The 52,494-nt window shown below is 61.5% G+C and carries 48 protein-coding genes and 1 pseudogene; 22 read left to right on the forward strand and 27 right to left on the reverse strand.

Going from position 1 to position 52,494, the window contains the following annotated elements; genetic code table 11:
* Positions 1–82: 82 nt before the first annotated feature.
* The 5 genes from NW807_RS10890 to NW807_RS10910 form a co-directional block, all read right to left on the reverse strand.
* Positions 83–619 carry an ABC transporter substrate-binding protein gene (locus NW807_RS10890; RefSeq protein WP_414426115.1) on the reverse strand — a complete coding sequence of 179 codons (537 nt, stop codon included), beginning with the start codon at positions 617–619 and terminating at the stop codon, positions 83–85.
* A 160-nt stretch (positions 620–779) separates the two neighbouring features.
* Entirely contained in the window at positions 780–2,327 is a 1,548-nt protein-coding gene (gene crtH / locus NW807_RS10895; RefSeq protein ID WP_414426145.1) for a carotenoid isomerase, read from the reverse strand.
* Positions 2,328–2,421: 94 nt separating this feature from the next.
* On the reverse strand, positions 2,422–3,351 hold the full coding sequence (locus NW807_RS10900; protein ID WP_414395939.1) for an ABC transporter permease: 930 nt from the start codon (positions 3,349–3,351) through the stop codon (positions 2,422–2,424).
* Positions 3,345–4,466 carry an ABC transporter ATP-binding protein gene (locus tag NW807_RS10905; protein ID WP_414426116.1) on the reverse strand — a complete coding sequence of 374 codons (1,122 nt, stop codon included), beginning with the start codon at positions 4,464–4,466 and terminating at the stop codon, positions 3,345–3,347. The genes NW807_RS10900 and NW807_RS10905 overlap by 7 nt, the downstream gene beginning before the upstream one ends.
* A gap of 76 nt (positions 4,467–4,542) precedes the next feature.
* Positions 4,543–5,376: a PD-(D/E)XK nuclease family protein gene (locus tag NW807_RS10910; RefSeq protein WP_414348010.1), complete on the reverse strand. Its 834-nt coding sequence runs from the start codon at positions 5,374–5,376 to the stop codon at positions 4,543–4,545.
* Between the two features lie 197 nt (positions 5,377–5,573).
* On the opposite strand from NW807_RS10910, the gene frr reads away from it, so the two are divergent.
* Both frr and NW807_RS10920 read left to right on the forward strand, forming a co-directional pair.
* The gene (gene frr / locus NW807_RS10915) at positions 5,574–6,122 is read left to right on the forward strand and encodes a ribosome recycling factor (RefSeq protein ID WP_414348012.1); all 549 of its coding nucleotides are present in this window, start codon (positions 5,574–5,576) and stop codon (positions 6,120–6,122) included.
* 45 nt (positions 6,123–6,167) lie between these two features.
* Positions 6,168–8,318: pseudogene (locus NW807_RS10920) on the forward strand (CBS domain-containing protein); the annotation flags it as partial.
* Between the two features lie 538 nt (positions 8,319–8,856).
* Here the strand turns inward: NW807_RS10920 and cbiB are convergent.
* Both cbiB and NW807_RS10930 read right to left on the reverse strand, forming a co-directional pair.
* Positions 8,857–9,783 carry an adenosylcobinamide-phosphate synthase CbiB gene (gene cbiB / locus NW807_RS10925; RefSeq protein WP_414396108.1) on the reverse strand — a complete coding sequence of 309 codons (927 nt, stop codon included), beginning with the start codon at positions 9,781–9,783 and terminating at the stop codon, positions 8,857–8,859.
* Positions 9,784–9,832: 49 nt separating this feature from the next.
* Positions 9,833–10,297, reverse strand: coding sequence for an RrF2 family transcriptional regulator (locus tag NW807_RS10930; RefSeq protein WP_414395941.1), 465 nt, complete (start codon positions 10,295–10,297; stop codon positions 9,833–9,835).
* Positions 10,298–10,385: 88 nt separating this feature from the next.
* Between NW807_RS10930 and rsmI the strand changes: the two genes are divergently transcribed.
* On the forward strand, positions 10,386–11,294 hold the full coding sequence (gene rsmI / locus NW807_RS10935; protein WP_414426117.1) for a 16S rRNA (cytidine(1402)-2'-O)-methyltransferase: 909 nt from the start codon (positions 10,386–10,388) through the stop codon (positions 11,292–11,294).
* A gap of 4 nt (positions 11,295–11,298) precedes the next feature.
* Here the strand turns inward: rsmI and atpD are convergent, their stop codons facing one another.
* Positions 11,299–12,726: a F0F1 ATP synthase subunit beta gene (gene atpD / locus NW807_RS10940; RefSeq protein WP_414395945.1), complete on the reverse strand. Its 1,428-nt coding sequence runs from the start codon at positions 12,724–12,726 to the stop codon at positions 11,299–11,301.
* Between the two features lie 145 nt (positions 12,727–12,871).
* Positions 12,872–13,180, reverse strand: coding sequence for a DUF5320 domain-containing protein (locus NW807_RS10945; RefSeq protein ID WP_414426118.1), 309 nt, complete (start codon positions 13,178–13,180; stop codon positions 12,872–12,874).
* 120 nt (positions 13,181–13,300) lie between these two features.
* Here NW807_RS10945 and NW807_RS10950 point away from each other — a divergent pair, with 120 nt between their 5' ends.
* Positions 13,301–13,789, forward strand: a complete 489-nt coding sequence (locus NW807_RS10950; protein WP_414395949.1) for a pentapeptide repeat-containing protein — start codon at positions 13,301–13,303, stop codon at positions 13,787–13,789.
* Here NW807_RS10950 and NW807_RS10955 read toward each other — a convergent pair.
* Positions 13,786–14,097 (reverse strand): hypothetical protein, encoded by a 312-nt coding sequence (locus tag NW807_RS10955; RefSeq protein WP_414395950.1) that lies wholly within the window; start codon positions 14,095–14,097, stop codon positions 13,786–13,788. The genes NW807_RS10950 and NW807_RS10955 overlap by 4 nt on opposite strands.
* Before the next feature lie 203 nt (positions 14,098–14,300).
* Between NW807_RS10955 and NW807_RS10960 the strand changes: the two genes are divergently transcribed.
* Positions 14,301–15,017: an aldehyde oxygenase (deformylating) gene (locus NW807_RS10960; RefSeq protein WP_414426119.1), complete on the forward strand. Its 717-nt coding sequence runs from the start codon at positions 14,301–14,303 to the stop codon at positions 15,015–15,017.
* Positions 15,018–15,117: 100 nt separating this feature from the next.
* Positions 15,118–16,143, forward strand: a complete 1,026-nt coding sequence (locus NW807_RS10965; protein WP_414426120.1) for a long-chain acyl-[acyl-carrier-protein] reductase — start codon at positions 15,118–15,120, stop codon at positions 16,141–16,143.
* Between the two features lie 627 nt (positions 16,144–16,770).
* On the opposite strand, the gene NW807_RS10970 is transcribed toward NW807_RS10965, so the two are convergent.
* The 3 genes from NW807_RS10970 to rpoB all read right to left on the reverse strand — a co-directional run bounded on the left by NW807_RS10970 (position 16,771) and on the right by rpoB (position 26,046).
* Entirely contained in the window at positions 16,771–20,676 is a 3,906-nt protein-coding gene (locus NW807_RS10970) for a DNA-directed RNA polymerase subunit beta' (protein WP_414426121.1), read from the reverse strand.
* A gap of 2 nt (positions 20,677–20,678) precedes the next feature.
* Positions 20,679–22,562: a DNA-directed RNA polymerase subunit gamma gene (locus NW807_RS10975; RefSeq protein ID WP_414426122.1), complete on the reverse strand. Its 1,884-nt coding sequence runs from the start codon at positions 22,560–22,562 to the stop codon at positions 20,679–20,681.
* A 97-nt stretch (positions 22,563–22,659) separates the two neighbouring features.
* The gene (rpoB, locus tag NW807_RS10980; RefSeq protein WP_414426123.1) at positions 22,660–26,046 is read right to left on the reverse strand and encodes a DNA-directed RNA polymerase subunit beta; all 3,387 of its coding nucleotides are present in this window, start codon (positions 26,044–26,046) and stop codon (positions 22,660–22,662) included.
* 436 nt (positions 26,047–26,482) lie between these two features.
* Here rpoB and NW807_RS10985 point away from each other — a divergent pair, with 436 nt between their 5' ends.
* Complete coding sequence (locus NW807_RS10985; protein WP_414396110.1) at positions 26,483–27,196, forward strand: heme oxygenase (biliverdin-producing); 714 nt, start codon at positions 26,483–26,485, stop codon at positions 27,194–27,196.
* Between the two features lie 60 nt (positions 27,197–27,256).
* On the opposite strand, the gene NW807_RS10990 is transcribed toward NW807_RS10985, so the two are convergent.
* The gene (locus tag NW807_RS10990; protein ID WP_414426124.1) at positions 27,257–27,799 is read right to left on the reverse strand and encodes a pentapeptide repeat-containing protein; all 543 of its coding nucleotides are present in this window, start codon (positions 27,797–27,799) and stop codon (positions 27,257–27,259) included.
* A gap of 92 nt (positions 27,800–27,891) precedes the next feature.
* Here NW807_RS10990 and pyrR point away from each other — a divergent pair, with 92 nt between their 5' ends.
* The 4 genes from pyrR to NW807_RS11010 are packed head-to-tail and all read left to right on the forward strand — an operon-like array spanning position 27,892 to position 31,850.
* On the forward strand, positions 27,892–28,431 hold the full coding sequence (gene pyrR, locus NW807_RS10995) for a bifunctional pyr operon transcriptional regulator/uracil phosphoribosyltransferase PyrR (protein WP_414426125.1): 540 nt from the start codon (positions 27,892–27,894) through the stop codon (positions 28,429–28,431).
* Between the two features lie 47 nt (positions 28,432–28,478).
* The gene (locus NW807_RS11000; protein ID WP_414405162.1) at positions 28,479–29,456 is read left to right on the forward strand and encodes a putative 2-dehydropantoate 2-reductase; all 978 of its coding nucleotides are present in this window, start codon (positions 28,479–28,481) and stop codon (positions 29,454–29,456) included.
* A gap of 30 nt (positions 29,457–29,486) precedes the next feature.
* Positions 29,487–30,095, forward strand: a complete 609-nt coding sequence (locus NW807_RS11005; RefSeq protein ID WP_414426126.1) for a metal-binding protein — start codon at positions 29,487–29,489, stop codon at positions 30,093–30,095.
* Between the two features lie 30 nt (positions 30,096–30,125).
* On the forward strand, positions 30,126–31,850 hold the full coding sequence (locus NW807_RS11010; RefSeq protein WP_414426127.1) for an ABC transporter ATP-binding protein: 1,725 nt from the start codon (positions 30,126–30,128) through the stop codon (positions 31,848–31,850).
* A gap of 3 nt (positions 31,851–31,853) precedes the next feature.
* Here NW807_RS11010 and NW807_RS11015 read toward each other — a convergent pair whose 3' ends face one another.
* Together NW807_RS11015 and NW807_RS11020 are read right to left on the reverse strand one after the other, a co-directional pair.
* The gene (locus NW807_RS11015) at positions 31,854–32,765 is read right to left on the reverse strand and encodes a carbohydrate kinase family protein (RefSeq protein WP_414426128.1); all 912 of its coding nucleotides are present in this window, start codon (positions 32,763–32,765) and stop codon (positions 31,854–31,856) included.
* Between the two features lie 8 nt (positions 32,766–32,773).
* Positions 32,774–33,637: a M48 family metallopeptidase gene (locus tag NW807_RS11020; RefSeq protein ID WP_414426129.1), complete on the reverse strand. Its 864-nt coding sequence runs from the start codon at positions 33,635–33,637 to the stop codon at positions 32,774–32,776.
* Positions 33,638–33,769: 132 nt separating this feature from the next.
* Between NW807_RS11020 and NW807_RS11025 the strand changes: the two genes are divergently transcribed.
* Together NW807_RS11025 and NW807_RS11030 are read left to right on the forward strand one after the other, a co-directional pair.
* Complete coding sequence (locus tag NW807_RS11025) at positions 33,770–33,892, forward strand: hypothetical protein (protein WP_414396121.1); 123 nt, start codon at positions 33,770–33,772, stop codon at positions 33,890–33,892.
* On the forward strand, positions 33,870–34,277 hold the full coding sequence (locus NW807_RS11030) for a YraN family protein (RefSeq protein ID WP_414426130.1): 408 nt from the start codon (positions 33,870–33,872) through the stop codon (positions 34,275–34,277). The genes NW807_RS11025 and NW807_RS11030 overlap by 23 nt, the downstream gene beginning before the upstream one ends.
* Here the strand turns inward: NW807_RS11030 and ruvX are convergent.
* On the reverse strand, positions 34,244–34,723 hold the full coding sequence (ruvX, locus tag NW807_RS11035; protein WP_414405168.1) for a Holliday junction resolvase RuvX: 480 nt from the start codon (positions 34,721–34,723) through the stop codon (positions 34,244–34,246). The two genes, NW807_RS11030 and ruvX, sit on opposite strands and share 34 nt — an antisense overlap.
* 68 nt (positions 34,724–34,791) lie before the next feature.
* On the opposite strand from ruvX, the gene ahcY reads away from it, so the two are divergent.
* The 3 genes from ahcY (at position 34,792) to arsJ (ending at position 38,503) form a co-directional block, all read left to right on the forward strand.
* Complete coding sequence (gene ahcY, locus NW807_RS11040; RefSeq protein WP_414395976.1) at positions 34,792–36,072, forward strand: adenosylhomocysteinase; 1,281 nt, start codon at positions 34,792–34,794, stop codon at positions 36,070–36,072.
* A gap of 114 nt (positions 36,073–36,186) precedes the next feature.
* Positions 36,187–37,197, forward strand: a complete 1,011-nt coding sequence (locus tag NW807_RS11045) for an ArsJ-associated glyceraldehyde-3-phosphate dehydrogenase (protein ID WP_414426131.1) — start codon at positions 36,187–36,189, stop codon at positions 37,195–37,197.
* Positions 37,198–37,216: 19 nt separating this feature from the next.
* Positions 37,217–38,503, forward strand: a complete 1,287-nt coding sequence (arsJ, locus tag NW807_RS11050; RefSeq protein WP_414426132.1) for an organoarsenical effux MFS transporter ArsJ — start codon at positions 37,217–37,219, stop codon at positions 38,501–38,503.
* A 3-nt stretch (positions 38,504–38,506) separates the two neighbouring features.
* Here the strand turns inward: arsJ and proB are convergent, their stop codons facing one another.
* Complete coding sequence (proB, locus tag NW807_RS11055; RefSeq protein WP_414395981.1) at positions 38,507–39,622, reverse strand: glutamate 5-kinase; 1,116 nt, start codon at positions 39,620–39,622, stop codon at positions 38,507–38,509.
* Positions 39,623–39,726: 104 nt separating this feature from the next.
* Here proB and psb29 point away from each other — a divergent pair, with 104 nt between their 5' ends.
* Positions 39,727–40,446, forward strand: a complete 720-nt coding sequence (gene psb29 / locus NW807_RS11060) for a photosystem II biogenesis protein Psp29 (protein WP_414405221.1) — start codon at positions 39,727–39,729, stop codon at positions 40,444–40,446.
* On the opposite strand, the gene NW807_RS11065 is transcribed toward psb29, so the two are convergent.
* A complete protein-coding gene (locus tag NW807_RS11065) occupies positions 40,443–41,153 on the reverse strand; it encodes an esterase/lipase family protein (protein WP_414410222.1) in 711 nt (236 codons plus the stop codon). The two genes, psb29 and NW807_RS11065, sit on opposite strands and share 4 nt — an antisense overlap.
* Positions 41,154–41,156: 3 nt before the next feature.
* Positions 41,157–41,681 carry a GNAT family N-acetyltransferase gene (locus tag NW807_RS11070; protein WP_414405170.1) on the reverse strand — a complete coding sequence of 175 codons (525 nt, stop codon included), beginning with the start codon at positions 41,679–41,681 and terminating at the stop codon, positions 41,157–41,159.
* A 156-nt stretch (positions 41,682–41,837) separates the two neighbouring features.
* On the opposite strand from NW807_RS11070, the gene NW807_RS11075 reads away from it, so the two are divergent.
* Both NW807_RS11075 and NW807_RS11080 read left to right on the forward strand, forming a co-directional pair.
* Positions 41,838–42,557: a DUF554 domain-containing protein gene (locus NW807_RS11075; RefSeq protein ID WP_414426133.1), complete on the forward strand. Its 720-nt coding sequence runs from the start codon at positions 41,838–41,840 to the stop codon at positions 42,555–42,557.
* Between the two features lie 84 nt (positions 42,558–42,641).
* Positions 42,642–43,274, forward strand: a complete 633-nt coding sequence (locus NW807_RS11080; protein WP_414426134.1) for a class I SAM-dependent methyltransferase — start codon at positions 42,642–42,644, stop codon at positions 43,272–43,274.
* A 13-nt stretch (positions 43,275–43,287) separates the two neighbouring features.
* Here NW807_RS11080 and NW807_RS11085 read toward each other — a convergent pair whose 3' ends face one another.
* The 4 genes from NW807_RS11085 to NW807_RS11100 are packed head-to-tail and all read right to left on the reverse strand — an operon-like array spanning position 43,288 to position 46,343.
* Positions 43,288–44,115, reverse strand: a complete 828-nt coding sequence (locus tag NW807_RS11085; RefSeq protein WP_414395993.1) for a thiazole synthase — start codon at positions 44,113–44,115, stop codon at positions 43,288–43,290.
* Positions 44,116–44,157: 42 nt separating this feature from the next.
* Positions 44,158–44,355: a sulfur carrier protein ThiS gene (gene thiS, locus NW807_RS11090; protein WP_414395995.1), complete on the reverse strand. Its 198-nt coding sequence runs from the start codon at positions 44,353–44,355 to the stop codon at positions 44,158–44,160.
* Positions 44,343–45,533 carry an FAD-dependent oxidoreductase gene (locus tag NW807_RS11095; RefSeq protein WP_414405173.1) on the reverse strand — a complete coding sequence of 397 codons (1,191 nt, stop codon included), beginning with the start codon at positions 45,531–45,533 and terminating at the stop codon, positions 44,343–44,345. Before NW807_RS11095 ends, thiS begins: the two co-directional genes overlap by 13 nt.
* A gap of 60 nt (positions 45,534–45,593) precedes the next feature.
* Positions 45,594–46,343, reverse strand: a complete 750-nt coding sequence (locus NW807_RS11100; RefSeq protein WP_414426135.1) for a GvpL/GvpF family gas vesicle protein — start codon at positions 46,341–46,343, stop codon at positions 45,594–45,596.
* A 130-nt stretch (positions 46,344–46,473) separates the two neighbouring features.
* Between NW807_RS11100 and NW807_RS11105 the strand changes: the two genes are divergently transcribed.
* Positions 46,474–47,094: a DUF3318 domain-containing protein gene (locus NW807_RS11105; protein ID WP_414426136.1), complete on the forward strand. Its 621-nt coding sequence runs from the start codon at positions 46,474–46,476 to the stop codon at positions 47,092–47,094.
* On the opposite strand, the gene surE is transcribed toward NW807_RS11105, so the two are convergent.
* Complete coding sequence (surE, locus tag NW807_RS11110) at positions 47,077–47,808, reverse strand: 5'/3'-nucleotidase SurE (RefSeq protein WP_414396002.1); 732 nt, start codon at positions 47,806–47,808, stop codon at positions 47,077–47,079. The genes NW807_RS11105 and surE overlap by 18 nt on opposite strands.
* 235 nt (positions 47,809–48,043) lie before the next feature.
* On the opposite strand from surE, the gene NW807_RS11115 reads away from it, so the two are divergent.
* Positions 48,044–48,760, forward strand: a complete 717-nt coding sequence (locus NW807_RS11115; protein ID WP_414426137.1) for a M50 family metallopeptidase — start codon at positions 48,044–48,046, stop codon at positions 48,758–48,760.
* A 367-nt stretch (positions 48,761–49,127) separates the two neighbouring features.
* Positions 49,128–50,255, forward strand: a complete 1,128-nt coding sequence (locus NW807_RS11120) for a glycosyltransferase family 4 protein (RefSeq protein ID WP_414396006.1) — start codon at positions 49,128–49,130, stop codon at positions 50,253–50,255.
* A 29-nt stretch (positions 50,256–50,284) separates the two neighbouring features.
* Here NW807_RS11120 and NW807_RS11125 read toward each other — a convergent pair whose 3' ends face one another.
* Both NW807_RS11125 and NW807_RS11130 read right to left on the reverse strand, forming a co-directional pair.
* A complete protein-coding gene (locus tag NW807_RS11125) occupies positions 50,285–51,271 on the reverse strand; it encodes an ABC transporter ATP-binding protein (RefSeq protein WP_414410213.1) in 987 nt (328 codons plus the stop codon).
* Positions 51,272–51,349: 78 nt separating this feature from the next.
* Positions 51,350–52,309 carry an NAD(P)H-binding protein gene (locus NW807_RS11130; RefSeq protein ID WP_414426138.1) on the reverse strand — a complete coding sequence of 320 codons (960 nt, stop codon included), beginning with the start codon at positions 52,307–52,309 and terminating at the stop codon, positions 51,350–51,352.
* Between the last annotated feature and the right edge of the window lie 185 nt (positions 52,310–52,494).

Genomic DNA, 52,494 nt, shown 5'->3' on the forward strand with positions numbered 1-52,494 from the left:
GTGGGGATCCCTGGACATTGGAAATCTCAAACTCTGGCGGGATCCGATCCTCATCGATCAAGTTTCTCCTTCGGGGGGATCTCTAGAAATTGGAAACAGTTCCACACAGACGAATGAGTTCGCTGATCCAGCCGATGCCTGTAATCAAGGGGTTATCCCACTCCTCGAAGTAGACCCGTGGACGGCGGCGCCGTTGCTGTCCACGCTGCATAGCTCGGTGCAATCCCTCCCGCAAGGAGCGCACATATGCCCGTGCCTGAGCAGCTCGCCCTACCAGTGCCCCAAGGCGCAGGATCATGGAGAGGATCCCCTCAACCGTGCGCTGGTTGAAGCAGACAACCTCCACCCCCTGGCGAATGAGCTCAGCGCAAATGTTTGCCTGCAGATCCGACCATGCAAGCACAACATCGGGCTGCAGCGCCAAAATCCGTTCGATGTTGGCATCCAGAAGGGTGGACACCTTCGGCTTCTTCCGCGCCTCCGGCGGACGCACCGTAAATCCAGAAATGCCGACGACGAGATCCCCAGCCCCCAAGGCGTAGAGCGTCTCTGCCGTCTCCTCCGTCAAGCACACGATGCGCTCTGGCAATCGCGGTCGCGGAACATGTCTGCCAATCATCGGGATTTCTTCGAGCGAGTCTACGAACTGGTTTGCCAAATGGGCGCTCTAGGCTGCCCGCTTCAATGCCTCACCCCGACGCTCATGCAAGAGCTCTCGCAGTCGGAAGGGGTTCAATGCAAGACGACTGCGGTGGGGTTCATAGAAATTGGAAACAGCTTTAGGAGAAGTCCGCCGCTACCCGGTGGGCGCAGGCAAACCCAGAGAAAGCGACAGCGTTGAGTCCCTGGCCGGGGAAGGTGCTATCCCCCACGCAGTAGAGGTTGGGGATGGCCGTGCGGTTGAAGGGCATGCCCAAGAGTCCCCAGGGAGTGCCGCGAGGGATGGGGCCGTAGGTACCATTAACGCGGCCTAAGAAGCGGCGGTGGGTGCGGGGCGTGCCCACTTCCTGCAGTTCAATGTGGGATCCCAGCTCTGGCCAGAGGGCCTCCAGGCGGCGGATAAGGCGCTGGGCTGCCGCTTGTTTTTGCTGCCGGTACTGCTCTGGGCTCAAGCCCTGCCACGTCTGCATCCAACTGGGGGTAAAGGCGTGGACAATGTGGCGGCCTGGTGGGGCCAGCTCCGGATCCAAGAGGGTGGGGATGGAGACGAAGATCGTGCCCTGCTCCGCCTCCATGGCTTGCCAGTCTTCGAGAAGAATGTGGTGGCAGTAGCGCTCACCGGCCAGGGCCTCGGCCCGCACCCCCAAGTGCAGGCTCAAGAAACTGGGGGACTGTTGATAACGGCTTTGCCAGCGCCGCTCCGCTGCCGGAAAGGGTCCTGGCCAGAGGCGGCCAAAGGTATCCCAGCGGGTGGCATTGGAGATGATCTTGCGCGCAAAGAGCTTTTCCCCCGTGGAGAGCTCGACGCCCACGGCCCGGCCCCGTTCTGCCAAAATCCGCCGCACCGACGCTCGGTAGCGGATTTGCCCCCCGCAGGTCTCTAGCCCCTGGGCCAGCTTTTGAGCAATCTGCCCCACCCCTCCCTTGGGGTAGTTGACGCCACCGTAGTGGCGGTCGCAGAACACCATGCCAGCGTTGATCATGGGCGTGCGCTCCGCCGGCACCACCGACCAGCAGTAGCACTCCATATCCACAAAGCGCAGCAGCGCCGGATGGCGGAGGTAGCGCCGCGCCACCTGGCCCACATTCACCGGCAAGTAGCGGGCCAAAGTCAGGCAGGCGCGGGGGTTGCTGACAAAAGAGCGCCAGAGATAGCCCCACTCCTCCAAAGAGAGGAGCTCCATGGCGTTAAGGCTGTTGAAGATAGGCCAGAAGCTGTCGTAGAAACGGCGGATGCTGCCCGCTTCCTGAGGGAAATAGCTAGCTAGCTCCTGCAAAAACTCCTCGTAGTTCCGGTGTACGCGCGGGCTGAGCCCCTGGGGCAGGTGGTAGGCAATCTGCACGGGGTCGGGGATGGATTCCAGAGTTTGGCCCACAGCAGCCAGGGCACGGGTGAGCAGGTTGGTGGTGCCCTGAGTGCCCAGGCCAAAGATCATGGAAGCCCCGACATCAAAGCGATAGATCCCGTTGCCGTTGGGATCTGGGCGCTCGAAGTAGCCAGCGCTGCCACCGGGGATGAGGTATTTTTCCAAAACCAACACCTGGTAGCCCTTGGCCGCCAACTGGGTAGCTGCCACCAGGCCGCCAATCCCAGCGCCAATGACAATGACATCCCAAACAGAAGGGGGGGAAGCGGGAGGTGCCGCAGCTTGAGGTCGAGAAAACAGCGTCTGGGTCAAGGGATCCCTCTAGCGCAATGCCAGTATCCTCAACCTACCAGAGCTTTAGGCAGCATCCGCCATCCCATCTCAGGGCAGCGACTTAGATTAAATCTTCCAGGCCGCGGCTGCCGACGTAGCGGCTGTAGGCGTAGACTAGCCCCAGGCTCAGGCCAGTAACCAGAAAGCTAAGGGCCGCTCCAAAGGGGTAGTCCAGGCTCGCGCCAAACTGCATCTGAATGACATTGCCAATCAAGAGCGTCTTGCTGCCCCCCAGCAAGTCGGGCACCACGAACATGCCCAGGGCCGGGATCCCAACCAAAATCAGCCCCGCTGCCAGCCCCGGCAGCGTCTGGGGAAAGAGCACCCATAGGAAAACCTGCCAGCCGTTGGCGTAGAGATCCCGTGCTGCCTCGGCCAGGCGCCAGTCGATGCGCTCCACGGCTGTGTAGAGAGGCAAGACCATGTAGGGCAAGAACGTGTAGATCATGCCCAGATACACCGCCAGCCAACTGGGGTAGAGAGCCGTCTGGGGCGGAATCCAGCCCAGCCAGGCTGCTAGCCGCGCCGGCCACCCCTCCGGGGCCAACACCACCATCCAGGCGTAGGTGCGGATCACCAAGTTGGTCCAGAAGGGCACCACCACCAGCGTCAGCAACAGATCCCGCTGTCGGGGCGGGTGGGCGGCGATAAAAAAGGCCAGGGGATAGGCCAGGAGCACACAGAAGAAGGTGGTAACTGCCGCCACCAGCAGGCTGCGGCCCAGGATCTGCCAGTAGATGGGCGTCCACCCTAGGGGACCGTAGCCAAGAGCGCGCAGGTAGTTGGCCAGCGTCAAGGGCAGGCCCACCTGGCCAAACTCGCCGCGGCTGAGAAAGCTACAGGCCAAGAGCAGCAGCCCCGGCAGCACCAAAAACGTTACCACCCACAGCACCCCCGGCCCGGCAAAGATCAGGCTGTGCAGCAGCTCCTGCCAGGGCGTGAGCAATTCCCCGGCGCGCACTTGGGCAGGCTTCTCCAAGCGCTTCAGCATGGGGGACCCTCCCGCCGGGGATCCGGCCGCAGGCGCACCAAGTTTTTAGGAGGAAGATGGGCCACTAGGGCCTCCCCGATGGCAAAATCCTGGTCTTCGATGTCGGCGTTGAGGGTGAGGGCCTTGAGCTGCTGGCCGCTAGCTGTGCGCAGGAGGTACTGGTTTTCTGCCCCCGTGTAGATGAGGTTTTCCACCCGCACGGGCACTTGGTTGGGCAGCAGATCCCAGCCGCTCCGAGAAAGCCGAATCTTTTCCGGCCGAATGGCCAACTGCACTGGCTCCAGGGTGGGTTGGATCCCAGGCACCTTGAGCTTGCCCAGGGGCGTCTCGACGCAGTCGGTGCCGCAGGCGATCCCTTCGATGAGGTTGCTGGCCCCCAAAAAGTCCGCCACAAAGGCCGTTGCCGGGCGCTCATACACCTCGTCAATGGGGCCCACTTGCTCAATGCGCCCAGCCCGCATCACCGCCACTCGGTCGCTGGTCACCAAGGCTTCCTCTTGGTCGTGGGTCACGAAAATGAACGTCATGCCCAGGCGGCGCTGCAACTCGCACAACTGCACCTGCAGCTGCTTGCGCAATTTGGCATCCAAAGCCGAGAGCGGCTCGTCTAATAGCAGCACCTCTGGCTCGTTGACCAGGGCGCGGGCTAGGGCCACCCGCTGCTGCTGCCCGCCGGAGAGCTCCTGGGGCTTGCGCTTAGCCAGATCCCCAATCTCTACCAACTCCAAAGCGGCGGCCACCCGCTTGCGCAGCGCTTCCCCTCGCACTCCCCGCATGCGCAGGCCAAAGGCGACGTTCTCTTCCACGGTCATAAAGGGAAAGAGGGCATAGCTCTGGAACACGGTGTTGACGTTGCGCTTGTGGGCAGGCAGATGGCCCACCGGCTGCCCCCGGATCACCACCTCTCCGCCATCGGCAACCTCCAGGCCAGCGATGATGCGCAGCAGGGTGGTCTTGCCGCAGCCGGAAGGGCCCAAAAGGCCAAAAAACTCCCCCCGCCGAATCTGCAAGTCGATGCCATCGAGGGCCACAACATCGCCAAAGCGCTTGCGGATTCCCCTGAGTTCGACACTCCATGGACAAGCCTGGGAGAGGTCAGCAACGACACCGGCCATTGCGGTTAACAGCCCTGCTCGATTCTTAACCCAGTATGCAAGTTGGCGGCGCCAGGGGGATGGGGAGGCCGGCACCCTACCGCCATTCTGCCTCTGGTGTTTCTTCCCCTGAGGGCTCCTGGGCTGCCCAGACCCAATCCGTGAGATTTTGGTCGGGGATCCCTTGCCCCATTAGCCCGTGGCAGCGGGCGCAAAACAGGCAAGCAGCACAGCGCTCGCCATAGGGTAGGGGAGGGAAGTCCTGGGCCTCCAGTTGCCGCAGGCGGTTCAGGGTAGCTTTGAGGTGGGCCAGATCCCGCTGGTAGGCAGCAGCGCTGTAGCGCCACTGAAAAGGCCGCTGGGGGTGTTGCACATACCAAAGGGTCAGTTGCACCTGCTCCGGCTCAAAAGGGCCTTCCAGGGGCAGTTGGTGGGCCAACCCACACACGAGCAGCGGGTAGAGGCGCACCTGCCAGTCCTGGGCCAACTGTTCGTCGGGCGGGCGCTGCCGCTCCGTCTTCCAATCGACAATGTGCAGGGATCCCGGGGCAATCACCAGCCGATCTAAGCGGGCAGTGAGGTTAAACCCCTCAATCCGCTGCCAGAGGGGCAATTCCGTCAACACCCGCCCCTGCGGTTGGGCATGGGGACTGGCCAAGAACACCTGCCACCACTGGCGTACTGTTTCGTCTAGGGCCGACAGGCGCGGCTCCACCTGCTGCCCGCGGCTAGACCACTCCACCAGGCGGTGAAACTGCCGTCCCCGCTGCTGCTCCACTTCGTGCTCAAAGGCATCGGCGGCAGGCCAAATCAGTCGCTCCAGGTACACGTAGCAGAACAAGCGGGGGCAGTAGTCGAATAGCGACAGGGCCGAGGCCGAGAGGTTGACCTCGTCAAGACTCCACCTCAGCGGGGAAGGAGCAGCGAACATGGCTCAAGGAGAAGCATTATGGCCATTCTATTGGACTGCTAGGGGGTCGGCTGCCAGGAAAAGAGTGGCCTCTGGATCCCCAAGGGGGGCTAGACAAAGCGATAAAATTAAACTCAGGCTCACGCTAGAGGTCTTGGTTTTTTTGCCGCTAGTGGCCGAGCGTCTGCAAACTGTCTTACTTAAGCGAGGAAAACGCCGTGGAGCTAGCTGAGATCGAGGAGTTAATGAGCAAAGCGGTGCAGGCCACCCAGCGTTCCTTTAGCACGGTGCGCACGGGGCGAGCCAACGCCAGCCTACTGGATCGGGTTCAGGTGGAGTACTACGGCGTTCCCACTCCCCTGAAGGCGCTAGCCAGCATTACCACTCCAGATGCCAGCACTCTCCTGATCCAGCCTTTTGATCCCTCGACCCTGGCAGCGATTGAGCGGGCCATCCTCGCCTCCGACCTGGGCCTGACGCCCAGCAACGACGGCAAGGTCATCCGCCTCACCCTCCCCCCCCTGACGGAAGAGCGGCGCAAAGAGCTAACCAAACAGGTGGCCAAGCTGGCAGAGGAGGGGCGGGTTTCCATTCGCAACATCCGCCGCGACGCCATTGACGCCGTGCGCAAGCAGGAGAAAAACGGCGAGATCTCCGAAGACGAGTCCAAGAGTCGGCAAGAAGAGATCCAAAAGTTGACCGACCGCTACATCAAAAAGATTGATGAGCTGCTGGCGGAAAAAGAAAAGGAGCTGACTACAATCTAAACGCCCCTCTCTGTGGGCCTATGCCAGCAAGGCGCTGCTGCCAGCATGGATCTCATCCTGTGTCACCAGTCGGCGGACTTCGACACCTTGGGAGCGGCGGTGGGCGCAGCACGGCTGTATCCAGGCGCCCGCATTGCCCTAGCTGGCGGATCCCTGCCGGGAGTACAGGAGTTCTTGGCCCTCTACCGGGACGAGTTTCCCCTCATCGAGCTGCGCTCGGTGGATCCCCGACAGGTCCAGCGCTGGATCTTGGTGGATTGTTACGATCCGGATCGCCTCGGTAAGGCTGCGGCCTGGCTGAGCGTTCCTGGGGCAAAGATTGAGATTTTCGACCACCACCTGCCTGCCACCTCGCTGGAGGAGGTATGGCCGCAGCAGCAGGTCAGCGCCCACATTGAAGCCGTGGGCTCCACCTGTACCCTCCTCGTGGAGCGGCTGCAGGCGGCCGGGATCCGCCTCAGTCCATTTGAGCGGCTGGCCCTGGCTTTGGGCATTCACGTGGACACGGGATCCCTGACGTTCCCGGAGACCACTGCCCGCGACGGTGCTGCCCTCACCTGGCTGTTGCAGCAGGGGGTGAACCTGGTGCTGTTGCGGCGCTTTTTGGGGGACGGCCTCACCCCGCCGATGCAGGAGCTGCTTGGCCAGGGGCTTGCCCAGATCCAGGTAGAGACGGTGGGGGAGTACCGCTTGGGCACGTGGCTGCTGGATCTGCCGGAGTTTGTGCCTGGCCTGGCCGGCCTGGTGATGCGGCTGATGGAGCTGACGGGGGTGGACGTGCTGCTCTTGGTGGCGCGGCAGGGGGAGCGGCTCAGCCTCATTGGGCGGGCGCGGCAGGAGTTTGCCCAACTGGGCCAGGTGATGGCCCGCTACGGCGGCGGCGGCCACGACTGCGCGGCGGCAGCCACGCTGAAAGCTTCCCCGGGCCGGCCCTTGCCCGATCCAGCCCAGGTGCTGGCCGACCTCAGGCAGGCGGTTAAGGAGCGGATCCCGCCGCCGGTGACCGCTAAGGATCTGATGTCCTCGCCGGTGCGCACCATCCGACCGGAGGTGACCATCCAAGAGGCCCAGCGGGTGCTGCTGCGCTATGGCCACTCCGGCCTGGTGGTGGTGGATGCCCAGGGCTGCCTGGTGGGGGTGATCTCGCGGCGGGACATTGACATTGCCCTGCACCACGGCTTTGGCCATGCCCCCGTTAAGGGCTACATGACCACGGAGGTCAAGACCCTCTCCCCCGATACTCCGCTGGCGGAGATCCAGCGGCTGATGGTGCAGTGGGACATTGGCCGTCTGCCCGTGCTTCAGGATGGCCAGTTGGTGGGCATCGTTACCCGCACCGACGTGTTGCGGCACCTGCACGAGCTGCCGGCTCTCTCGCCCCGGTTGGCCGCTCCTGAGCTTTCCTGCCCCCTGGATCTCTCCTTTCCGGCCCTGTCGCCGCAGCACCGCCGCTTGCTGGAGGTGGCGGCCCGCCTTGCCGACGAAAAGGGTCTGCGGCTGTATCTGGTGGGGGGAGCGGTGCGGGATCTGCTGCTGCACCAGTGGGGTCGGCAGCCTCCCTCTTGCCTGGAACGGCTGGACCTGGACTTGGTGGTGGATGGGCCTTACCCCTCAACCTCCCCCGGGACGGATCCGCCAGGCTGGGGGTTGATCCTGGGGAAAGCCCTCAAGCAGCACTTCCCGGAGGCGCGCTTGGAGATCCACGGCAAGTTCCAAACCGCCGCCCTGATCTGGCCAGGGGGCTTCTGTGTGGATATTGCCAGCGCCCGCACGGAGTTTTACCCCTACCCGGCCTCGCCCCCTGAGGTGGCCATGGGATCCATCCACCAGGATCTCTACCGACGAGACTTTTCCATCAATGCTTTGGCCCTGCGCCTCAACGGCCCCCAGCGGGGTCAGTTGCTGGATTTTTTCGGGGGGCAAGCCGATTTGCAAAAGGGGATCATCCGCGCCTTGCACCCCAACAGCTTCATCGAGGATCCCACCCGCATCTACCGGGCAGTGCGCTTTGCCGTGCACCTGGGCTTTAGGCTAGACCCGGCGACGGAAGAGTGGATCCGCGCCGCGGTAGCTAGCGGCCTTCACGACGCTGTCGGCGGGGAGCGCCTCAAGCAGGAGCTGGCCTACATCCTCCGCTCCCGCGACTGGCCCTTGGCCTTTGAGCGGCTCTCGACGTGGGGAGCCCTACGCTGCATTCATCCCAATTTAACCTGGGAGCCCTCCCTGTACCGGCGGCTACAGCGGGTGGGCCGCTGGGCCTCTCACTTCCGCCGCCGCTACCCTGAGCTGGGATCCCAGGAGATCTGGCAACTGCGCCTGGAAGCCCTGCTTCTGGCGCTGCCCCAGGCGCCCCAGGTGGCCAGCCAGCTCCACCTCACCCAGGCAGGCATCGAACGCCTCCGCCATTTCCCCTCCTACCAAGCCCTGCTGGCGCAACTGGAGAGTGGATCCCTCTCCCCGGCTCAGGTGGTGCAGCTACTGCAGAAGCTGCGCATCCCGGCGCTAATCCTGTTGGCTGGGCTTGCCAACAAGCCAGCGCGGCGGCTGATCTGGCGCTACCTGCAGGAGTGGCACTGGGTAAAGCCGCCTCTCAACGGCCACGATCTGCGTCGCCTGGGCTATAGGCCAGGCCCTCTGTTTCAGGAGATTCTGGATGGCCTGCGCTACCTTACCCTCAATGGCAAGCTCTCCACCCGCGCTGAGGCAGAAGCCTGGCTACGGGAACACTACCCTCTCAATCCCAAAGCCTCCAGAGAAGGGCCAGCCCCACCCCTAGACCGCTCCACACTCCCAAAACCTGTCGCAGCAACTGCAAACTTTCCCGCACCACCTGGGGGCTCAAGGGGCGAGCCGGGATCCCCAACTTCGGCTTAACCTTGGGGACGCCGCGGTAGAAGTTGGTGCCTCCCAACTGAATCTGCAGCCGCCAGGCAAAGGCCGCCTCGCTCCAGCCCGAATTGGGGCTGGGGTCTGCCTGACCGTCGCGGCGACAGCGCTGCCAAAACTCCCAGGGATCCCCGCCGAGCAGCGCCAGCGTCAGTACCGTCAGCCGGCAGGGTAGCCAGGTCAGGACGTCCTCGCAGCGGGCTGGCACTGTGCCCAGGTAGGTAAAGGGGGCATGGCGATAGCCCACCATGGAGTCCAGCGTGCTGCTGGCCTTGTAGGCCAAAGCCAGCGGCGCTCCCCCCAGAAAGGCGTAGAACAAAGGGGCCGTTGCCCCGTCAGGGGTATTCTCTGCCACGGTCTCGATCACCGCCCGCAAGATCTCTGGCTCCGTCAGGTGCTCCGTATCCCGGCCTACGTAGCGGCTAAGGCGTTGGCGGGCCTGGGGCAGATCCCCCTTTTCCAGAGAATCCAACACTTCCAAGGCGGCAAAGCGCAGGCTGCGCCCCCCTAGACAACTGGCCATCAATATGCTCTGCATCAGGATCCCTGCCCAGGGGTGAAGAGCCTGGGCGATGGCAATCAGACTCCAGCCCGCCGCGTAGGAGCCCGCCACCAGCGCCAAGGTGAGCATTGCCCCGCCCCAGCGCTGGGCTGAGGGAGTTAGGCAGTGCTGGAGGATATAGCCTTGGCCCCAGGCAATCACCGCCCCCATGACCCGCACTGGGTGAGGCCACCCCCAGGGATCTGCCAGCAGGTAGTCCAGGGCCAAAGCCATCGCCAGCACCAGCGGGGCCGTTGGCTGAGCGGGGAAAAACAGCCAAGCTTCAGACCACAAACTTTCCCTCCTGGCTTTGGGCTGCCTGCCAACTGCGGGCGTCAAAATACAAATCTTCCAGGGTCGTTTCCTCCAACACCTGCCGCACTCGCTGGGCAATCCGTGCCCAGAGGGCCGCCGTTACCCAGTCCGCTCCCGCGCCGGCGCTTTCTTGAGGAGCTCTTGCCCCCTCCGAGCTGTTGGTGCGGAGATCCAAGGACTCCCCCACCGCCGCCAAAATGGCGCTAATGGGGATTCGCCGCGGCGGCCGTGCCAGCCGATAGCCCCCCTGCGCCCCTCGCTGGGAGCAGACCAAGCCAGCTTGGCGTAGCTCTATCAGCAGCTTTTCCAAGTAGGGGGCCGGGATCTGCTGTCGCTCGGCAATCGCCCGCACCGACGCCCTCTGGCCCTTGCTAAGCATCGCCAGATCCAGCAAAGCCTTGATGCTGTAGGTGGCTCGCGTCGTCAGGCGCACCGGCAGTCTCTTCTCCCTTTTCCCCTCGATCCTGTCACAGGCAGCTAGCCTGGAGATCTCAGGATCCCCTTGGCCTTGAGGCTTGGCCATGGAGCGCCCCAGCGCCGCCCTTTACTTAGTGGCCACTCCCATTGGCAACCGCGAAGATATCACCCTGCGCGCCCTGCGAGTTTTGCAGGAGGTGGACTGGGTGGCGGCAGAAGACACCCGCCACTCCGGCCAGCTGCTTAGCCACTTTCAAATCTCCGCTCGCCTCATGAGCTACCACGAGCACAATGCAAGCCGGCGGATCCCGCAAATCCTCAAGTACCTGGCAGCAGGGCAGTCGGTGGCCCTCATCAGCGATGCCGGCACACCTGCTCTTTCCGATCCAGGCCAGGAGCTGGTGCGCGCCTGTATCCAAGCTGGGATACCGGTGATCCCGGTACCTGGCCCTGTGGCGGCGGTGGCTGCGTTGACAGCTTCGGGCTTGCCCACCGACCGATTTGTCTTCGAGGGCTTTTTGCCCCTCAAGCCCCGTCAGCGCCAAGCCCGCCTGCAGCAACTGGCCCAGGAAGAGCGCACCATCGTCCTCTACGAAGCCCCCCACCGCCTGCAGCGGACTTTGCAGGATCTCCTCGTGCACTGCGGCCCTCAGCGGCAGATCGTGCTGGCCCGCGAGCTCACCAAATGGCACGAGTCCTTTTGGCGGGGATCCCTGGCCGCTGCTCTGGAGCACTGCCTAGCCCAGCCGCCGCGGGGAGAATTTACCCTGGTTTTGGAGGGACGGCCTTGCTCAGAAAAAGCCGAGGAGCTCTCCCCTTCCGAAGCAGAAGTGCGCCAGGAGCTGGCTCGCCTGCTGGCTAAGGGCCTGTCCCGCTCCGCTGCCAGCCGGCAACTGGCCCAGCGTCTGCAGGGATCCCCCCTCTGGACGCGGCGCCGCCTTTACCAGCTCTCCTTGCAGTTGGAGCCCCTTCCCAGCGGGGATCCTGACGACGAGGCGGAATCCCTGGGGTAGGGGATTACCTGGACTTGAGCTTCTCGGCCTTCTCGATGGCCTCCTCGATGGTGCCCACCAGGTAGAAGGCCTGCTCTGGCAGATGGTCCAGCTCTCCCGAGAGGATGCGCTGGAAGCCCTTGATGGTATCCTCCAACTTCACGTACTTGCCAGGCGAGCCGGTGAACACTTCCGCCACGAAGAAGGGCTGCGACAGGAAGCGCTCGATGCGGCGGGCACGGGCCACCACCAGCTTGTCTTCTTCAGAGAGCTCGTCCAGGCCCAAAATGGCGATGATGTCCTGCAGCTCCTTGTAGCGCTGCAGCGTCTGCTTCACGGCCCGGGCGGTGTTGTAGTGCTCTTCCCCCACAATGTCTGCCTGCAGGATGGTGGACGAAGACTCCAGGGGATCCACGGCTGGGTAGATGCCCTTGGCCGCCAAGCTGCGCGACAGCACCACGGTCGAATCCAGGTGGGCAAACGTCGTCGCCGGTGCCGGATCGGTCAGGTCGTCGGCAGGTACATACACTGCCTGCACGGAAGTGATGGATCCCTGCTTGGTGGAAGTAATCCGCTCCTGCAGGTTGCCCATTTCCGTGGCCAAGGTGGGCTGGTAACCCACCGCCGAGGGCATGCGGCCTAGGAGCGCCGACACTTCCGAGCCGGCCTGCACAAAGCGGAAGATGTTGTCGATAAACAACAGGACGTCTTGCTTGTTGACGTCGCGGAAGTACTCGGCCATCGTCAGGGCGGTGAGGCCTACCCGCATGCGGGCACCTGGCGGCTCGTTCATCTGGCCGTAGACCAGCGCCACCTTACTCAGCACCCCAGACTCCTTCATTTCGTTGTAGAGATCGTTCCCCTCGCGGGTGCGCTCTCCCACTCCAGCAAACACCGACAGGCCGGAGTGCTCCTCGGCAATGTTGTGGATGAGCTCCTGGATCAGCACCGTCTTGCCTACGCCGGCACCCCCAAACAGACCCACCTTGCCGCCCTTTTTGAAGGGAGCCAGCAGGTCGATTACCTTAATGCCAGTTTCAAAGGGCTCCGGCTTGACCGTCAGCTCCACCAGGGGCGGGGCACTGCGGTGGATGGGGGCGAACTCCTTAGCTTGTACCGGCCCCTTCTGATCCACCGGCTCTCCCAGCACGTTGAAAATGCGGCCCAGGGTGGCCTCGCCCACTGGCACGGTAATTGGGGCGCCTGTATCCACCACCGGCATACCCCGCACCAGCCCATCGGTGGAGGACATGGCCACGGCCCGCACGCGGTTATCCCCCAAAAGCTGCTGGACTTCGCAGGTAACTTTGACCTTCAAGCCACTTTCGGTTGTGGCCTCCACCTTAAGGGCATTGTAGATTTGAGGGAGTTTGCCGCTGGGAAACTCAACGTCAACAACTGGTCCAATGACTTGGGTAATGTAGCCAACGTTAGCTGCAGTGGCAGTAACCATGGTTGAGGTTTAGCTCCTTGTTTGCTCAGGTGTCAAAACGTCAGCGGATCCCGGTAGGGAAAGCCAGGGGCGGCTTTGTTGTAGGACTTGGTTTCACTGCTAGGATCAGCCTACCACTCTATTGCCCACCCGCTGGCAAACTGGCTCAGTACTCAAAGGTCATGGATAGAAAGCGCGAGGGAGAAAAGCTGGCAGGGCTGGGCTTTGGGGAAGAAACGGGATTTCGAAAAGCCTCTGCTGCCTGCTGAAAATGCTGCAGCGCTTGTTCAATTTCCTGAAGCCGTGCCTGAATTTGCTCTTGCCGTTCCTGGAGAAACTCCAGTTCCTGATTAAGCCGCTGCTTTTCCGCTGAGAGCTGCTGCATCTCGGCATAGAGGGCAGATTCAGCTTTGCGGCGAGGGATCGAGCGCAACTTGGGCCGAGGTCGGGAGCGGGGCAGGCGGGGCAAGCTCATCTAAGAGGTCTCGAGGGCACGTGCTTATCCTAGCGCGGTTTGGAAAAGAAGGAGAAGCTGTGTTCTTGGCAGCAACTGTCTCCCCCAGTAGGATCCGACTTGTCTAGTGGAGGAAAGGCAATGGTTGAGAGCGCAACGGAACTGCTGCAGCGCTACGGCAAGGGTGAGCGCGATTTCAGCAACAGCCAACTGCCAGGAGCTGACTTGGCTGGCGCGGATCTAGCCGGGATTGATCTGGGGGGAGCCCTCCTCCAGCAGGCCAAGCTAGCTGGGGCTAACCTGGAGCGGGCCTACCTCAGCGGCGCCGATCTCAGCCAAGCTGACCTCCAGGGATCCAACCTGCGCCTAGCCAACCTGGAGAAAGCCAAGTTGCCGGGAGCCCAACTTCAAAAAGCCAACTTGCGCGGCGCTAACCTCAGCCAAGCCGACCTCAGTGGCGCCGACCTCAGCCAGGCCGATCTAGCAGGGGCCAACCTCAGCGATGCCAACCTCAAAGGGGCCAAGCTCAGCGGCTGCAAACTCAAACTGGCCAACCTGCGCGGAGCCTGCTACGACGCCGCCACCCAACTGGAAGTAGCTACTGAGGAACTGGGCATGGTTTTTGCCTAGTCCTCCTGCGGCTCCAACTCCAAAATCTCCTCGATCTCAGCGTCCGTGTAGCCCACTGCCCGCAACTTCTCCGCCACTACCTCAATTTCCTGGGCTGCCAAATTGTGCTGGCGCACCCGCTCCCAAAGATTGGCCGCAGTCTGGAGCAACAAGCGACGGCTTTCTACCTCGAACAGTTCAAAAGCCGTTGCCAGCTCGATAGCCTGCAACACCTCCTCAGCGCTGTCAATGGGCTGATCCAGGGACTGTTCCTCCAGCTCCACCAGCAGCTGGCGCAGCCGCTCTAGGCCATCCCCAAGGGCAGACATCCTCTTGGCTCCCTCTCCCCTCCCCTGCTGCCTAAGTACCCACCCTAGCAGGCTTGTCTCTCCCAACGAAAGGGATGCGACCCATCCTGTTCCAGCTAGGGCTATCCTGAGTAGAGTAACCCTAGACCAGCAAGCGCTAGGATTATTGCACAGCTAGCAAAGGGATCCCGGCGCTCGACAGCCCATCAAGGAGATGCACGAGTATGGCCCCAGCAAACGTTTCCCTCCCAGCCAATGCCAGCGACACGACCCTAGACTACAGCAGCCCCGCGTATCGGCAGGCCTACTCTCGCATCAACGGCATTGTCATTGAAGGCGAACAGGAAGCCCACGACAATTACCTCCGCTTGGCCGAAATGTTGCCGGCAGCAGCAGAGGAGCTGCGCAAGCTGGCCAAGATGGAACTGCGCCACATGAAGGGCTTCCAAGCCTGCGGCAAGAACCTGAAGGTAGAACCGGACAGGGAGTTTGCCCGTGCCTTCTTTGCCCCCTTGCGGGACAATTTCCAAAAAGCGGCAGTAGCTGCAGACCTGGTGACTTGCTTGGTCATTCAGTCGCTAATCATCGAGTGCTTTGCCATTGCCGCCTACAACATCTACATCCCGGTTGCCGATGAGTTTGCCCGCAAGATTACCGAAGGGGTAGTTCAGGACGAGTATCTCCACCTCAACTTTGGGGAGCGCTGGCTGGGCGAGCACTTTGCCGAGGTCAAAACCCAAATTGAAACGGCCAACGCCCAAAACCTGCCCCTGGTCTGGAAGATGCTGCAGCAGGTGAATGACGACATAGAAGCTATCTACATGGATCGCGAGGCCATTGTGGAAGACTTCCTCATTGCCTATGGCGAAGCGCTGGCCAACATTGGCTTTAACACGCGCGAGGTGATGCGCTTGTCAGCCCAGGGGCTGCGGGCTGCCTAACCTCCTCCCGCTTGTTGGGGATTCCTGGCTGAGCTGCAGCACTTCCTATCCTCCTTGAGGGGATCCGGAGAGGATCCGCAAGCTACGTGAGTGAGCCTCTATGTTTGGCCTGATTGGGCACTTGACCAGCCTGGCCCATGCAAAGCAAGTGGCAGACAAGCTGGGGTATGCCGAATATGCAGAAAGTGACCTGGACTTTTGGTGCATGGCTCCACCTCAGGTGGTGGACGAGATTGTAGTGACCAGCATCACTGGCCAGAAAATTTATGGTCAGTACGTCGAATCCTGTTTCCTGCCGGAAATGCTGGCCAGCGGTCGGGTCAAAGCCGCCTGTCGCAAGGTTTTAAACGCGATGGCTTTAGCCCAGCGGCGAGGCCTTGATATCACTGCCCTGGGCGGGTTTAGTAGCATTATCTTTGAGAATTTTCGCCTCGAAACCCTCAAGCGGGTGCGCAACGTCGACCTGGAGATCCGACGCTTCACCACTGGCAACACCCACACCGCTTACATCATTTGTCAACAATTACAGGCGGCAGCCCAGCGCTACGCTATGGACTTGGCCGCTGCCACCGTTGCCGTGGTGGGAGCTACCGGCGATATTGGCAGTGCCGTTTGCCAGTGGCTGGTGAACCGCACTTCAGTGGCCAAGCTGTTGCTTATAGCCCGCGAGCGGCGACGCCTAGAAGAGCTGCAGGCCAAGCTTAAAAAAGGAGAGATCTGTTCCCTGGAAGAGGCCTTGCCCCGTGCCGATTTCATCGTCTGGGTGGCCAGCCTGAGCCAGGGGGTAACCCTTGATCCACAGGTGTTGCCGGATCCCTGCGTCATCATCGACGGTGGCTATCCAAAAAACATTGCCTCCCAGTTGCAGCGCAAGGGGCTATATGTCATCGACGGCGGCATGGTGGAGCACTCGCTGGATATTGAGTGGACTATCATGCAGTTCTTGAATGTGGCCAACCCTGCCCGTCACCTCTTTGCCTGCTTTGCCGAGTCAATGCTGCTGGAGTTTGAGGGCCTGCACACCAATTTCAGTTGGGGCCGCAACCTGATTACCCTGGAGAAACTAGATCTCATCGGGGAATTGTCTCGTAAGCACGGCTTCCGTCCCCTCATGCCGGCAGCTTAGGTTCAAAGACAGCTGCGGGAGCGCTTCTATACCAGGAGAAGGTAAACTCCCCCGCCGGTTAGAGGTTGGCAAACCAACCACCCTCCTGCGCCGGTTTACGGAAGCTCCAAGCAAGGCAATTATCTTGGCTGCGTTGCAGCCCACATCCGCTCTGAAAGACTCATACAACCCCGGACAAAAGCAGACTTTTGCTCCAGGTTGAGGCTTTCTTCCTGCTTCCGTGACATATAGCTAGCAGCAGAGTTCACCTCCACGACCCCACTAGAGGGATCTCCCCAGGCGTCACTTCCCGTCGAGCTGACGGTAGCTGCTCCTTGCTCTGGTTCGAGCACACAGGCTCAAGACAGAGCCAACTTTAGCCTAGGCAAAAGGCCTACCAGAGGAAATGTACCTGCCAGCCTAGCTAATCCACGTGAAGGCAGAAGGTGCGTTGGCGAGGTTGCCCATTGTGCCACAAAGCGGCATTTTTGACTATTTTCTCCCAGCCCCCTCCCAGGAAGAGAAGGGAGTCAGCTGACGGGGCAGCAACTGCTACTAGCACTGGATCTAGCAGCAGCTGTAGGGGGTGTTTTACTGCCACCAGCTTGCCAGTGCTGGGCCGGATCCCCAAACCCCCGCAAGCGCGGCTTACTCTTCTTCCTCCTCCTCCGGCTCGTCGACAGGGGTGGAGTCGTCGATGAGTTGGTCGTCCTCCAGGACCACGCGGCGTGGCACCGTCGGCAGCACGGCTGGAGGTTCTTCCTCCTCAGGAGGCTCCGGCTCTGGAGCCATCTCCTGGTAGGTGCTAAAGCCTGTGCCTGCCGGGATCAGGCGGCCAATGATGACGTTCTCCTTCAGACCCCGCAGCCAGTCGGATCTGCCCTCGATGGCTGCCTCGGTGAGCACCCGCGTGGTTTCCTGGAAGCTAGCTGCCGAGATGAAGCTGTCGGTATTCAAGCTGGCCTTGGTGATCCCCAGGAGGACAGGTGTGTACTTGGCCGGCGCCCCGCCACTGACGGCTAGGGAGGCATTCTCTTGCTGGATCTGCCGCAGCTCTACCAGCTCACCCGGCAGCAAGACGGTGTCACCGCTGTCGTCCACCCGCACCTTGGAGGTCATCTGGCGTACCACAATCTCAATGTGCTTGTCCGCAATCTCCACACCCTGCGAGCGGTAGACATTCTGGACCTCGTTGACGAGGAAGCGCTGCACCTCCCGTAGGGCTAGCCGCGCCGCTTGGTCGTCTCCCAGGGTCTGGCGGTAGTACTCGAAGTAGATCTCCAAAAGGTCATGGGGGTTGGCAGGGCCGTCAGTCAGGGGATCCCCTACCCCCACCGACTGGCCGTCCACCACCACCAAGCTCTGCCCTGGCAGCACGGCATAGGAAGTAACCGTGCCATCGGCTTCAATGACCTTGAGATCCGGCTCCTCTCCCTGCCAGCTTAGCTGCACGGTGCCGGGTCGCTTGGCCAAGACACACATTTCCTTGGGTTTGCGAGCCTCCAGCAGCTCCTCCACCCGCGGCAGCCCCTGGATGATGTCGCCGGTCTTGGCCCGCTCGAAGATTAGAATGGCTAGGGCATCCCCCCGCTGAACCAGATCTCCATCCCGCACCTGGAGGATGGCACCTGCCGAAACCAGGTAGGGCCGCGCCCGCCGCAGCACCAGGTGATCCTTTGCAATTTGCATCACTTGTCCCGACTCGGGAGCAGGGATCCCCGGCGCCAGTTCTTCTCCAGCTCGCACTAGCGCTCCCACCTCGACGCTGGCTGGCCCGTCTAAGGGTACCGTCAGCAGATCGTCGTCGGTAATCACCAGCACCCGCCGCACCACCTCGGTGCCCTCGCGGATCCCTTGCACAATCCCAGCTTTTTTGGCCTGGATCTCGGTGCGGGCGATAACCCCCCCTCTGCCGACGGTGTCTCCTTGGTTAACCAACAGCCGGGTGTGGGTACTCCCCTGAGCTAGATCTGCCTCTACATCGCGGCGCAGCAGCAAGGTTTCCAGAATCACCAGTTGCAGGCGGCGGATACTGGGATCCTTCTCATCCTGGATGAGCTCAATATCGGCCTTGAGCTGCGGCGCGTCAGTATCGATCTCCAGCACCAGTTGCGTGCGCAGCAATTCCACCGGGCCCACCGACTTAACCCGCTCCCCATCCTTGAAGGGAACCCGCTGGACAGCCCGCAGACGAATGGAGCGACCGGACTCGCTCGTAGACTCCTGCGTGGGCACCACCGGTCGGTCGGGGATTTCATACTCATACACCGGCCGCAGCAGGATGCCGGGTCCTTCGGGAGTTTCCACCTGCTCCAGATAGACCAGTCGGTCAGGGACAATGCTGCTGAGCAGCTTTTGACCCGGCTGGATGAAGGTGCCGGTGGGGATTTCCAGGTCAGCGGGATCCTCCACCAGATGCAGGGATCCAGGCTTGATGACGATCTCCCGGAGGATGTCGTTTTTCTGGATAACCTCGACAACACCGGCATTTTGGCAGAAGATGTCCTTCACTACCTCGGTGCCGGCTTCCACGTACTGGCCATCTTCCACATTGAGGAGGGAGATGTCCTTGTTCACCTCATGGGTCTCCTCCGGGATCCACAGCAGGGTGCCGCCGCGGATGACTTCGTAGCCCTGCTTTGCTCTGCCCCGCCGGGCTACCTCAACGCCAGCAAACTTTGCCAAGCCTCCCGTGGGGCTGCGGAAGTGGTTGTCGATGAGCTCCGCCACCACCTCGTCGTTGCCCACCTTGGTACCTGGTGTAGCCTTGAGAACAAAAGTCTGGCCGCTGGGCGTGTCCAGCAAAAATTGCTCCCGGCCTTGGTGAGATTCCACCCGCACCCGCGCCTCGTGGAGCACCACCGCCGCATTGATGATCTCCACCTCCCGTCCGCCTTTGATGTCGCTGCGCTCTGGCAGGCGCACGATGCCACCGTGCTCGGTGACCAGCGAGGTTTCGGCAATGACATCCCCCGGCTGCACCCGATCCCCGTTCTTTACCACTGGCTCAGCGCCGGGAGGCAGGTTGTACACCTGGCCAGACAGGACCCAGATCAGCCCTTGCCGCTGGGCAGTAGAGGTGGTGTTGCCCTGGCGGTCGGCTTTCTCCTCGATGAGCAGGTCGGTAAAGCGAATTTCCCCTGCCAGATCGGCCACCACTTCCTTCTGGGCTTTCTCGGTGCTCTTGCGCACCGCTTTGGCTACGGCCACTTCCGCAATTAACTGATCCCGCTGCACCAGGGCCCCATCTCGCACCAGCAGGGTGGATCCCTGGGTCAGGTCGAAGACTTCCCGCTGTCCCTCTGGCCCTTCCAGAACGATTTGGTTGTTGACCTCCACCTGGAGGGCATCGTCGCCGTGGCGGGTGCGGAAGGGGCGAGTGCGCAGGTTTTTCGGGAAGCGCACTACCCCGGCAAAGGGGGCGCGGATTTGGCGAGCCACCTCCCCTGTAAACACCCCTCCCGTGTGGAAGGTGCGCATGGTCAACTGCGTGCCCGGCTCTCCAATCGATTGGGCGGCAATGATCCCGACCGCCTCCCCCAGATCCACCAAGCGAGAGTGGGCCAGGCTCCAGCCGTAGCACATGCGGCACACCGAGCGGTTGGCTTCACAGGTAAGGGGAGAACGCACTACCACCTGCTGGATGCCCGCCTCCACAATGGTTTTGGCCAAGTCGTGATCTACCTCTTGGTTGCGGCGGGCCAGGATCTCCTGGGTTTGCGGATGCACTACATCTTGGGCCAGCACCCGCCCTACCAGGCGCTCCTCCAGCGGCACAACGACTTTATCGCCATCCATCAAGGCCTGGAGCAGGATCCCTTGGTCCGTGCCGCAGTCGGCTTCTCGCACAATCACGTCCTGGCAGACATCCACCAGGCGGCGGGTGAGGTAGCCGGAGTCGGCAGTCCGCAGCGCCGTGTCCACCAAGCCCTTGCGCGCGCCGTAGGAGGAGATGATGTATTCGGTCACGGTTAAGCCCTCGCGGAAATTGGCCTTGATGGGCAGGTCGATGATCTCCCCCTGCGGATTGGCCATCAGGCCGCGCATGCCCACCAACTGCCGCACTTGCGAGACGTTCCCCCTTGCCCCCGAGTGGGCCATCATGTAGACGGAGTTGAGGGGATCGTTCTGGCGGAAGTTGTTGAGCATTTCCTCTTTAATTTGCTCATTGACTTGGTTCCAAGTGTCGATGACCTTTTGGTAGCGCTCCACCTCGGTAATCTCGCCGCGGATAAAGCGCTCTGTGGCCGCCTCGATCTCCGCCTCTGCCTGGGCCAAGAGCTGCCGCTTGCTGGGCGGAATGCGCAGGTCTTCAATGCTGATGGAGACGGCAGCTTGGGTGGCGTACCTGAAGCCCAGGGTCTTCAGGGCATCCGCCATCTGCGCTGTGCGGGCAGTGCCGTAGCGGGCAAAAGCCCAGGCAATGAGGTTGTGCAGCTCTTTCTTGCCGATTTGATAGTTGCGAAAGGGAATAGGAGGCGGGGGGGCCTCCGCCTTAGAGCTAGAGGCAGGCTGCCACCGCAGGCTGGGGGAAATTTGTCCTTTTTCGCTCATGGCTATGCCAACAGAATGTCCTGCACCGTCTTGTTGAAGATGATCCGGCCTGGCGTAGTGCGAATGTATTGACTGATAACGTTGCCCTCTTGATCCTCGCGGATGCGGCGGTAGTTGGTGATCTTGAGGCGGGTACCGCCTGGCTCCTCGACAATCTGGGGCTCTGACTCTTTTTCTCCTTTGCCCAACTCCATCGGGCCGCTGTAGCGCACCCAGATTTTGCTGTGCAGGCCAATGATGCCGCGGTCGTAGGCGACAAGAGCATCCTCCAGGCTAGCAAAATAGCGGTCGTTAACCTCGGGTGCCTCGGGGTTGTCCACCGTCAGGTAGTAGCAGCCCAAAACCATGTCTTGGGTAGGGGTAATGATGGGGGCACCGGTGGCTGGGGAGAGGAGGTTGTTGGTGGCCAACATCAGCAGGCGCGCTTCCGCCTGGGCTTCCAAGGACAGAGGCACATGGACAGCCATCTGGTCGCCGTCAAAGTCAGCGTTAAAGGCGGGGCAGACCAAGGGATGGAGCTGAATTGCCCTCCCCTCCACCAGAACCGGCTCAAAGGCTTGGATCCCGAGGCGGTGCAACGTGGGAGCGCGGTTGAGCAAAACTGGGTGGCCGTCGATGACCTCCTCCAGCACGTCCCAAACCTGCGGGTCATTGCTTTGGATGAGCTTTTTGGCGGCTTTGATGTTGTTGACGATATTTCGCTTGATCAACTTATGGATGACGAAGGGCTGAAATAGCTCAATGGCCATCTCTTTGGGCAAGCCGCACTGGTGCATGCGCAGGTTGGGCCCCACCACAATCACCGAGCGCCCTGAATAGTCCACCCGCTTGCCCAGCAGGTTTTGCCGGAAACGGCCCTGTTTGCCCTCGATGATGTCCGACAGGGACTTGAGGGGACGATTGTTGGCTCCCACCACCATGCGCCCGCGCCGCCCATTGTCAATGAGGGCATCTACTGCCTCCTGCAGCATGCGCTTTTCGTTGCGCACAATGATCTCCGGCGCCATGATCTCCTGCAGGCGCGCCAGGCGGTTGTTGCGATTAATCACGCGGCGATAGAGGTCGTTGAGGTCACTGGTGGCAAAACGGCCCCCATCCAACTGCACCATCGGGCGCAGATCGGGGGGGATGACCGGCAGCACCCGCAGCACCATCCACTCAGGCCGAGCTCCCGTGGCAATGAAGTTGTTGATGACCCGCAGCCGCTTGATCAGGCGGGCTCGCTTCTGGCCGCGGGCACTGGCGATTTCCTCGCGCAACTTCTCCGCCTCTTTTTCTAGGTCAATGTCTTTGAGCAGGCGTTCGATGGCCTCGGCCCCAATCATGGCCCAGTTTTCCGGCAGCTGCAGGTTGGATCCCTCCTCGTACATCTGATCTTCGATCTCAAGGTATTGATCCTCCGTCAGCAGCTGCTTGTAGGAGAGGTTGGGGGCATTGCCCGGATCCACCACGACGTAGGCGTTAAAGTACACCACCTGCTCCACGTCGCGCAGCGGCATGTCCAGCAGGGTGGCAATGTAGCTAGGGATCCCTTTCAGATACCAAACGTGGGTAACTGGGGCAGCCAGCTTGATGTAGCCCATGCGATAGCGGCGCACCCGCGACTCCGTCACTTCCACCCCACAGCGTTCGCAAACAATGCCGCGGTGCCGCACGCGCTTGTACTTGCCACAGTGGCACTCCCAGTCCTTAACCGGCCCGAAGATGCGCTCACAGAAGAGACCATCCATCTCCGGCTTGAGGGTGCGGTAGTTGATGGTCTCTGGCTTGGTAACCTCTCCCACGACTTGGCCGTTGGGCAGGGTGCGCTGGCACCACTCCATAATCCGCTGGGGAGAAGCCAACCCAATCTTGATGTAGTCAAAGCGCTGCTCTGGTCTGGCCATAGCCATTTCTCCTGACTTGCTGCCTTAGCACCTAGATAGGAAGGAGAGAGGGATCCTCCCCCCTTTCCTCCCTTAGCTGAAACCTGCCTGGCGCCACCTAAAAATCGTCCTCGTCTTCTTCCTCGTCCCGGCTGCGGCTAGCTACGAAGCCTTCCCTGGCTGCTGGGGAGAGATCCTCAGCCGTAATTGACTGGTAAGTGGGCCGAGAAGGGACATGGCGGGTCGAGACATCGGCCATTAGGTCTACCTCCACATGGTGGGGCTGGCCTTTGCTGTCCACCTCCACCTTGTACACGGAGACGTCCAGGCACAGGGACTGCAGCTCCCGCACCAACACCTTGAAAGATTCCGGCGTGCCTGGCCGAGGAATGGGCTTGCCCTTGACGATGGCGTTGAGGGCCTCGTTGCGCCCCACCATGTCGTCCGACTTGACCGTGAGCAGTTCCTGCAAGATGTAGGCCGCCCCAAACGCCTCCAAAGCCCACACCTCCATCTCCCCAAAGCGCTGGCCACCCTGCTGGGCTTTACCCCCCAGCGGTTGCTGGGTTACCAGCGAGTAGGGGCCGGTGGAGCGGGCGTGGATCTTGTCGTCCACCAAGTGCACGAGCTTCAGCATGTAGGCCCGGCCCACCGTAACCGGCTGGTCGAAGGGCTCGCCTGTGCGGCCGTCAAACACCTGCACCTTGCCGCAGTATTTGCCCTCAGGGTTGAAGATCCAGTCCTTGCCGGTCTTCTCGCGCGCCTCCCGCAACTTGGCTTCCACGGTCAGTCGGGAAGCCTCCAGGCCGTGCATTTCATCGAAGGGCATTAGCTTAAAGCGCACCCCCAAGTGCTCCGCGGCCCAGCCCAGCAGGCACTCGTACACTTGGCCCACGTTCATGCGGGAGGGCACTCCCAGGGGGTTGAGCACCACATCCACCGGCGTGCCATCGGGCAGATAGGGCATGTCCTCAACCGGCAAAATGCGGGAGATGATGCCTTTGTTGCCGTGGCGGCCAGCAATCTTATCTCCCACCTGGATTTTGCGCTTGAGGGCAATGTAGACTCGCACCACCATGTTGGCTCCCGGCGGCAGCTCATCCCCCTGCTCGCGGGTAAAGATGCGCACATCCACCACCCGCCCGCGCTCACCGTTGGGCACGCGCAGGGAGTTGTCCCGCACATCGCGAGCTTTCTCCCCGAAAATGGCCCGCAGCAGCCGCTCTTCCGGAGGCTGATCCGACTCCCCTTTGGGCGTAACCTTGCCCACCAGAATGTCGCCGGCTTCCACCCAAGCCCCAATGCGCACAATGCCGTTTTCGTCCAGGTTGCGCAGGGCATCTTCCCCCACGTTGGGGATCTCGCGGGTAATCTCCTCTGGCCCCAGCTTGGTCTGCCGGGCCTCAATTTCGTATTTCTCGATGTGCACGGAGGTGAAGACATCATCGTAGACCAGCCGCTCGCTGATCAAGATGGCGTCTTCGTAGTTGTAGCCCTCCCAGGGCATGTAGGCCACCAGCACGTTCTGGCCTAAGGCCAGCTCGCCGCCCTCGGTTGCTGGACCGTCAGCCAGCACCTGGCCGGCCACTACCCGATCCCCCGCGTAGACCAGAGGACGCTGGTTGAGGCAGGTGTCTTGGTTGGAGCGCTGATATTTTTGCAGGCGGTAGACAATGGGATCTCCCCCATCCTCGGGCCGCACCACGATTTCATCGGCGGAAACATAGGTCACCACCCCGTTGGTGCGCGACACCACCACCATGCCGGAGTCCCGCGCCGCCTGGGCTTCCAGGCCTGTGCCCACGTAGGGCCGCTCTGGCTTGAGCAGGGGCACCGCCTGGCGCTGCATGTTGGCTCCCATCAAGGCGCGGTTGGCGTCGTCATGCTCCAGGAAGGGGATCAACGAGGTGGCCACCGAGATCACCTGCACCGGCGACACCTGTACGTAGTGCACCTCACTGGGGTGAGCAGTGGTGAATTCTTGGCGGTAGCGCACGGGCACCACCTCGGCAGTGATGCGGCCTTCGGCGTCCACCGGCACGTCCCCTGGCGCCACGCGGTACTCGTCCTCTTCGTCGGCGGTGAGGTAGACCATCCCCAGGTCTTTGCGCACCACGCCATTCTCGACGCGGTAGTAGGGGCTTTCAATAAAGCCGTATTGGTTGACGCGGGCGTGGGTAGCAAGAGACCCAATCAACCCGGCGTTGGGCCCTTCGGGGGTTTCGATGGGACAGATGCGCCCGTAGTGGCTGGGGTGGATGTCCCGCACGGCAAAGCCAGCCCGCTCCCGCGTCAGGCCCCCAGGGCCCAGAGCCGACAGCCGCCGCTTGTGGGTCAGCTCTGCCAGGGGGTTGGTCTGATCCAAGAACTGGGAGAGCTGGCTGGAGCCGAAGAACTCCTTAATAGCTGCCACTAGGGGCTTGGGGTTAACCAGCGAGGCAGGGGTAAGGTTTTCCGACTCGGAAACCGTCATGCGCTCGCGAATAATCCGCTCCAGGCGGTTGAGGCCCACCCGCACCTGGTTTTGCAGCAGCTCGCCCACCGAGCGCACCCGCCGATTGCCCAGGTGGTCAATGTCATCCACCTGGCCAATGTCGTATTCCAAGTTGATGAGGTAGTCGATAACGGCCAGAATGTCGGTAACGGTAAGCACCCGAACATTTTCGGGCACCGTCAGGTTGAGCTTCTTGTTGAGCTTGTAGCGCCCTACCCGCCCCAGGTCGTAGCGCTTGGGATCAAAAAAGCGCGACTCTAGCAGTTGCTGGCCGCCAGAGACCGTAGGAGGCTCCCCGGGCCGCAGCTTGCGGTAGAGCTCCATCAGCGCCTCTTCTTCGCTGTAGTGCCCCTCCTCTTCCATGGTTCTTTGGAAAAATTCGGGGTGGCGCAGGCTGTCGTAGATCTCCGAGTCACTCAGGCCCAAAGCTTTGAGCAAAACTGCTGCCGAGAGCTTGCGGGTTTTGTCGATGCGCACCCACACCAGCCCCTTTTTGTCCGTCTCAAACTTCAGCCAGGCACCACGGTTGGGAATGAGGCTAGCGCTATAGGTGCGGCGGCCACTTTTGTCCAGCTCCGCCTTGTAGTAAACGCCGGGGCTGCGCACAATCTGGTTGACGATCACCCGCTCCGCGCCGTTGATGATGAAGGTGCCTCGATCCGTCATCAAGGGCAGCTCGCCCATGAAGACGTCCATGTCTTTGATTTCGCCCGTCTCCTTGTTGATTAAGCGCGTCGGCACCCGGATTTGGGCTTGATAGGTGGCATCCCGCCGCTTGGCCTCCTCTGGGTCATAGCGCGGCTTGTTGATCTTGTACCCCTTGGAGGGATCCCCAGGCCGGTAGTCTGGCAGAAAGTGCAGCTCCAGCTTGCCGGTGTAATCGACGATGGGAGAAAAACTCAGGAGCTCCTCTTCAAACCCTTCCCGTAAAAACCAGAGGAAACTTTCCCGCTGAATCTCTACCAGGTCAGGTAAGGTAAGAACAGGGGAGGGAACAGCTAACGAGCTCATGCGTTGCTTAGCAGGGCTTGCGCTGCAGTCAGGCCTCCAATTATAGAAGCCCCGCCAACGATCGTCAACGAACTTTACAAGGGTTGGCGGCAACTCCTGCCTTTAGCCTGGGAGCTAGCAAGCTCTGCTTCCTCTCCAACCTGCCTTAAGGATTGTTCACATCCATTCACACTCGGGCGGATTATTCTAAGCTTAAGCCATTGACCGCCAGTCGAGTGCTGCTTAGATAGGGATGGCGGGGGAAAAAGAAGCATCGAGCCCCGGAGAAGGGCGTTTAGCCGCCGCGCTGGGCGGTCTGTGTTGCCTTTGCCGGGTCTGCTGCTGAGGCATCCCTCGCTGCCTCCATGAGCCGGTCAATGGCCGGAGCCAAGCAACTTTTTACAAGGAGGGTTTTGTGAGTAAGGGTTTGCCCAGCCAAGAAAATCAAAACGCTGGCCTGTCAACCCAGTTGCGGGAGGGCACCAAGCAGTCCCACACCATGGCCGAGAATATGACCTTTATCAAATGTTTCCTCAAGGGAGTGGTTGATAGGCGTACCTACAGCCGCTACGTGGGCAATTTCTACTTTGTCTACAGTGCGCTGGAAGAGGGGTTTGCGCGGTTGCGAGAGCACCCGATAGTGGGTCAGCTCTACTACCCCGAATTGTGGCGCAAGGCCAGCCTAGAGAAAGATTTGAACTATTTCATCGGTCCCCATTGGCCCTCTGTGGTCAAGCCCTCTCCCGCTTGCCAAGTCTATGTCAACCGCATTCAAGAAGTGGTGGAAAAAGATCCGGTTCTGCTGATTGCCCACGCCTACACCCGCTACATTGGCGACCTGTCGGGCGGCCAGATCCTGAAAAACATTGCCCGCCGGGCCCTGCGCCTGCCACCGGGGGAAGGCACCGCCTTCTACGACTTTGAACAGATCCCGCACGAGGGCAAGTTTAAGCAGCGCTACCGCGCTCAACTGGATGCGCTGGGGCTGGACCAGGCTACTATCGAGCGCATTGTGGCAGAAGCCAACTACGCCTTCAAGCTCAACATGGACTTGTTTAGAGAGCTGGAGGGCAACTGGCTGCTGTCCATGGCACGCCTAGCCTGGAACTCGCTCCTGGGTCAGTTTCAGCGCAAGCCTGCCCCCTCAGAGGCGGCTGCCCCCAGCTCGTAAGCTAGGGCTATTTCCAAAGTTTCGCCCCTCTCTCCCAGGGAGGGGGGCTGGGGGTGAGGGCTAGTCGCACCCCAGGGTGTCGCGGGTGGCCCGGCCGGTAACCGGGTTAACGCCGCTAGCCCGCTCGCAGAGGATGGCGAGGGCATCCTTGCGGATTAGAGCATTGGTAAAATCTGCTCCCTCGATCTCGACCCCTTCCACCCGCACCAGCCACATCATGCTGTCTTGCAGTTGGGCTTCCCGCAGGTCAGCACCCTGCAAATTGGCCATGTCCAGGGTGGCGCCGCGCAGATCTGCCCCGCGTAGGTTAGCTTTGCTGAGGTTGGCTCCGAAAAAATTGGCTCCTGCCGCCTTCACGTGGCTGAGATTGCTCTGTCGCAGGTTGGCTTTGAGAAATTTCCAGCCGCTCAGGTCTTGTCCGGCAAAGTCTGCCCCCTGCAGCTCCCGCTTGCTGTAGTCTTCCGCCCAGGCCGGGGATCCCAGCAGGAATAACCCCAAGGCCAGCAGAGGGAGAACCGCCAGCACGGCCCGTAAACAGCGGGCCCACCTAGGCCCTCTTTTCTCCGTCGAAGCTGGACCTGTAGCGGACACTGCAGTGGACATGGTGGATCTCTCCCTTCCAGGGCTTTATATCCTATCCTACTGGCTGCGGATCTGGGCTAACTTGGGCTCCTATAGGTCGGCCTCAACTGTCCATGTCCACAACCGAGGTGTTCAATGCCCAGGAGATGGCTAGGCAAATGGCGGCTTTGGCGGCGGCCATTGGCAGGGATCACCCCCACCTGGACAGGCTGGTGTTGATTGGCATCCGCACCCGCGGGGTGCCTCTGGCCTACCGGCTCCGGGATGGCATAGCCGAGCTGTTTGGGATACCGCCCCAGGTAGGGGAGTTGGACATCACCTTCTTCCGCGACGACCTGGGCTCTGGCCGGCTGCGCACTCCCGATCGCAGTGAAATGCCCCGGGATCTCACTGGCCAAGAGGTGGTGCTGGTGGACGACGTTATCTTTCACGGCCGCACTGTTCGGGCGGCTTTGGAGGCCCTGAACCACTTTGGGCGCCCAGAACGGGTGCGCTTGGCCGTGCTGATTGACCGCGGCCATCGGCACTTCCCCATTCAGCCGGATTACTGCGGCCATAGGCTGACCACAACCCCCGAGCAAATAGTCAAGGTGCACCTGCGCGAAACCGACGGCGAGGAGCGGGTGCTGCTGATCGACCCTGATCCTGAGTGAGCTCTCCAGAGTGCGCTAGGGTGGGGATATCGGCTCAAGGTTTTGCGATGTCCCAGTTGCCGGAAAGCCGCCGCTATGCGGTTTTGGGCAGTGGCGCCGTGGGAGGATTCTACGGGGCCAAGCTACAGCAGGCCGGCTTTGAGGTGCATTTCCTGCTCCATAGCGACTACGAGCAGGTGCGCCAGAACGGCTTGTGGGTGGAATCCTGCTGGGGAGACTTTCACCTGCCCCAGGTCAATGCCTACGCCTCCGTGGAGGCAATGCCCCCTTGTGAGGGAGTAATCGTGGCCCTGAAAGCCACCCAAAATCACCTTCTGCCCCGGCTGCTGCCGCCTGTGCTGGCTGAAAAGGGCGTGGTGATCCTGCTGCAAAACGGCTTGGGCGCAGAGCCGGAGATTGCCAACTGCGTCGGCCCTGAGCGCGTCGTGGGGGGCCTCTGTTTCATCAGCTCCAATAAAGTTGGCCCTGGCCACATCCGCCACCTCGACTATGGCTCGGTACTGCTGGCCGAATATGGCCCTGGCTATGCCCCCCAGGGGATCACGCCCCGTCTGCAACAGATCCAGGCCGATTTTCAACGGTCTGGGATCCCTACCTCCCTCTCGCCGGATCTGATGGAAGCCCGCTGGCAGAAGTTGGTCTGGAACATTCCCTTCAATGGCCTCTCGGTTGTTTTCAATGCCGACACCCAGCAGATGATCCGGGATCCGGAAGCCCGCGCCCTGGCAGAAGCCCTGATGCAAGAGGTGGTGGAGGGAGCTGCGGCCTGTGGTCGCCGGCTTCCCCCTTCCCTAATTCCCGAGATGCTGGCTAACACCGAGAAGATGGTCCCCTACCGCACCAGCATGAAGATCGACTACGAGCGCAAGCGTCCCCTGGAGCTGGAGGCTATTTTTGCCAACCCTCTCCGCTATGCCCAGCAGGGTGGAGTCCAAATGCCGCGGGTGGAGATGCTCTACCGGCAGTTGCAGGTGTTGGATCGCCTAAATCGAGGGATCCCTGCTTTTTCCCCCACTTGCGGCTAGACTCAGCCCCAGGGGAGGGCTGAGCTCTTTATGCCCTGGGGATCCACCCACGATCGCCTCATCCTCTGGACAGCTCCCGGCATTACCTTGGCAGCGGCTTTGCTGGGCGACAGTGCCGCTGTGGCTTTGGCGGTGGGGTCGGCCTATCTCTTCAGCGGCCTGATGTTTTCCGGGGATCTGGACACTGACTCTCGCCAGTATCGCCGCTGGCTGTTCCTGCGCTGGATTTGGCTTCCCTACCGCCGCTGGCTGCGGCACCGCTCCTTCTGGTCCCACGGGCCGCTGGTGGGCACTGCTCTGCGGCTGCTCTACCTGGGCTTGTGGGTGACAGGGGTGGGCCTGACCGCCGCCTGGCTGGGATCCCACCTGGGCTGGTGGCCGTGGCAGCCGGGGATCTGGCGGGACAACCTCTGGCAGTGGCTACAAGCCCACGCTGAGACCCTGGGGTGGGTGGGCCTAGGGCTGGAGCTGGGATCCGTTAACCACAGCCTCGGCGATTGCCTGGTCTCCCGCTGGCGCCGTTGGCGCAAAAGATGGCAGGGGGAGGCCAAAGGAGAGCCAGTTTCCCTCAGATCCCGCAAAAAAGCTGCTAGGAGGGGATCCCGGCAGCCGTTGAGGAGCTCATCTCCGCTAAGCTGATCGGGGCAGAAGCCTTTTGGATGGCCCTTGGTGCAGCCGCTGCGTAGCTATCGCCGTCTCTTTCCCTTCATTCGGCCCCATCTGTGGATGTTGCTGCTGGGGCTAGTCTGTACCCTTGGCTTTGTCCTCACCATGCCTGCCCTTGCCTACTTGATCGAGTGGGTGGCTCGCTCCATTGGCGCTGGGGATCTCAGGCAACTGCGGACGTTGGCCTTGATTGGGGTGGTGTTCTTCTTAGTGCGTGGCGCCTTCCAGTACGGCCAGGACACCCTCATGGCCAGGGCCTCCCTGCAGATGGTGTTGGAGCTGCGGCAGCGAGTCTACGCCCACTTGCAAGGATTGGACGTGGACTATTTTTCCGGGAGCCGCACGGGTGACCTTGTCTATCGCCTCACCAGCGACCTGGATCGGGTGGGGGAGGTGGTACAGCGGTTTTTCCACCGCTTTATCCCCAGCGTGCTCACCATCCTGGCCGTGGTGGCCTACTTGTTCTACCTCAACGGCATCCTCACCCTAACCACCCTGGTGATTGCTCCCCTGATGGGCGCCTTGATCAGCTGGTTTGGAGAGCGGCTGCTGCAGCGCTCTCGCCGCAACCAGGAGAGCATGGCCGACCTGTCTTCTCTGTTAACGGAAGTCTTTGCTGCCGTCAGCCTTACCCGCGCCTTTGCTGCCGAGGACTACGAGATCCGCCGCTTCAGCGCCCTGGCCGAAAGCAACCGCCTGGCTCGCTTTCAAACCGAACAGGTCAAAGCCATCCAAGACCCGGTGGTGGGCTTTCTCTACGCCATGAGCGTCCTGGGGGTATTCTGGGTAGGGGGCTGGCAGATTAGCGAGGGCAACCTGACCGGCAGCCAGTTCCTCGGCTTCATTGCGGGGGTGGCTCTGCTCATCGATCCCCTTGTCCACATCACCAATAACTACAGCGACCTAAAGCAAGGGGAGGCTTCCGTGGAGCGGATCTTTGAGCTCCTGGATACCCGACCCCGCGTGCGCGAGCTGCCTGGCGCCCGCCCCCTGCCGCCGATTCAGGGCTGGGTGGAGTTCGATCGGGTCTCCTTTGCCTACAAGCCGGGCCAGCCGGTGCTTAAAGACATCAGCTTCCAGGTGGCCCCCGGCGAGATTGTTGCTCTAGTGGGATCCTCCGGGGCCGGCAAGTCGACTTTGGTGAATTTGATCCCTCGCTTCTACGATCCGCAGCAGGGGTGTATTCGCATCGACGGCATCGATATCCGCACCGTCACCCTCAAAAGTTTGCGTCGCCAAATTGGCATCGTCCCCCAGGAGATTACCCTCTTTTCCGGCACCATTGCCAGCAACATCGCCTATGGCCAGGAGCCCTTTGACCTGGAGGCAGTGCGCCAGGCGGCCCGGGTGGCCAATATTGATAGCTTCATTGAGAGCCTGCCTGAGGGCTACGCCACCCGAATCGGCGAGCGTGGGATCACCCTCTCCGGCGGTCAGCGGCAGCGGCTAGCTATTGCCCGCGCTGTGCTGCTCAACCCCAAGATTCTCATCCTGGACGAGGCGACCTCCGCCTTGGATAACGAGTCGGAAGCCTTGGTGCAGGAGGCCCTGCAGCGGCTCATGCAGCGCTGTACCGTTTTTGTTATTGCCCACCGCCTCTCCACGGTGCGCAGCGCCCATCGCGTTTTTGTCCTCGAAGAGGGGCAACTTCTAGAGCAGGGCAACCCCCGCGAGCTCCTGGTTAAAGGAGGACGCTACGCCCAGCTCCACTGGCGCCAGTTTCAGTAGCTCCTAGAGCCCCCACCGCTGCCGGAAAGGGCAGTAGAACTCTGGGTCTTGGGGTGCACCCCCCGCAACTCCACAGATGGCTGCGGCAAACTCCACTGCCCGCTGCAGCAGTACTGCTTCTGGCCACCTTCGCAGCAGGCCTAGGATGGCCACAGCGCTAAACCCATCCCCTGCCCCTACTGTATCCACCAGCCGTAGCGCTGGCACCGCCTCCGCCCAATACACCCTCTCAGCCGTAAACAAGAACGCGCCTGCCGCCCCCAAAGTTAGGAACAAGCCCTTGAGGCCCAACTGCGCCCGCAAGAGCTGCCCCTGCTCCACCACCTCCCCGCCAGGGATCCCTTCCAGCTGAACCACTTGCTCTAGCTCCGCCTGGTTGAGCTTCAGCCAAGTGCAGGTGCGCAGCATCTCCCGGATGGGGCCTGGGTGCCACCAGGGATCCCGCAAGTTGAGGTCCAAAAACACCGGACAGCCTAAAGCCAGGATGGCCTCCTGGAAATGGCGGTGGGCTGACTCTTGCCGTGCGGCCAGACTACCCCGGTAGAGGAGGCTGGGCTGGAAGGCCCTAAGGACAGCCGGATCCAGCTCGATGAAGTCATAGGCCTGCTCCGGCAGGATGGCAAAGGTTGGGATGCCCTCCCTGTCGAGGGTGACCTGGACTTGACCAGTGGGGTGAGCTGGATCCCGCTGCAGCCCCTCTAGACGTAGCCCCTGCCGCCGCAGCGCCCTCAGCACCTGTTCCGCTGCCTCATCCTGGCCAATGCGGCTAATCAAGAGGGGATCCAACCCCAGTCCCTTGAGGTTCCAGGCCACATTCAAAGCGGCTCCTCCCAGCACCACCCCGTCAGGGAAGCAATCCAGAAGAACCTCTCCCAAGATCAGAGGCGGGCCAAGCGGCGCTTCGAGAAGAGCCATCCTGGTTTCTAGAACGCGGGAACGCCGTGCCGCTCGAGAATTTGCTGATAAGTGTTACTGCGGAACCAGCGCTCAATCTCCCGGGCTCGCAGCACTGGCAACGGATGGGTACGGCCAAGGGTTTGGAGTTGCTTGAGCTCCAGTTGCCAGAGATCGCTATCCAGCTCCTCGTAGGTGCGGGCCTGTTCCAGAAAGGCATCCACGTTGAGCTTGGCGGCCAACTGCGGCGAGCCGCCGCACAGCTTCATCAGCACTGAGATTACGGTTCTGGCGTCCTGGGTAACCAGCAGCGCTGCCCGGTCGCAGGTAAACTCAGCACAGCGCAGCCAGTGCAGCAGTTGATCCTGCAGGGCGCGGTAGAACAGGCCGCCAAAGGGGAGCAAGCTGGTGGAGAGCACGAGAAGGTTGGCCATCGTCAGATAGACGCCGTGGTTGCATTTGAGATGGCCCAGTTCATGGGCAATGACAGCTTGCAGTTCCTTTGGCTCCAGCAAATCCAGCAGGGAGCTGTGCAAGACAATGAAAGGCTTTTTCCCCTGCATGGCAAAAGTGTAGGCGTTGGGCACAGGGTTTTGCCGCACATAGAGCTGGGGCACCTCCAGATCCAAAATGCGGCAGGCTTGAACCAAAAGCTGGTAAACTTCCGGCAACTGCTGCTCGTTGATTTGGATACTGGAGGCAATGTTATCCAGGTAAAACATCTCCCCCGCCGTGGAGCCAAGCAAGTTTTGAATTAGCAGGCCTAGGCCCGGCAGTTGCTGCAGAGAGCGGGTGGCTTGCAGATCCACTGGATGGCGAAACTCGTCGGCCCGCAGGCCCAAGAGGATGCGAGGCTTGCTGGAAGCAGTTGGCATAGAGGGCGTGGAAGACATAGGAGGCTGCAGGAAAACGGTAAGCTTGAGAGGCAAAAAGCAGTAGCGACGCTCCTCCCATTCTGCCTCAACTGGTAGGGGGTAAGGCGGAGCAAGCTATCATGGCTGAGGACAAAGGTGGGAGAAAACCGCGTGGAGGCAAAATCGATCTTGGTGGCGGTTGCCCTGATCCTCTCTTTGGCAAGCTTCTACTTTGGCACCCGCAACGGCTTCTACGACACTGACAAGTATCATGGCAACGGCTCTGCCCACTAGGCGCAAGCACACCGCCCCTCAAGAGGCCGGTAGTGCCGGGGAGGTCTGCGTGCAGCGGTACCTGGAAGAGCAAGGCTGGCAGATCCTGGCCCGGCGGTGGCGTTGTCAGTGGGGGGAGGTGGATCTGGTGGCCTACAAGGCAGGGCTGCTGGTTTTTGTGGAAGTTAAAACCCGCCGCGGCCAGGGCTGGGATCAGGGCGGACTTTTGGCAGTTGGGACCCGGAAACAGCAGTGCTTGATCCGAGCTGCCCAGGCGTTCCTAAGCCAGCATCCCCAGTTAGTGGAAGCAGCCTGCCGCTTCGATGTGGCCCTCGTGGAATATCGGCCTGGTGGTGGCTACGCTTTGGCCGACTATCGGCAGGGAGCTTTTGAGGTGGAGCGGTAGCGCCGCTCATCCAGCCAAGTTTGTAAAATCACGGCCGCCGACTGCTGATCGATTAAACCCTTCTGGGCTTTGGCGGGTATCCCTGCCTGGCGCAGATCCCACTCCGCCTGCACGGTACTTAGGTACTCGTTAACTGTCTCTATGGGTAAATCCACAGCCGCCTGGAGAGCCTGCACAAAGCGCTGCACCTTGCGGGCTTGGGATCCCACCGAGCCATCGGCCAAAAGAGGGATCCCAACCACCACCACGGTGGCCTGGCGGCGGCGAATCCACGCCTGCACTTGAGCGATATCTTCTGCGAGGGAGCGGCGCTGGATCACCCCCAGGCCAGTGGCCAACAGCCCCAGCCCATCGGAGCCGGCGACACCAATGCGGCGATCGCCCACATCCAGCCCCAGCGCCGAAAAGGGCTCCCTTGTGGGAGAATAGTTCAGGCTTGTCGACATGCGGGTCTCCATCTTGGCGACATTGGAACGGCCTCTCCCTGTCTGGAGTCCTCGTTGGGAGTCTTCTCATGAGCAGTGCTACTCTGTCTCTACCTAAGCATGAAGTCAAGGATCTGAGCCTTGCTCCCTTGGGCAAGCAGCGGATTCAGTGGGCGGCGCGGGAGATGCCGGTGCTGGCCCAGATCCGGGAGCGCTTTGCCCAAGAAAAGCCCTTGGCTGGCCTGCGTCTAGTAGCCTGCTGTCATGTCACCACCGAAACTGCCAATCTGGCCTTGACTCTGCAGGCGGGTGGAGCCGAGAGCGTCCTCATTGCCAGCAACCCTCTTTCCACCCAAGACGATGTGGCCGCTAGCCTGGTGGCCGACTACGGCATTTCAGTCTTCGCCATCAAGGGGGAGGATGTGGAAACCTACCGCCGCCATGTCCAGATTGCCCTGGATCACCGCCCCAACCTCATCATCGACGACGGCGGCGATGTAACGGCGGAGCTGGTGCAGCGTCGGCAGGAGCAGCTCTCCGAGCTCATCGGCACCACGGAGGAGACCACCACCGGTTTGGTGCGCCTGCGGGCCATGCTGAAGGCGGGGGTGCTCAGCTTCCCGGTGATGACCGTTAACGACGCTGCAACCAAACACCTGTTTGACAACCGCTACGGCACTGGCCAATCCACCCTAGACGGGGTTCTGCGCTGTACCAACCTTCTCCTGGCCGGGAAGACGGTGGTGGTGGCCGGCTATGGCTGGTGCGGCAGGGGAGTGGCGATGCGAGCCCGAGGCATGGGATCCCAGGTCATCGTGACCGAGGTCAACCCGGTGCGGGCCCTGGAAGCGGTCATGGACGGCTTTCGCGTTCTGCCCATGGCCGAGGCTGCCCCCCTGGGGGATCTGTTCATCACAGTCACGGGCAACAAGCATGTCCTCCGCGGCGAGCACTTCGACGCCATGAAGGATGGGGCAATGGTCTGTAACGCCGGCCACTTCGATATCGAGATTGACCTAGGGGCCCTGCAGGAGCGAGCCGTTTCCCGGCAGACAGTACGCCCCTTCGTGGAAGAGTACCGTCTTCAATCGGGCAAATCGGTATTCGTGCTGGGAGAGGGCCGGCTCATCAACCTAGCTGCTGCCGAAGGCCACCCGGCTAGCGTTATGGACATGAGCTTTGCCAACCAGGCGCTGGCCTGCGAGTACCTGGTGAAAAACCGGGGTCGGCTGGCTCCAGGGCTGCACCCCATCCCTCCTGAGGTGGACGAGGCCATTGCCCGCCTTAAGCTCAAGGCCATGGGGGTCCAGATCGACAGCCTCACCCCGGAGCAGATTGAGTATGGCAACACCTGGACTGTAGGAACCTAAAGTACACGCTGCTGCTAGTGGACTCTTGCCCAGCTTCCCAACTTGAAATGCAGGGGTGCTTCTGATAAGCTCTAGGCGAGGTTCTCCCTGGCTGCAAGTTGGGAGGAGAGGGGGATGGCGGCGCGGGTAGGCATCAATGGTTTTGGCCGCATTGGACGCTTGGTGCTGCGGGCAGCTTGGGGTTGGCCGGAGCTGGAGTTTGCCCACATCAACGAGATCAAGGGCGGGCCTGCTGCCGCAGCTCACTTGCTTAAGTTCGACTCGGTGCAGGGCCGCTGGAACCTCGACATCGAGGGATCCGACCAGAAGTTGCGCATCCAGGACAAAATCCTGACCTTTAGCGAGTGCAAATCTCCTGGCGAAGTGCCCTGGGCTGAGTTGGGGATCGACCTGGTGCTGGAGTGCTCAGGGAAGTTTGTGAAAGCCGCAGGGCTGGAGGCCTACTTCAAGGCCGGGGTGCGCAAGGTCATTGTGGCTGCCCCTGTCGAGGACAAAGAGGCCCTCAACATTGTCATGGGCGTCAACGACCACCTCTACGACCCGTCCCGCCACCACCTGCTCACCGCCGCCTCCTGCACCACCAACTGCTTGGCCCCCCTGGTGAAAGTCATCCACGAGGGGATCGGCATCCTGCACGGGGTGATCACCACCGTCCACGCTGTTACCAACACTCAAACGCTGGTGGATGCTCCCCACAAGGATCTGCGGCGAGCCCGCTCGGCTTTGCTCTCCTTGGTGCCTACCACCACCGGTTCTGCCACAGCCATTGGCCTTATCTACCCCGAGTTAGATGGCAAGCTCAACGGCATTGCGGTGCGCGTGCCCCTGCTGAATGCCTCTTTGACCGACGCCGTGTTTGAGGTGAGGCGGCCTACCACCGTGGAAGAGGTTAATCGTCTTTTAAAAACGGCAGCCGAGGGCGAACTCAAGGGCATCCTAGGCTATGAGGAGTTGCCCTTGGTTTCCGTGGATTTCAAGGGAGATCCCCGCTCCAGCATTGTGGATGCCCTCTCAACCCTGGTGGTGGACGGCACCCAGGTAAAGGTTCTGGCCTGGTACGACAACGAATGGGGCTACGCCAACCGCATGGCGGAATTGGCCCGCAAGGTGGCCCTTAGTCTGTAAGTCCTTTGGAGACCTGCCCATGACTGCTGCCTCAAGCGCCCAAGCTGCTGCTGTGCGCAACTACGCCCTGGTAACCGCTGCCTACTGGGGTTTTACCATCACCGACGGCGCCATCCGCATGTTGGTGCTGCTCCACTTCCACAAGTTGGGCTTCACCCCGATTCAGATTGCCATGCTGTTCCTCTTCTACGAGATCTTCGGGGTGATCACCAACTTCCTGGGCGGCTGGATTGGATCCCTCTTTGGCCTGCGGCTGACCCTCTACGGCGGCATTGCCATTCAGATCTTTGGCCTGGTGATGCTGGGGGTGATCAACCTGCAGTGGCCGGTCTGGGGCCAGGTGGCCTATGTGATGACGGCCCAAGCCCTAGCCGGGATCGCCAAAGATCTCACCAAGATGAGCTCCAAGAGCGCCGTCCGCCTGGTGGTGCCCAGGGAGGCTGAATCCCGCCTCTTCCGCTGGGTGGCCATGCTGACGGGATCCAAAAACGCCCTCAAGGGGGTGGGGTTCTTTGTGGGAGCGGCCCTGCTGCAGATCTTCACCGAGATCTACGGCGATCCCATGGGCTTCCGCATGGCCAACTTCGTGCAGGCGGGGGCGCTGGCGTTGATCTTCTGTTCGGGGGCGCTGCTGCCAGCAGACATGGGCAAGGTTAAGGCGAAGATCCCCTTCAAACGCCTGTTTTCCAAAAGCCGCGAGATCAACCTTCTCTCAGCAGCCCGCTTTTTCCTGTTCGGGTCGCGGGATGTGTGGTTTGTGGTGGCCCTGCCCGTGTTTCTCTACGACAGCCTGGGCTGGACCTTCATACAGGTGGGCAGCTACATGGCCATCTGGGTCATCGGCTATGGGATCATCCAGTTTCTGGCGCCGCAGCTGTTGGGAGGGGGTCGCCCGGGCCGCGCGCCCAAGGCCCGCACTATCCAAATCTGGACGTTTACCTTGACCGCAGTGCCGGCCATCATTGCCACCGCCTTCATGGCCGACCTCCCGCCGGAGTGGGTGGTCACTGGCGGCCTCATCCTCTTTGGGATTGTTTTTGCCTTTAACTCGGCGGTGCACTCTTATCTAGTGCTGGCCTACACCGAAGACGACGAGGTGGCCCTCAATGTGGGCTTCTACTACATGGCCAATTCTGGCGGGCGGCTGCTGGGAACGGTAACTTCGGGGCTTGTCTTCCAGTTCTACGGTTTGGAGGGCTGCCTCTGGTTTTCCACCCTGTTGATTTTGATGGCGGGGCTGTTTTCGCTGAAATTGCCGGATCCCACCAAAACCCCTGTGGAGTGGGTGGTCAAGCCCGGCGACTGAGTGTCACTCCAGCAGGACCAGGTTATCCCGATGGACAGCGGTATCGACTCCCTCGTAGCCCAAGATGTAGGGGATTTCAGCAGTTTTCTTGCCTTTGATCCGCCGCAGTTCCTCGGCGCTGTAGTTGACTAGGCCCCGCCCCACCTCTCGCCCGCTGGGATCGCACAGGCGCACGGCAGCCCCCGCCTCAAAGTCGCCAGAAACGTCGGTAATCCCCGCTGGCAGCAGCGAGCGCCCCTGCTCACAGATTGCCCGCACGGCTCCCTCATCCAAGGTCAGGGATCCCTCGGGGATAAGGCCGTAGGCAATCCACCGCTTGCGGGCGCTAACCGGCTGAGGAGCGGGCTCAAAGCGGGTGCCAATGGGCTCGCCGGCTAAGATGGCTGGGATCTGGTCGGGCCGTTTGCCGTTGGTGATCACGACCGTCACGCCGGCAGCGGTGGCGATTTGAGCCGCAGCGAGCTTGGTTGCCATGCCGCCGGTGCCCCAGCCACTGTTGCCGTGGGCTTCCGCCTTCACCCGCAAAGGCATGCCGTGCTCCACCCGCTCGATGGGCTCGGCGGAGGGATCGCGGTGGGGATCAGCGGAGTAGAGCCTGTCCACATCGGTGAGGAGGATCAGCCACTTGGCCTGCACCATGCTCGCCACCAGGGCAGAGAGGGAGTCGTTGTCGCCAAACTTCAGCTCCTCCACCGCCACCGTGTCGTTTTCGTTGACGATGGGGATAACCCCCATCTGCAGCAGTTGGGTGAAGGTGCGATTGGCATTGACGTAGCGGCTGCGCTCCACGAAGTCGCCTCGGGTGAGCAGCACCTGGGCAATGGGTTGGTTGAGCGCAGAGAAGAGATCGTCGTACAGGCGAATCAGCCGTCCCTGACCCACCGCCGCCACCGCCTGCTTTTCCGCAATTGCCGTCGGCCGTTGGCGCAAGCCCAGGCGGGCACAGCCTATCCCCACCGCCCCGGAGGAGACCAGGATTACCGCATAGCCCTGGTTGCGCAGCCGCGTCAGCACCTCCACCAGGGGCCCCAACACGGAAAGGCGCAGGGAGCCCGTCTGCGGATCCGTCAAGCTGGAGGTGCCGATTTTGACGACAATGGTTCCCTCTGTAGCTGCCATATCGCTAACCCTCCCACCCCACGGCAACCTAGGGCCTGGCTTGCCCGCGGGGTCGCTCCGAGGGAGAATATTATAAGTTCGCCTCCCGCTCTCTTTCTTTGCCTGTGAATCCTGTCCGCACCTTTTCGGCCACCAAAGCGGCTTTTTTGAGCGCCTACCCTCGCCCCATCCATCCTGCCTATCGCCGGGTGGTGGAAGAGTTGCTGGTGGAGCTGCACCTAGCCACGGTCAACGGCGCCTTTGTCTATGATCCCTTTTTTGCCCTGGGGCTGGTTACCCTCTACAACGGGCTGATGGAGACTTACCCTTCTCCTGAGCAGCGCGAGGTCATCTTCAACGCCCTCTGTAAGGCTCTCCACCTCAAGCCGGAGGTGGTGCGCAGGAATGCCCGTGACCTGCTGGAGCTCCTGCGCAGTGGGGATCCCCAGCAGCGCTACAACCTGCTCTGCCTCAAACCAGAGGCGGAGGATGTGGGGGGGCTAAAGGCCATCTTGCAGCGCATGACCCAGCCTCCCTATGCCTACAGCCGAGTTTTGGCCGTTGGCCTCTACACGGCCTACGAGGCAGTAGCTGCCTCCCTCTATAAGGATCCCGAAGAGCGCAGCCGCCGCTTTCTGGAGGAGGTGATTAGGAAGCTGCCTTTCTCGCCAGAGAGGGTGAAAAAAGACCTGGAGCTCTACCGCAGCAGCTTGGACCGCCTGAAGCAGGCGCGCGCTGCTCTCGAGGAGATGGTAAAAGCGGCCCGGCGTCAACAGGAACGTCGCCAGTCGGCGGCTTCCCTGCCCGGCAGCTCCACTGCCGATCCCCCAAGATCCAGCAGCTAGGCCAAGTAAGCAATCCAACTCTCGACTACCTCTGGCGAACCATACCAGCATCGTCCGCCGCGGCCCGAGTGGTAGCAATTGGGAAGGGTGAGGTTGATAGCTCCCGGCAGATGGGCTGCCTCGATGGGAGTGATGCCATCTCCCCAGAGTTCTCCCTGGCCGGCAGTGAGCCGGTAGCTGTTGTAGGCTAGCCAGCTGAGGTAGTGCTCTCGCCGCCACAGGGATCCCCAGCCCACGCGCCGTCCTTGGATGGCCTTGCCAGCCACGCACACGTACTTGACCTGAGGCCAGAAGGCGCCTGGGTAGTGGGTGTTCACAAAGTCCAGGTTGCGCCTTGTCCAGCGCTCCCGGCTGGTGTGAGGGGATCCCAGGCTAATCAGGGTGGCCACGTGATCCCGCCCCTGCCAGACCTGACCTCCGTAGGGCACCGATCCCAGGTAGATGCGAGCAATCCAGCCGCCAGCGGAGTGGGCCACCAAGTTCACCTGCTCAGCTCCAAACTCGGCCTGGGTACGTCGGACAGTGGCCTGGAGAGCCCGCAAGATGGGCGTGACCGGCCTTCCTCCCAGGGTGGGCAGCCAACTGGCTACCCGCAGCGGTACCACTCGCGCTGGATAGCCACGCTTCTCCAGCTCCCGGCGCAAAGGCTCGTACTCCGAGGCGCCCGCCAGATAACCCGGCAAGATCACTGTGGGCAGGGGAGCCATGGGCTAGCGCGGGTACCAAAACATGCCCTTGATCCCCTCAGGGTCGGCCGTAAAGCCAAGCCGCTCGTAGAAGCTGACCACTTCCCGGTCGGCAAAGAGGGTGATGTTGCTGATGTCCTGGGCGCGCAGCTCCTGAATGACCTTTTCCATCAGCCGCCTGCCCAGCCCTCGGCCTTGAAACTCAGGATGGACCACTACATCCCAAATGGTGGCGTTGAAGGCATGGTCCGAGGTGGCGCGGGCAAAGCCAATGAGACGTCGGTAGCTGCCCCGCTGCTGCCACATCGAGACCACCAAAAAACTGTGCTGCAGAGCTTTCCTAACTTTGTGGATGGGGCGACGCGACCACCCTACTGCATCGCAAAGCTCTTCCAGCTCGTACACATCTACGTTGGGATCCAGGCTAAAGACAATAGTCTCCCCCCCCACCGCCACCGTCTCCTGGCGAGGGGCAGGTGTAGCCGTTTGCGTTGACGCTTTGGCGGCGGCAGCCCCTGCTGACCCAAACAGGCCTTTCCAAAAACCCATGAATTGCAGTGGAGTAAAAGCCCACCTCTGTGAGCATGTCCCCAGTATAGCCAGGATTGGCAGCAGAAACGGCCAGTCTGCCCGGGTGCTTCCCTGTCGGCCTGGAGAAGATTTCGAGGGAGACTTATAATTCAGGCTGGCCGGCGAGAACGTTTTATGGCTACCCCTGGCACTGGCACCCTCGTCAATGCCCTCGCTATCCTCTTGGGCAGCGGCCTTGGCTGGGCACTAGGCCGTCGTTTGCCGGAGCGCATCAGCCAAACCCTGCTCCAAGCTATGGGCTTGCTGGTGTTGGTTCTGGGGATGCAGATGGCCCTTACCCTCAGCAGCGCCGCCCAGGCAGTCACGGTCTTGCTGGCCTTGATCGGGGGAGCTTGGCTGGGGGAATGGAGCGATCTCGAGGCTGCCTTTGAGCGGCTGGGACAAGCTTTAGAAAAGCAGGTGAGCCGCTGGCTGGGCCCTAGCCCCATTGCTTGCGCCTTCGTGGCCCCCAGCATTCTCTTTTTGGTTGGGCCCATGACGCTGCTGGGATCCATCCAGGATGGCCTGGGGGATCCCTCGCTGCTCCTGGTCAAAGCTGCGCTGGATGGCATAGCCACCCTGGCTTTTACCGCCAGCCTGGGCTGGGGTACACTGTTTTCCGCCCTGCCGGTGCTCCTGGTTCAGGGAGGAGTGGCCTTGCTAGCCCGACAACTGCAGCCCCTGCTGCGTCCAGACCTGCTTGCAGCCCTGGAGGCCACCGGTGGGATCCTCATCCTAGGTATTGGCATTAACCTGCTTGGCCTAGCGCGCCTGCGGGTGGCCAACCTGTTGCCGGCTTTGCTGATTGTGGAGCTGCTGGTGGGATTCTTCCCGCTGTGGGATCTTGACCTCTAGTCTGTCCAGAGCAAGGAGCAACTCCCCTCAGCTTGGCGGCAAGTGACGCTGGGAGATCCCGCTAGTGGGGTAGGAGAAGCCTCTATGGCCACCTTCCTCCGCGACTGGAGCTACCGCTTTCCCTGGCTTTACCGCAGCATTAGCCGCGCGGCGGCCCTGGCAGTGGGGGGGTATGCTCGGCTGCGGCGCTTGCCCCTGCAAGGGATCCCCATCCAACCTCAGGATCGGGTGTTGGATCTCTGCTGTGGGCCGGCGGAAGTGACACCGCTTCTGGCCGAGCTATGTCAAAACGTGGTCGGCGTGGATGCCTCACCCAAAGCCCTAGCAGCAGCCCGCCAGCGCCTACCCAACGTTGAATTTGTGGAAGCCTTTGCCCAGGATCTGCCCTTTCCCGCCAGCAGCTTTGACTGGGTACACACCAGCTTGGCCCTGCACGAGTTGACCTTCCCCGACCTCGAACAGGTGCTGCGCGAAGTCTGGCGGGTGCTCAAGCCAGGGGGAAGGCTTTTACTTCTCGATTTGCACGCGCCCCACCAGCCCCTACTTTGGCCCGGACTGGCCCTGTTTCTAGCCCTGTTTGAGACCGAGACTGCCTGGCACTTCCTCAAGCTGGACTTGCCCCAGTACCTGCAGCACCAGGGCTGGCAGGCCGTCCGGCAAACCCTGCACGCTGGAGGAGCCCTGCAGGTCATCCAGGCGCAAAAGCCTGTTGCTTGATTTGATAGAGCAGTTAACCCTGGTGCCAGAAGGGAGTGCCCAGAACAGGCGTGCTGGGCTGGGGTGTTTCCTGCGGAGCCATTGCCCCCGCTAGATAAGCTTGGCGGCCTGCACGCACCGCTGCCGCGAAAGCCTCGGCCATCGCCACCGGATCCCGGGCTAGGGCCACTGCTGTATTGAGCAGGACCCCATCGAAGCCCCACTCCATGACCTGGCAAGCGTGGGAGGGCAAGCCTAGGCCGGCATCCACAATTAGCGGCGCCTCGATCCGCTCCCGCAGCAGACGCAGATTGTAGGGGTTGAGGGGGCCTTTGCCCGTGCCGATGGGAGCAGCCCAGGGCATGACCACCTCACAACCGGCATCCAAGAGCCGCTGGCAGAGCACTAGGTCGTCGGTGCTATACGGCAAGACCTTAAACCCCCGCCGAACCAGCTCGGCAGCGGCAACGGGCAGTTGCACCGGATCCGGCTGCAGGGTGTAGTCATCGCCAATCAGCTCCAGCTTGATCCAGTCAGTGCCGAACACCTCTCGGGCCATCTCCGCCGTCGTGACCACCTCCTGCACGCTGTGGCAGCCGGCGGTGTTGGGCAAAAGTGGGATCCCCAGCTTCTGCAGTAGGGCCCAAAACCCCTGAGAGGCCTCTGGCCCTAGGGCACCCTGGCGCCGCAGGGAAACCGTCAACAGACAGGGCTGCGCCCGCGCCACCGCCTGTTCCAAAATAGCCGGCGAAGGGTAGCGGGCTGTCCCCAGCATCAGCCGGCTGGGCAGAGCCTGGCCGTAGAGCACCAAGGGATCCTCATCGGCCTGGATTGAAGGGGAAAGCTCAAGAAGAGTGGACATCGCTGGGACAGAGTTTAGGACAAAGAGGAAGGCGCCTATGCCCTAGCCCCCGGCAGCCGGCACAAGGATCTCGACCTGGTCGCCCTCTTGCAGACGGGTTTGCTCGTAGCGGGCGCGCGGCACAAACTCTAGGTTAACCGCCACTGCAAAGGGTCCACAGACCTCCACCTGGGCGATGGCCTCGGCCAAAGTTGCGCCCTCTGGCAGATCGTAAGGCTTCTGGTTGATCAAGACCCGCATGGCGACAGAGACTCCCGGGGAAACGAGGCAGCCTGCACCTGAAAGGGGATCCCCAACTGCTGGGCTAGGCAGCAACTGCCGTGGCGAAGGTACTCCAGGACGGCGTCGTGAAGGGCCGGAGCAATGAGAAAACCGTGGCGATAGAGGCCGTTAATCTGCAACAGGCGTGGGGACGGCTCCACCACTGCCGGCAAGTTGTCTGCTAGGGTGGGACGGCATTGGCTGCCTAATTCTAGGATACGCGCTTCGGCAAAGGCAGGGTGAACCGTGTAGGCGGCGCTGAGCAACTCCAAAGCCGAGCGGACGCTCACGGGCGAGCGATCCTCGGATTCAATTTCAGTGGCTCCCACCACGAATAGGTGCCCTGGCTTAGGAGCAATGTAGATGGGATAGCGAGGGTGTAATAGCCGCGTTGGGCGCCGCAGCGAAACTTCTGGAGCATACAAACGCACCACCTCCCCCCGCACTCCCCGCAGCGGTTTCTGCCCGCCCCATTCTTTTTGGGCTCCCAGACCACGGCAGTCCAAAACCCAGCCGCCGGTCTGCTGCTGCCAGGCCCGCGCTCGCTCGAGATCCCAAGAGGATCCCCACTCCACCTCCACCCCGTGCTGCCGCAGCTTGGCCAGCGTAGCCGACAGCAGTTGGCGGTTGTCTAGTTGACCCTCCTGGGGAAGATAGAGACCCTGGCTAAATCGGCCGGCCAGCGAGGGCTCCAGTTCAGCCAGGGCCTGGGCATCGAGCGGCTGGGGGCGGGGAAGATGGGGGAGGCGTTCTCTCACCGCGGCCAGCAAGTTGGAGAAGCGCTTGGCTTCCCCAGCATCTTGACGGTGCCAGAGGATCAAGGTGCCCTCCTGCTGAAAGAAAACGGGCTCTGGCAGGCTGGCTAGCAGGGCGGGCCAGCGGGAGAGGGCGTAGTACCCCTGGGCCACCACGCTGGCTTCGGTGATGACCGACTCAGCCAAAGGAGCGAGCATGGCCGCGGCAAAATGGGCGGCGCTGCTTTCTGGGGCGGTGGCCGGGGCTGCTTCCACCAGGTGCACCCGATGGCCGTCTTCGAGCAGGCTGGCAGCCAACAGGCGCCCCATGAGGCCGGCCCCGAGGATGAGGACCGGATCCGGCTGGGCCGTCCGGGGCGTGGGCGAGGGCTTGGTCTGAGGAGAGCCGCTGGGAAGGGTCATTGGCGGTCAGTGGAGTCAGAAGCTGCAGGTAGGACTCCGCAGCAGGCCAGCAGCCTGGGCCTACCTAGAAAGATCCCGCAGGACATCCACGAAGTGATAAGGGGGCAAGGGAGGACTCCAGTCCAATTGCCAGTGGGGGTGCTCCGCCAGCCAGGTTTGGGTGAGCTGGGCGGCAACTTCCCGTTCGGCGGGAGTGAGTAAAAAGTATAGCCGCAGCACTTCTCCTGACTGGGGATCCCCCCTCTGCACAGGCCAGTTAGGGGGCCAGAGCTGCTGCAGCACGGCTAGCTCCTGCTGTTGTTGCTCCTGGGCCTGGCGCTGTTGCAGGTAGGCCTGCTTGCGGGCTAGCAGGTAGGCCGTTCCACTGGGGGCGGGCGGGGGATCCCCAGGAAGCGGGGTGTGAACCCTGCCTTTGAGGCAATACTCAGCCCTTCTCCCGAGAGCAGCTAGCGCCTGTTCGTACTCCGCCTGCTGGGTTAACAAGTGGGCTCCCAGCTTTTCGGCCGAGAGAAAACATGTGCCAAAGCGAAGAGGCAGAAGGGGTGTCTGGGCAAACAGCCGGCAGATCACCTCGTCATGGCGCAGAGCCAAACGCAGGAGTACCTCGTCCGAAGCTTGGAGTGCCGCTGGGTTGGGTAGGGGCTCAATAGCGGCGGCAATGCGGCCCCCCGGCGGGGAGAACACCTGCAGTGGCTGCTGCATGCCAGGGGTTTGCTGGATGAATTGGCAAAGGGATGCCCCCGGCGTTGGCAAAAACGCATAGGTGTAAAGGATCCCTGCCGGCGGCTCTGGCTGAGCTGACCACAGCATGGTTCAATCCAGGCTGGGCTTTTCTTCTCAGCTTAAAGCCGCAGGAGCCAGGACGTTCGCTTGCCAAGCCTCACGCCACCCCTGCTGCCGCTAGGCTAGAGAGGGGGTTCAAGAATCAGCACACGTAAGTATGACTAGTGGCCTAGACTTCCAGTCTTTGGAAACCTTTCAAAAAGAAGAAATTGAACGCTTGCGGGATCTGCTCCCCGCTTCCTTCCGAGCTTGGATCAAAGTTGTTCCTCACTCGGGGGGCGAGAGGCTGCTGGTTTCTCGCCGCCAGGCTCCCTGGCAGCCCCAGGGCACCATTGCCATCGACTTTCGCCGGTGGCAAGGGATCCCGCAGCCGCACCGAGATCTCCTGTTTTTGCGGGAGGTGGGCTGGCTTAGCCATCGCAACTGGCTGCAGCCAGGGTTTTACCAATCGCTGGCGCTGTTTGGGGGCATTACCACCCTGGTGGAGCTCTCTCTGCAACACCCCTTTTCTGCTCTTCTAGCGGGGGGCATTACGGCCCTCTCCGTTCGACAGATCTGGCAAAGCCTCCATCGCGAGAGCGCCCCTTTCGATGCCGATGAATTTGCCCTGCGCCGCGCCCAGTTCCGCGGCTATACCCGTCAGGAGGCAGCCCGACACTTGGCAGAGGCTCTGGAACAAACCCTGAAGCTGGATCCCTCTGACATCCTGACGGCGCTGCGGCTGCAGCGGCTGAGAACCATCGCCCGCAACCTCACTCCCTCACCGGGGAGCTCCTGAGGTCAGGTGCACCTGGGTGATGGCTACCCGACCGGAGAAGCAGACATCGGTGTCGGTTTGGGGATCGCGAGCGCGCTCTGCGTAGCGCCCCTGGTAGCGGAACCACAGCAACTCCAAGCCTTCTCCCTCTGCTTCCACGGCGTAATCGAGCGGCAGCGGCTGCGTGCAGAGGGGACAGTAAACTCGCTCCGGCAAAGGGGATCCAGGCGGCAGGTGGGGCAAGTTCACGTTCCAAAAGGCGCCTCTAGGTAAGGGTTGCTCCATCAGCTCTGCCAAGATCTCCCGCGTCCACCGCTGCGCTTGCTCCCAATCGATGGGTTGGCTTCCTGCCCGATACTGGGAGATGGCAATTCCCCGGATCCCCCGCAGCGCCGCTTCCCGCACCGCTGCCACCGTGCCGGACAGGTACACATCCGTTCCCAGATTCCCTCCCTCGTTGATGCCAGAAAGCACCCAATCCACGGAAGGGGCAAGCTTAAACAAGGCCACCCGCACACAGTCGGCAGGGGATCCCTCTACAGCAAAGGTGCGCGTGCCACGGGCCCAGGCGCGGAAGGGCCGCCCCGTCGTGACTTGGTGGCTACAGCCAGAAATCGGCTGGTGAGGGGCCACAATCCAGCAGTTTTCCTCGGCAACGAGAGCGCTGAGAGCTAGCCTGAGGTGCGCCAGCCCTGCTGCCTCAATGCCATCGTCGTTGGTTAGCAATACCTTCATCTAAATTCCTCTGCCGGCAGCTCCTTGGGTTAGCCTAATCGCAAGTCCCTGTTGCGGATGGGTTTGAGGTCAAAGGCAAGGCGGAGCCCGTCTCTCTTTATAAGGCAGATCCCCGGCGTTCTCTTCCCCCAGTTGAGGCTTGGCAAGACTCAATGGCGTGGAACTCTGCACCGCTAGCAGGCGTCTACGGGCCTAGGTGTTCTAGACTCTTTTTTGGCAAGTCTCCTCTCCCCCTATGCCTTCTTCCCCTTCCGAAAAACCTGACCGGCACAGCGTGATTTGGCTGGTGGCTGCTGCAGGGCTGACGGTCTTGCTCTGGCGGTTTCCCGGGGGCAATTACCTCCTCTATCCCTTTACCCTGTTGGCCACCTGGTTTCATGAGATGGGCCACGGGCTGACGGCGCTGCTGTTGGGGGGAGAGTTTCATCGTCTGGAGATCTATCCCAATGGCTCGGGGCTAGCTATCTACAGTGGCGAGCTGTTTTTAGGACGGGTGGGGCGGGCTTTGGTGGCCGCCGCTGGGCCGATGGGTCCGCCGCTGGCTGGGGCTCTGTTCATTCTCGCTTCTCGCCGCCGCAGCACAGCTTGGCTGGGGTTGGTGTTTTTGGGATCCCTGCTGTTGCTCTCGACGCTGCTCTGGGTGCGTTCTCCCTTTGGCCTCTTGCTCCTCCCCGCCATGGGTTTGGGCATCCTGGCGGTAGCTTGCTGGGCTTCCCCTTGGTTGCGGGGCTTTGTCCTGCAATTTCTGGGGGTGCAGGCCTGTGTGAGCACCTATCACCAGGTTGACTATCTCTTTATGGAGGGTGCTGTCATCAACGGGCGGCTGATCCTCTCCGACTCCAGCCAGATAGCCCAAAGCTTATTTTTGCCCTACTGGTTCTGGGGAGGGGTGATGGCGGTGTTTTCTTTGGCTGTGCTGATAAGCAGCTTGCAACTGGCCTTCCGCGACTAGCCAAAAGGGGCAAAGCCGCAATTTTGGCAGTGATTGCTATCACCCAAAAATCCGTTGCCCATCACTGCCCGGCCGCAAAAGCCGCCGCTACAGTAAGGGGCGTGAGGAGTGTGGGAGCGGACAATGTGGAGAGATGTCATTGGTCTGGCTTTGGCGGCCATGCTGCTATCTGTGAGCAAAACGTTGGCAGATACTCTGGGCCAAGACCCAGCCCTGGGCCAGATCCAGCCAGCCAGCCCTGCTGCTAGCCTGTCCCGCTAGAGGGGGTGCCCAAGCCGTTGTTGCGTTGCCATTTTGTGCAACACTCATCCTAAGAGTCGTCGAAGACGCTGTCCGACGGGTGGGAGCAGTAGGCTTGGGATCCCCGATGCGCATAGCTCTGTTTACAGAGACGTTCTTGCCCAAGGTAGATGGCATTGTTACCCGGCTTTGCCATACAGTGCGCCACCTAACGGCCCGCGGCAACTCAGTGCTGATTGTTGCCCCTCAGGGAGCACCCAGGCGGTTTGCGCGGGCACGGGTTTACGGGATCCCCGGCTTCCCCTTGCCCTTGTACCCAGAGTTGAAGCTGGCTGCTCCTGGCCCGGCCATTGGCAGGCTGCTTAGCCGTTTTCGACCGGATGTCATCCACGTGGTCAACCCAGCGGTTTTGGGGCTGGGGGGCCTCTACTACAGTCAGACCATGAGGATCCCCCTGGTGGCCTCCTACCACACCCATTTGCCAAAGTACCTGAAGCACTATGGGCTGGGCTTTCTGGAGGGGGTTTTGTGGAGCCTCCTCAGGCTGGGGCACAATCTGGCGCGGCTCAACCTCTGTACCTCGACGGCCATGATGCAGGAGCTCACTGCCCACGGCATTGAGCGAGTTCACCTGTGGCAGCGAGGAGTGGATACGGAGCTCTTCCATCCCCAGGCCGCCAGTCCAGAGATGCGGGCCCGCCTCAGCGCAGGGCAGCCCGAGCGGCCGCTGTTGCTCTACGTGGGTCGGCTCTCCGCAGAAAAAGAGGTGGGGCGGATCCGGGTGCTCCTGGAGCAGATCCCGCAGGCGCGTCTGGCTATTGTCGGGGATGGACCGGAGCGGCGATCCCTGGAACAGCATTTTGCTGGCTATGACGTGGTGTTTACGGGCTACTTGCAGGGGCAAGAGCTGGCGGCGGCCTTTGCTTCTGCCGATCTATTTGTGTTTCCCTCCCGCACCGAGACGTTGGGGCTGGTTTTGTTGGAGGCCATGGCTGCCGGCTGTCCGGTGATCGCCCCCCGCTGCGGCGGCATTACCGATGTGGTGGACAGCGGCCGCAACGGCTTTCTCTTTGATCCCGACTCCGACAGCGACTTTGTTCAAGCCACACGGCAACTGTTGGAGAGGGCCGACCAGCGGCAACTTTTCCGGCAACAGGCCCGCCAGGAGGCCGAGCGCTGGAGCTGGTCCGCAGCCACGCAGCAGCTAGAGGAGTACTACCGCGCTGTCATCGCTGAGGCAGGACGTAGTCGGTAGAAATGACGTTCCAAAACACCTGGGCCAGATCAGGCAGAGAGTGGCCGATCCCCTTCAATGGCCCGCACTTGCTCGACAAAGAACTCTTCTAGGGACTGCCGTTGCCAATGCACATCGGTTACCACCGCCCCCGCCTGGTTTAGGAGATTGAGCAGCTCCGGCAGGGATCCGCTCCATTCTCCCGACCAATGGGATCCTTGGATGGAGAAGTGCTCAAGGCAGTCGCGGAACTGCTCTACGGCGCCGCCGTGCCCTTGCACGCGGTAGCTCTTGCTCTGGCCCAGCAGCTCGTCCAACGTTCCCTGCTGCACCAACTTGCCGCCGACCATGAGGCCGATGCGGCTGCAGATCACCTCCACATCCCCCAGGATGTGGCTGTTGAAGAATACCGTTTTGCCCTGCTGCTTGAGAGACAGGATGATCTCCCGCATCTGGTAGCGGCCCATGGGATCCAGACCCGACATCGGCTCATCCAGAAACACCAGCTCCGGGTCGTTGATCAGGGCTTGGGCCATGCCCGTGCGCTGCAGCATGCCCTTGGAGTAGGTGCGCATTGGCTTCTTGCGGGCCGTATCCATAGAAAGCCCCACCAGCTCCAGCAGCTGCGGGATCCGCTCCTTGAGGAGGCTGTCCGAGAGGCGAAACACCTTGCCAGCAAAATGGAGAAACTCCCAAGCGGTCAGGTAGTCGTAAAAATAGGGGTTCTCCGGCAGGTAGCCTACCCGCTGCTTGATGGAGCGATCCCCCAGGGGTTTGCCCAAGAGCGTGCCCCTGCCGCTGGTGGGCTCGACAATGCCCAGCAGACACTTGATCGTGGTGGTTTTGCCAGCTCCGTTGGGCCCTAGTAGCCCAAAGGTTTCACCGCGGGCCACGGTTAGCGAAAAATCCTTAAGAGGGGTGACCACCTTGGTTAGCCAAAAGCCGGTGCGGTAGGTTTTGCTTAGGCCGGCAACGGCAATGGCTGGCTCGGGCTGGGCGACAGCTGCTCCTGGGGAGGTGACAACCGTCTCGCTCATCGGGAAAAGCTGGAGTTGAGAAAAAGGCTAGCCCGCTATCCAGTTTACGCTCTACTCCCGCCTCGGCTGCAGTTTTCCTTAGAAAGGCGTCTTGACCTTCTTGGGTTGTTTAACCTTCAGCTCGCGAATCCGTTTCAACATCCTCTGGAAGTAGTCTGCGAGGAAGTCCTCGAGGGAGGTCAGGGAAGCCAGTTCAATGCCTAGGGCTTCGCACACAGGTGTCATGTCAGCGTGCATCGGCTCTCCGGCGGCAATCACCTCCACAAACGCCAGCCGGTCGGCAATGTTCCAGCTCCACTGAAAGAACTGAGCTACCTTGCGCGCTCCCCGCAACAGGCCCAGGGGTATGGTCCTGACCTTGGCCTTTTTGCCAGAAAGCTGCTCGCACAGGGCAATGACCTCTTGGGAAGTCCAAGCCTTGGGCCCCACCAAGGGAAAGATCTGTCTCTTGGCTGCTTCGAGGCTGAGGGCCCGCACCGCGAACCGGGCTGCGTCTAGGGTGTCGAGGTAGGCCGTGGGAACGCTCTCGCCGGTTACCCAAACGATTTGCTCTTCCAAAATGGGGATGGCGTACTGGCCAATCAGCCCCTGCATGAAGCCCGCCAGGCGAAAAATGGTGTAGGGCATCTGGGATCCGACCAGATACTTCTCAATGTGGTGCTTAAAGTTCATCAGGGGCACATTGGGGTATTCGTGCTGAGCACCCATGATGGAAAAAAAGATAAAGTGCCCCACTTGGGCGGCCCGAGCGGCGTTGATTAAAGCGACCTTGCCATCCCAATCCACCTGGCGAGTGGTGAGCGTGTCGGTTGGTCGTACGCTGGCACAGTCAATCACCGCCTCAACACCCTCCATGGCCTCTCGGAGCGTGCTTGGCTGCAGCAGGTTCCCCACTTTGAGGTGGGCCCCCCATTCGCTTAGGAAGGCAGCCTTAGCCGGGTTTCGCACCAGACAGGTGACCTGATGGCCCTCCTCAATAGCCCGCCGCACTACCTGACGGCCCAGGGTTCCCGTTGCCCCGACAACCAGCACGTTCATAAAGTTATCATTTCTTAACCTTGGCCTTAGTTTATCAGACTGAGAAAGCTTCCAACACACCCCCTCGAGGCCTACGGCCCGCTAGCGCGAACGGTCTGGGAGCAGACCCAAAAAGGGGGATCCCTGCTTGCTTGCCAAGGCCTACGGCCCGCTAACGCGATTGGCCTACGGCCCGCTAACGCGAT

It is taken from the genome of Synechococcus sp. R70.1, assembly GCF_047461675.1.
Lineage (GTDB): Bacteria > Cyanobacteriota > Cyanobacteriia > Thermostichales > Thermostichaceae > Thermostichus.

Coding starts and splice junctions, on each gene's coding strand:
- NW807_RS10890 (WP_414426115.1), bottom strand. CDS start 619: ATGATTGGCAGACATGTTCCGCGACCGCGATTGCCAGAGCGCATCGTG.
- NW807_RS10900 (WP_414395939.1), bottom strand. CDS start 3,351: ATGCTGAAGCGCTTGGAGAAGCCTGCCCAAGTGCGCGCCGGGGAATTG.
- NW807_RS10905 (WP_414426116.1), bottom strand. CDS start 4,466: ATGGCCGGTGTCGTTGCTGACCTCTCCCAGGCTTGTCCATGGAGTGTC.
- NW807_RS10910 (WP_414348010.1), bottom strand. CDS start 5,376: ATGTTCGCTGCTCCTTCCCCGCTGAGGTGGAGTCTTGACGAGGTCAAC.
- cbiB (WP_414396108.1), bottom strand. CDS start 9,783: ATGGCTTTGGCCCTGGACTACCTGCTGGCAGATCCCTGGGGGTGGCCT.
- rsmI (WP_414426117.1), top strand. CDS start 10,386: ATGGAGCGCCCCAGCGCCGCCCTTTACTTAGTGGCCACTCCCATTGGC.
- atpD (WP_414395945.1), bottom strand. CDS start 12,726: ATGGTTACTGCCACTGCAGCTAACGTTGGCTACATTACCCAAGTCATT.
- NW807_RS10945 (WP_414426118.1), bottom strand. CDS start 13,180: ATGAGCTTGCCCCGCCTGCCCCGCTCCCGACCTCGGCCCAAGTTGCGC.
- NW807_RS10950 (WP_414395949.1), top strand. CDS start 13,301: ATGGTTGAGAGCGCAACGGAACTGCTGCAGCGCTACGGCAAGGGTGAG.
- NW807_RS10955 (WP_414395950.1), bottom strand. CDS start 14,097: ATGTCTGCCCTTGGGGATGGCCTAGAGCGGCTGCGCCAGCTGCTGGTG.
- NW807_RS10960 (WP_414426119.1), top strand. CDS start 14,301: ATGGCCCCAGCAAACGTTTCCCTCCCAGCCAATGCCAGCGACACGACC.
- NW807_RS10965 (WP_414426120.1), top strand. CDS start 15,118: ATGTTTGGCCTGATTGGGCACTTGACCAGCCTGGCCCATGCAAAGCAA.
- NW807_RS10970 (WP_414426121.1), bottom strand. CDS start 20,676: ATGAGCGAAAAAGGACAAATTTCCCCCAGCCTGCGGTGGCAGCCTGCC.
- NW807_RS10975 (WP_414426122.1), bottom strand. CDS start 22,562: ATGGCCAGACCAGAGCAGCGCTTTGACTACATCAAGATTGGGTTGGCT.
- rpoB (WP_414426123.1), bottom strand. CDS start 26,046: ATGAGCTCGTTAGCTGTTCCCTCCCCTGTTCTTACCTTACCTGACCTG.
- NW807_RS10990 (WP_414426124.1), bottom strand. CDS start 27,799: ATGTCCACTGCAGTGTCCGCTACAGGTCCAGCTTCGACGGAGAAAAGA.
- pyrR (WP_414426125.1), top strand. CDS start 27,892: ATGTCCACAACCGAGGTGTTCAATGCCCAGGAGATGGCTAGGCAAATG.
- NW807_RS11000 (WP_414405162.1), top strand. CDS start 28,479: ATGTCCCAGTTGCCGGAAAGCCGCCGCTATGCGGTTTTGGGCAGTGGC.
- NW807_RS11005 (WP_414426126.1), top strand. CDS start 29,487: ATGCCCTGGGGATCCACCCACGATCGCCTCATCCTCTGGACAGCTCCC.
- NW807_RS11015 (WP_414426128.1), bottom strand. CDS start 32,765: ATGGCTCTTCTCGAAGCGCCGCTTGGCCCGCCTCTGATCTTGGGAGAG.
- NW807_RS11020 (WP_414426129.1), bottom strand. CDS start 33,637: ATGTCTTCCACGCCCTCTATGCCAACTGCTTCCAGCAAGCCTCGCATC.
- NW807_RS11030 (WP_414426130.1), top strand. CDS start 33,870: ATGGCAACGGCTCTGCCCACTAGGCGCAAGCACACCGCCCCTCAAGAG.
- ruvX (WP_414405168.1), bottom strand. CDS start 34,723: ATGTCGACAAGCCTGAACTATTCTCCCACAAGGGAGCCCTTTTCGGCG.
- ahcY (WP_414395976.1), top strand. CDS start 34,792: ATGAGCAGTGCTACTCTGTCTCTACCTAAGCATGAAGTCAAGGATCTG.
- NW807_RS11045 (WP_414426131.1), top strand. CDS start 36,187: ATGGCGGCGCGGGTAGGCATCAATGGTTTTGGCCGCATTGGACGCTTG.
- arsJ (WP_414426132.1), top strand. CDS start 37,217: ATGACTGCTGCCTCAAGCGCCCAAGCTGCTGCTGTGCGCAACTACGCC.
- proB (WP_414395981.1), bottom strand. CDS start 39,622: ATGGCAGCTACAGAGGGAACCATTGTCGTCAAAATCGGCACCTCCAGC.
- NW807_RS11065 (WP_414410222.1), bottom strand. CDS start 41,153: ATGGCTCCCCTGCCCACAGTGATCTTGCCGGGTTATCTGGCGGGCGCC.
- NW807_RS11070 (WP_414405170.1), bottom strand. CDS start 41,681: ATGGGTTTTTGGAAAGGCCTGTTTGGGTCAGCAGGGGCTGCCGCCGCC.
- NW807_RS11075 (WP_414426133.1), top strand. CDS start 41,838: ATGGCTACCCCTGGCACTGGCACCCTCGTCAATGCCCTCGCTATCCTC.
- NW807_RS11080 (WP_414426134.1), top strand. CDS start 42,642: ATGGCCACCTTCCTCCGCGACTGGAGCTACCGCTTTCCCTGGCTTTAC.
- NW807_RS11085 (WP_414395993.1), bottom strand. CDS start 44,115: ATGTCCACTCTTCTTGAGCTTTCCCCTTCAATCCAGGCCGATGAGGAT.
- thiS (WP_414395995.1), bottom strand. CDS start 44,355: ATGCGGGTCTTGATCAACCAGAAGCCTTACGATCTGCCAGAGGGCGCA.
- NW807_RS11095 (WP_414405173.1), bottom strand. CDS start 45,533: ATGACCCTTCCCAGCGGCTCTCCTCAGACCAAGCCCTCGCCCACGCCC.
- NW807_RS11100 (WP_414426135.1), bottom strand. CDS start 46,343: ATGCTGTGGTCAGCTCAGCCAGAGCCGCCGGCAGGGATCCTTTACACC.
- NW807_RS11105 (WP_414426136.1), top strand. CDS start 46,474: ATGACTAGTGGCCTAGACTTCCAGTCTTTGGAAACCTTTCAAAAAGAA.
- surE (WP_414396002.1), bottom strand. CDS start 47,808: ATGAAGGTATTGCTAACCAACGACGATGGCATTGAGGCAGCAGGGCTG.
- NW807_RS11115 (WP_414426137.1), top strand. CDS start 48,044: ATGCCTTCTTCCCCTTCCGAAAAACCTGACCGGCACAGCGTGATTTGG.
- NW807_RS11120 (WP_414396006.1), top strand. CDS start 49,128: ATGCGCATAGCTCTGTTTACAGAGACGTTCTTGCCCAAGGTAGATGGC.
- NW807_RS11125 (WP_414410213.1), bottom strand. CDS start 51,271: ATGAGCGAGACGGTTGTCACCTCCCCAGGAGCAGCTGTCGCCCAGCCC.
- NW807_RS11130 (WP_414426138.1), bottom strand. CDS start 52,309: ATGAACGTGCTGGTTGTCGGGGCAACGGGAACCCTGGGCCGTCAGGTA.